Annotated in this window: 54 protein-coding genes (2 of these 54 running past the window's edge); 26 read left to right on the top strand and 28 right to left on the bottom strand. The window is 72.3% G+C overall.

What is annotated here, in order from left to right; genetic code table 11:
* Nucleotides 1-835, bottom strand: partial view of an ACR3 family arsenite efflux transporter gene (arsB, locus tag KUM03_RS37755; RefSeq protein ID WP_217255129.1) — the 5' portion only. It extends 272 nt beyond the left edge of the window; only the first 835 of its 1,107 coding nucleotides appear in the window; it begins with the start codon at nt 833-835; the stop codon falls past the left edge of the window.
* Complete coding sequence (locus KUM03_RS37750; RefSeq protein WP_217255128.1) at nt 832-1,140, bottom strand: helix-turn-helix transcriptional regulator; 309 nt, start codon at nt 1,138-1,140, stop codon at nt 832-834. Before KUM03_RS37750 ends, arsB begins: the two co-directional genes overlap by 4 nt.
* A gap of 95 nt (nt 1,141-1,235) precedes the next feature.
* Between KUM03_RS37750 and KUM03_RS37745 the strand changes: the two genes are divergently transcribed.
* Both KUM03_RS37745 and KUM03_RS37740 read left to right on the top strand, forming a co-directional pair.
* A complete protein-coding gene (locus KUM03_RS37745) occupies nt 1,236-1,649 on the top strand; it encodes an arsenate reductase ArsC (RefSeq protein ID WP_217255127.1) in 414 nt (137 codons plus the stop codon).
* A 167-nt stretch (nt 1,650-1,816) separates the two neighbouring features.
* Nucleotides 1,817-1,909 (top strand): hypothetical protein, encoded by a 93-nt coding sequence (locus KUM03_RS37740; protein WP_374225428.1) that lies wholly within the window; start codon nt 1,817-1,819, stop codon nt 1,907-1,909.
* 20 nt (nt 1,910-1,929) lie between these two features.
* On the opposite strand, the gene KUM03_RS37735 is transcribed toward KUM03_RS37740, so the two are convergent.
* On the bottom strand, nt 1,930-3,027 hold the full coding sequence (locus KUM03_RS37735) for an Lrp/AsnC family transcriptional regulator (RefSeq protein WP_308406492.1): 1,098 nt from the start codon (nt 3,025-3,027) through the stop codon (nt 1,930-1,932).
* A 149-nt stretch (nt 3,028-3,176) separates the two neighbouring features.
* Between KUM03_RS37735 and KUM03_RS37730 the strand changes: the two genes are divergently transcribed.
* The 3 genes from KUM03_RS37730 to KUM03_RS37720 are packed head-to-tail and all read left to right on the top strand — an operon-like array spanning nt 3,177 to nt 6,944.
* Nucleotides 3,177-4,439 (top strand): MFS transporter, encoded by a 1,263-nt coding sequence (locus tag KUM03_RS37730; RefSeq protein ID WP_308406491.1) that lies wholly within the window; start codon nt 3,177-3,179, stop codon nt 4,437-4,439.
* Nucleotides 4,411-5,706: an amidohydrolase gene (locus KUM03_RS37725; protein WP_254400426.1), complete on the top strand. Its 1,296-nt coding sequence runs from the start codon at nt 4,411-4,413 to the stop codon at nt 5,704-5,706. The genes KUM03_RS37730 and KUM03_RS37725 overlap by 29 nt, the downstream gene beginning before the upstream one ends.
* Nucleotides 5,703-6,944 (top strand): hypothetical protein, encoded by a 1,242-nt coding sequence (locus tag KUM03_RS37720; protein WP_217255126.1) that lies wholly within the window; start codon nt 5,703-5,705, stop codon nt 6,942-6,944. Before KUM03_RS37725 ends, KUM03_RS37720 begins: the two co-directional genes overlap by 4 nt.
* A 235-nt stretch (nt 6,945-7,179) precedes the next feature.
* Here the strand turns inward: KUM03_RS37720 and KUM03_RS37715 are convergent, their stop codons facing one another.
* Genes KUM03_RS37715 through KUM03_RS37705 form a run of 3 tightly spaced genes read right to left on the bottom strand, consistent with a single transcriptional unit; the run spans nt 7,180 to nt 11,394 of the window.
* Nucleotides 7,180-7,620, bottom strand: a complete 441-nt coding sequence (locus KUM03_RS37715; RefSeq protein WP_217255125.1) for an OsmC family protein — start codon at nt 7,618-7,620, stop codon at nt 7,180-7,182.
* A gap of 10 nt (nt 7,621-7,630) precedes the next feature.
* Nucleotides 7,631-8,362, bottom strand: coding sequence for a peptidase E (locus KUM03_RS37710; protein ID WP_217255124.1), 732 nt, complete (start codon nt 8,360-8,362; stop codon nt 7,631-7,633).
* 11 nt (nt 8,363-8,373) lie between these two features.
* A complete protein-coding gene (locus tag KUM03_RS37705; RefSeq protein ID WP_217255123.1) occupies nt 8,374-11,394 on the bottom strand; it encodes a LuxR family transcriptional regulator in 3,021 nt (1,006 codons plus the stop codon).
* 426 nt (nt 11,395-11,820) lie between these two features.
* Here KUM03_RS37705 and KUM03_RS37700 point away from each other — a divergent pair, with 426 nt between their 5' ends.
* The 3 genes from KUM03_RS37700 to KUM03_RS37690 all read left to right on the top strand — a co-directional run bounded on the left by KUM03_RS37700 (nt 11,821) and on the right by KUM03_RS37690 (nt 14,901).
* On the top strand, nt 11,821-13,413 hold the full coding sequence (locus KUM03_RS37700; protein WP_217255122.1) for a S8 family peptidase: 1,593 nt from the start codon (nt 11,821-11,823) through the stop codon (nt 13,411-13,413).
* Between the two features lie 165 nt (nt 13,414-13,578).
* Nucleotides 13,579-14,421, top strand: a complete 843-nt coding sequence (locus KUM03_RS37695) for an alpha/beta hydrolase (RefSeq protein ID WP_217255121.1) — start codon at nt 13,579-13,581, stop codon at nt 14,419-14,421.
* Between the two features lie 33 nt (nt 14,422-14,454).
* Nucleotides 14,455-14,901 carry a TIGR03618 family F420-dependent PPOX class oxidoreductase gene (locus tag KUM03_RS37690; RefSeq protein WP_217255120.1) on the top strand — a complete coding sequence of 149 codons (447 nt, stop codon included), beginning with the start codon at nt 14,455-14,457 and terminating at the stop codon, nt 14,899-14,901.
* Between the two features lie 93 nt (nt 14,902-14,994).
* Here the strand turns inward: KUM03_RS37690 and KUM03_RS37685 are convergent, their stop codons facing one another.
* Both KUM03_RS37685 and KUM03_RS37680 read right to left on the bottom strand, forming a co-directional pair.
* A complete protein-coding gene (locus KUM03_RS37685) occupies nt 14,995-15,411 on the bottom strand; it encodes an STAS domain-containing protein (RefSeq protein ID WP_217255119.1) in 417 nt (138 codons plus the stop codon).
* An 83-nt stretch (nt 15,412-15,494) separates the two neighbouring features.
* Nucleotides 15,495-16,253, bottom strand: coding sequence for an IclR family transcriptional regulator (locus tag KUM03_RS37680; protein ID WP_217255118.1), 759 nt, complete (start codon nt 16,251-16,253; stop codon nt 15,495-15,497).
* Nucleotides 16,254-16,423: 170 nt separating this feature from the next.
* Here KUM03_RS37680 and KUM03_RS37675 point away from each other — a divergent pair, with 170 nt between their 5' ends.
* Nucleotides 16,424-16,966, top strand: a complete 543-nt coding sequence (locus tag KUM03_RS37675) for a hypothetical protein (protein WP_217255117.1) — start codon at nt 16,424-16,426, stop codon at nt 16,964-16,966.
* An 82-nt stretch (nt 16,967-17,048) separates the two neighbouring features.
* The gene (locus tag KUM03_RS37670; RefSeq protein ID WP_374225427.1) at nt 17,049-17,627 is read left to right on the top strand and encodes a S1 RNA-binding domain-containing protein; all 579 of its coding nucleotides are present in this window, start codon (nt 17,049-17,051) and stop codon (nt 17,625-17,627) included.
* A gap of 423 nt (nt 17,628-18,050) precedes the next feature.
* Here KUM03_RS37670 and sigJ read toward each other — a convergent pair whose 3' ends face one another.
* Nucleotides 18,051-18,986 (bottom strand): RNA polymerase sigma factor SigJ, encoded by a 936-nt coding sequence (gene sigJ / locus KUM03_RS37665; RefSeq protein ID WP_217255115.1) that lies wholly within the window; start codon nt 18,984-18,986, stop codon nt 18,051-18,053.
* Nucleotides 18,987-19,139: 153 nt separating this feature from the next.
* On the opposite strand from sigJ, the gene wrbA reads away from it, so the two are divergent.
* Both wrbA and KUM03_RS37655 read left to right on the top strand, forming a co-directional pair.
* Entirely contained in the window at nt 19,140-19,748 is a 609-nt protein-coding gene (wrbA, locus tag KUM03_RS37660) for an NAD(P)H:quinone oxidoreductase (RefSeq protein ID WP_217255114.1), read from the top strand.
* Between the two features lie 45 nt (nt 19,749-19,793).
* Nucleotides 19,794-20,234: a nuclear transport factor 2 family protein gene (locus KUM03_RS37655; RefSeq protein ID WP_217255113.1), complete on the top strand. Its 441-nt coding sequence runs from the start codon at nt 19,794-19,796 to the stop codon at nt 20,232-20,234.
* Between the two features lie 24 nt (nt 20,235-20,258).
* On the opposite strand, the gene KUM03_RS37650 is transcribed toward KUM03_RS37655, so the two are convergent.
* Both KUM03_RS37650 and KUM03_RS37645 read right to left on the bottom strand, forming a co-directional pair.
* Nucleotides 20,259-20,885, bottom strand: coding sequence for a hypothetical protein (locus KUM03_RS37650; protein ID WP_217255112.1), 627 nt, complete (start codon nt 20,883-20,885; stop codon nt 20,259-20,261).
* Nucleotides 20,886-20,939: 54 nt separating this feature from the next.
* Nucleotides 20,940-21,731, bottom strand: coding sequence for a DJ-1/PfpI family protein (locus KUM03_RS37645; RefSeq protein WP_217255111.1), 792 nt, complete (start codon nt 21,729-21,731; stop codon nt 20,940-20,942).
* 128 nt (nt 21,732-21,859) lie between these two features.
* Between KUM03_RS37645 and catA the strand changes: the two genes are divergently transcribed.
* Entirely contained in the window at nt 21,860-22,525 is a 666-nt protein-coding gene (gene catA, locus KUM03_RS37640) for a type A chloramphenicol O-acetyltransferase (protein WP_217255110.1), read from the top strand.
* Nucleotides 22,526-22,571: 46 nt separating this feature from the next.
* Here catA and KUM03_RS37635 read toward each other — a convergent pair whose 3' ends face one another.
* From KUM03_RS37635 to KUM03_RS37620, 4 genes are all read right to left on the bottom strand, one after another.
* A complete protein-coding gene (locus KUM03_RS37635; protein WP_217255109.1) occupies nt 22,572-23,000 on the bottom strand; it encodes an RNHCP domain-containing protein in 429 nt (142 codons plus the stop codon).
* Between the two features lie 21 nt (nt 23,001-23,021).
* Nucleotides 23,022-23,402 (bottom strand): RNHCP domain-containing protein, encoded by a 381-nt coding sequence (locus KUM03_RS37630; RefSeq protein ID WP_217255108.1) that lies wholly within the window; start codon nt 23,400-23,402, stop codon nt 23,022-23,024.
* 230 nt (nt 23,403-23,632) lie between these two features.
* On the bottom strand, nt 23,633-24,565 hold the full coding sequence (locus tag KUM03_RS37625) for a CU044_5270 family protein (RefSeq protein ID WP_217255107.1): 933 nt from the start codon (nt 24,563-24,565) through the stop codon (nt 23,633-23,635).
* A complete protein-coding gene (locus KUM03_RS37620; RefSeq protein WP_217255106.1) occupies nt 24,562-25,200 on the bottom strand; it encodes an RNA polymerase sigma factor in 639 nt (212 codons plus the stop codon). Before KUM03_RS37620 ends, KUM03_RS37625 begins: the two co-directional genes overlap by 4 nt.
* 130 nt (nt 25,201-25,330) lie before the next feature.
* Between KUM03_RS37620 and KUM03_RS37615 the strand changes: the two genes are divergently transcribed.
* From KUM03_RS37615 to KUM03_RS37600, 4 genes are all read left to right on the top strand, one after another.
* Complete coding sequence (locus KUM03_RS37615) at nt 25,331-27,445, top strand: acyltransferase family protein (protein WP_217255105.1); 2,115 nt, start codon at nt 25,331-25,333, stop codon at nt 27,443-27,445.
* Nucleotides 27,446-27,489: 44 nt separating this feature from the next.
* Complete coding sequence (locus KUM03_RS37610; RefSeq protein WP_217255104.1) at nt 27,490-28,413, top strand: phosphotransferase; 924 nt, start codon at nt 27,490-27,492, stop codon at nt 28,411-28,413.
* A gap of 119 nt (nt 28,414-28,532) precedes the next feature.
* Entirely contained in the window at nt 28,533-29,267 is a 735-nt protein-coding gene (locus KUM03_RS37605) for a D-Ala-D-Ala carboxypeptidase family metallohydrolase (protein WP_217255103.1), read from the top strand.
* Nucleotides 29,268-29,361: 94 nt separating this feature from the next.
* Entirely contained in the window at nt 29,362-30,024 is a 663-nt protein-coding gene (locus tag KUM03_RS37600; RefSeq protein WP_217255102.1) for a histidine phosphatase family protein, read from the top strand.
* 53 nt (nt 30,025-30,077) lie between these two features.
* Here KUM03_RS37600 and KUM03_RS37595 read toward each other — a convergent pair whose 3' ends face one another.
* Nucleotides 30,078-31,484, bottom strand: a complete 1,407-nt coding sequence (locus KUM03_RS37595) for a cellulase family glycosylhydrolase (protein WP_217255101.1) — start codon at nt 31,482-31,484, stop codon at nt 30,078-30,080.
* A 165-nt stretch (nt 31,485-31,649) separates the two neighbouring features.
* On the opposite strand from KUM03_RS37595, the gene KUM03_RS37590 reads away from it, so the two are divergent.
* Both KUM03_RS37590 and KUM03_RS37585 read left to right on the top strand, forming a co-directional pair.
* Entirely contained in the window at nt 31,650-32,162 is a 513-nt protein-coding gene (locus tag KUM03_RS37590; RefSeq protein ID WP_217255100.1) for an SRPBCC family protein, read from the top strand.
* Nucleotides 32,163-32,196: 34 nt separating this feature from the next.
* Nucleotides 32,197-34,521 (top strand): FdhF/YdeP family oxidoreductase, encoded by a 2,325-nt coding sequence (locus KUM03_RS37585; RefSeq protein WP_217255099.1) that lies wholly within the window; start codon nt 32,197-32,199, stop codon nt 34,519-34,521.
* 20 nt (nt 34,522-34,541) lie between these two features.
* Here KUM03_RS37585 and KUM03_RS37580 read toward each other — a convergent pair whose 3' ends face one another.
* Nucleotides 34,542-36,062: a carboxylesterase/lipase family protein gene (locus tag KUM03_RS37580; protein WP_217255098.1), complete on the bottom strand. Its 1,521-nt coding sequence runs from the start codon at nt 36,060-36,062 to the stop codon at nt 34,542-34,544.
* 77 nt (nt 36,063-36,139) lie between these two features.
* Between KUM03_RS37580 and KUM03_RS37575 the strand changes: the two genes are divergently transcribed.
* On the top strand, nt 36,140-38,623 hold the full coding sequence (locus KUM03_RS37575; protein WP_217255097.1) for an SCO7613 C-terminal domain-containing membrane protein: 2,484 nt from the start codon (nt 36,140-36,142) through the stop codon (nt 38,621-38,623).
* A gap of 47 nt (nt 38,624-38,670) precedes the next feature.
* On the opposite strand, the gene KUM03_RS37570 is transcribed toward KUM03_RS37575, so the two are convergent.
* The gene (locus tag KUM03_RS37570; protein ID WP_217255096.1) at nt 38,671-39,276 is read right to left on the bottom strand and encodes a class I SAM-dependent methyltransferase; all 606 of its coding nucleotides are present in this window, start codon (nt 39,274-39,276) and stop codon (nt 38,671-38,673) included.
* Nucleotides 39,277-39,376: 100 nt separating this feature from the next.
* On the opposite strand from KUM03_RS37570, the gene KUM03_RS37565 reads away from it, so the two are divergent.
* Entirely contained in the window at nt 39,377-40,111 is a 735-nt protein-coding gene (locus tag KUM03_RS37565) for a class I SAM-dependent methyltransferase (protein ID WP_217255095.1), read from the top strand.
* On the opposite strand, the gene KUM03_RS37560 is transcribed toward KUM03_RS37565, so the two are convergent.
* From KUM03_RS37560 to KUM03_RS37545, 4 genes are read right to left on the bottom strand one after another with little or no spacing between them, the layout of a single operon-like run.
* Nucleotides 40,062-41,117 carry a pyridoxal-phosphate dependent enzyme gene (locus tag KUM03_RS37560; protein ID WP_217255094.1) on the bottom strand — a complete coding sequence of 352 codons (1,056 nt, stop codon included), beginning with the start codon at nt 41,115-41,117 and terminating at the stop codon, nt 40,062-40,064. The two genes, KUM03_RS37565 and KUM03_RS37560, sit on opposite strands and share 50 nt — an antisense overlap.
* Nucleotides 41,038-42,090, bottom strand: coding sequence for a GHMP kinase (locus KUM03_RS37555; RefSeq protein ID WP_217255093.1), 1,053 nt, complete (start codon nt 42,088-42,090; stop codon nt 41,038-41,040). Before KUM03_RS37555 ends, KUM03_RS37560 begins: the two co-directional genes overlap by 80 nt.
* A complete protein-coding gene (locus KUM03_RS37550) occupies nt 42,087-42,896 on the bottom strand; it encodes a Rossmann-like domain-containing protein (protein ID WP_217255092.1) in 810 nt (269 codons plus the stop codon). Before KUM03_RS37550 ends, KUM03_RS37555 begins: the two co-directional genes overlap by 4 nt.
* Nucleotides 42,893-43,645 (bottom strand): methyltransferase, encoded by a 753-nt coding sequence (locus tag KUM03_RS37545; RefSeq protein ID WP_217255091.1) that lies wholly within the window; start codon nt 43,643-43,645, stop codon nt 42,893-42,895. The genes KUM03_RS37550 and KUM03_RS37545 overlap by 4 nt, the downstream gene beginning before the upstream one ends.
* Before the next feature lie 250 nt (nt 43,646-43,895).
* Here KUM03_RS37545 and KUM03_RS37540 point away from each other — a divergent pair, with 250 nt between their 5' ends.
* Complete coding sequence (locus tag KUM03_RS37540; protein WP_217255194.1) at nt 43,896-45,131, top strand: MFS transporter; 1,236 nt, start codon at nt 43,896-43,898, stop codon at nt 45,129-45,131.
* Between the two features lie 85 nt (nt 45,132-45,216).
* Here the strand turns inward: KUM03_RS37540 and KUM03_RS37535 are convergent, their stop codons facing one another.
* The 3 genes from KUM03_RS37535 to KUM03_RS37525 are packed head-to-tail and all read right to left on the bottom strand — an operon-like array spanning nt 45,217 to nt 48,022.
* Nucleotides 45,217-46,212 carry an ABC transporter substrate-binding protein gene (locus tag KUM03_RS37535; RefSeq protein WP_217255090.1) on the bottom strand — a complete coding sequence of 332 codons (996 nt, stop codon included), beginning with the start codon at nt 46,210-46,212 and terminating at the stop codon, nt 45,217-45,219.
* A gap of 3 nt (nt 46,213-46,215) precedes the next feature.
* Nucleotides 46,216-47,001, bottom strand: coding sequence for an ABC transporter ATP-binding protein (locus KUM03_RS37530; RefSeq protein WP_217255089.1), 786 nt, complete (start codon nt 46,999-47,001; stop codon nt 46,216-46,218).
* 1 nt (nt 47,002) lies between these two features.
* The gene (locus KUM03_RS37525) at nt 47,003-48,022 is read right to left on the bottom strand and encodes an iron ABC transporter permease (protein ID WP_217255193.1); all 1,020 of its coding nucleotides are present in this window, start codon (nt 48,020-48,022) and stop codon (nt 47,003-47,005) included.
* Between the two features lie 307 nt (nt 48,023-48,329).
* Here KUM03_RS37525 and KUM03_RS37520 point away from each other — a divergent pair, with 307 nt between their 5' ends.
* The 3 genes from KUM03_RS37520 (at nt 48,330) to KUM03_RS37510 (ending at nt 52,481) form a co-directional block, all read left to right on the top strand.
* The gene (locus KUM03_RS37520; protein ID WP_217255088.1) at nt 48,330-49,784 is read left to right on the top strand and encodes a hypothetical protein; all 1,455 of its coding nucleotides are present in this window, start codon (nt 48,330-48,332) and stop codon (nt 49,782-49,784) included.
* 52 nt (nt 49,785-49,836) lie between these two features.
* Entirely contained in the window at nt 49,837-51,105 is a 1,269-nt protein-coding gene (locus KUM03_RS37515) for a MoxR family ATPase (protein ID WP_217255087.1), read from the top strand.
* A gap of 77 nt (nt 51,106-51,182) precedes the next feature.
* Nucleotides 51,183-52,481, top strand: coding sequence for a VWA-like domain-containing protein (locus KUM03_RS37510; protein ID WP_217255086.1), 1,299 nt, complete (start codon nt 51,183-51,185; stop codon nt 52,479-52,481).
* Here KUM03_RS37510 and KUM03_RS37505 read toward each other — a convergent pair.
* Nucleotides 52,430-52,864, bottom strand: a complete 435-nt coding sequence (locus tag KUM03_RS37505) for a helix-turn-helix domain-containing protein (protein ID WP_217255085.1) — start codon at nt 52,862-52,864, stop codon at nt 52,430-52,432. The two genes, KUM03_RS37510 and KUM03_RS37505, sit on opposite strands and share 52 nt — an antisense overlap.
* A gap of 119 nt (nt 52,865-52,983) precedes the next feature.
* Between KUM03_RS37505 and KUM03_RS37500 the strand changes: the two genes are divergently transcribed.
* Nucleotides 52,984-53,859, top strand: a complete 876-nt coding sequence (locus KUM03_RS37500; RefSeq protein ID WP_217255084.1) for an NAD(P)-binding domain-containing protein — start codon at nt 52,984-52,986, stop codon at nt 53,857-53,859.
* 7 nt (nt 53,860-53,866) lie between these two features.
* Here the strand turns inward: KUM03_RS37500 and KUM03_RS37495 are convergent, their stop codons facing one another.
* Nucleotides 53,867-54,460: a hypothetical protein gene (locus tag KUM03_RS37495; RefSeq protein ID WP_217255083.1), complete on the bottom strand. Its 594-nt coding sequence runs from the start codon at nt 54,458-54,460 to the stop codon at nt 53,867-53,869.
* A gap of 24 nt (nt 54,461-54,484) precedes the next feature.
* A protein-coding gene (locus KUM03_RS37490; RefSeq protein WP_217255192.1) for an AraC family transcriptional regulator crosses the window boundary here: on the bottom strand, nt 54,485-54,796 show its 3' portion. 444 nt of this gene lie beyond the right edge of the window; only the last 312 of its 756 coding nucleotides appear in the window; its start codon lies off the right edge, out of view — the gene reads right to left on this strand; the stop codon is at nt 54,485-54,487.

The raw sequence follows: 54,796 nt of genomic DNA, 5'->3' as shown, positions 1-54,796 counted from the left end.
ACACCAGCAGCGGCAGGGCGATCCGGGCGACGTCCAGGGGCTGGGAGGTGATGGTCTTCCCCTGCAGGGCGAAGAGGACGACGATCGTGAACAGCAGCCCGTACAGCGCCCACGGCCCGATCTTCGGCAGGAAGCGCTGTTCGTAGCCCTCACGCCCCATCCTCTGCTCGCCGATCCGGCGGGTCAGGAAGCCTGCCAGCAGCGGGACGCCGAGGAAGATGACCACGTTCAGGGCGATCTCCCACATCGAGATGTCCAGGTGCTCTCCGTCGCCGAGACCGAGCCAGCCGGGCAGGAGGTCGAGGTAGAACCAGCCCAGCAAACCGAACGCGAGGACCTGGAACACCGAGTTGAGCGCGACGAGGACGGCAGCGGCCTCGCGGTCGCCGCAGGCGAGGTCGTTCCAGATGATGACCATGGCGATGCAGCGGGCCAGGCCGACGATGATCAGGCCGGTGCGGTACTCGGGCAGGTCCGGCAGGAAGATCCACGCCAGGGCGAACATCACCGCGGGTCCGAGGATCCAGTTGATGACCAGGGAGGAGATCATCAGCTTCCGGTCGCCGGTGACGGCGTCCAGCCGGTCGTAGCGGACCTTGGCAAGGACCGGATACATCATGATCAGCAGGCCGAGCGCGATCGGCAGGGAGATACCGCCGACCTCCACCTTCGCCAGCGCGTCGTTCAGGCCCGGAATGGCCCGTCCGAGCCCGAGGCCGAGGGCCATGGCGATGAGGATCCACACCGCCAGGTAGCGGTCGAGGGTGGAGAGCTTCTTGACGATCGAGTCGTCCCCGCCCCCGGTCTGCGCGGTGGTGGGCTCGGTGGAGGTCACGGGCAGGCCCTCTTGTTCTCGGCGGCGGTGCGGGCGGAGGCGGCGAGTTCGGCGAACTGCTCGGACAGGCCGGCCAGGACCTCGGGCTTGAGCTTGTAGTAGGTGTAGCGGCCGCAGGGCTCGGTCTCCACGATCCCGGCCTCGCGCAGTACCTTCATGTGGTTGGAGAGGTTGGTCTGCTTGGCTCCGGTCTCCTCGACCAGGTGCGTCGTGCAGAGCGTCTCGCGCGCCAGGAGAGTCACGATCTTCAGGCGGAGCGGATCGCCCAGCACCCGGATCACGTCAGGATCGACTGAAGTCAGCATGCACTGATACTCTCACATCACCGCTCGCTGACACCAGCGGGGGCTGAAGTCATTGGCGGCTGGGTTCCGCCGTGCGACGAGAGAGAACGATCATCATGGCCGACAAGCCGTCCGTCCTGTTCGTCTGCGTTCACAACGCCGGCCGCTCCCAGATGGCCGCCGCCTGGCTGACCCACCTGGCCGGCGACCGCGTCGAGGTCCGCTCCGCCGGTTCCGCCCCCGGCGCTCAGGTCAACCCGGCCGCCGTCGAGGCCATGGCCGAGGTTGGCATCGACATCTCCAAGGAAACGCCGAAGATCCTCACCGTCGACGCGGTCCGCGAGTCGGACGTCTGCATCACCATGGGCTGCGGCGACACCTGCCCCGTCTTCCCCGGCAAGCGCTACCTGGACTGGAAGCTGGAGGACCCGGCCGGCCAAGGCGTCGAAGCCGTCCGCCCGATCCGCGACGAGATCAAAACCCTGGTCGAGGGACTCATCGCCGAGATCGCCCCGGAGAAGACGCCCTGAGCGCGAGGCGCGACGCCGTCGTCACCGGCTCCGGGGTGAAGCAGTCCGTGCGGAGTGGTCCAGGTGCGGCCCTGAACTCGATCCAGGCGTCGATCTCCCGGGCGAGGGCGACGCCGCAGGGTCCGGCGGCGCGGATGGCCTCGCGTCGCTGAGGAGCACCCAGCGACGTGGCCGACGCCGTCGCGTTCCTGGCGGGAGCCGACGCGGCTTTCGTCACCGGCACCGTTCTCGCGGTGGACGAAGGGCACCTCGCGGCGTGAGCGAGGAGGGCGGGCACTGCTCAGGCCTCCTCGGCCCTACGGTCGGCCGCGGGCGGACAGGCCGCCGCTGTGATCGGTACGTGGGCGCCGCCCCGGCCTTCGCCGTCCAGCAGCCGTCCCATGCGTTTCGCGGTGTGGAGGGTGATGCCGCGTTCGCTGATCCGCAGTTCCGGGTGGCGGCGCAGGATCCGCTCCTCCAGGGCCGCGCAGTCGCCGGGTGACCGCAGCCACACGGACAGCAGCAGTTTGTCGCGGCCCGTGACGGACGCGCACAGCCGGGTCTCGGGCAGCCCGGCCAGTGACTTCGCGACGGCGTCCGCGCCGGGGCCGGGCGCCGCGATCCGGAAGGTCGCGATGACGGGCCAGCCCGCCAGCCGCTGAGTCAGGTCGCACCGGAAGTAGACCTCGCCTCCCGTGATCATCCGCCGCAGCCGCCGGCGTACCGTCGTCTCGCTGAGTCCGCACTCACGCGCCAGTTCGGCGTGGCCGCGACGCGCGTCGGCGCCGAGGGCGACCAGGAGCCTGCGATCGCTCTCGTAGGGACCGGTGCCCGACCTCGGGCGACCGTGGCTCTCGCCGCGCAGATCCGCGCGCTGCCGCTCGTTGAGCGTGTGCACCAGCCATCCGCTGCCCTCCCGGTGGACCGCGGTGCAGATGCTCAGCCGTACCGAACGCACCGCGCCCAGGCCGCCCAGCCGCCGGGTCACGAAGTCGTCGAGGGAGCGCAGGTCGCGCGCGGCGACTCCCAGGAACAACTGGTGCTCTCCCGTGGTGCGTTCGAGGCTGAACACGGGTCCCCAGGAGCGCAGGCGCGCGGTCAGGGACTCCACCGCCGCCGCCTCGCAGGCGACGTCCACGTATCCGACCACCGAGGCGTGCCGCGCAGGATAGGCCGTGATCCAGGCCGCACCGCTGTCGGAGAGGCGACGCCACCGGCGGGCCGCGGTGGTGGCGTCGATGCCGATGACCGCGGCTATCCGGGACCAGGGTGCCCGCGGGTCCAGCTGGAGGGCCTCGACCAACGCCAGGTCGGTCTCGCTCAGTTCGGTGATGTCGTGCGCGAGGCCCGTGGAAACGGGCATGGCGAGTGGCAGGAGGGCGGTGTCGGTGGGCTGCACGCGTCTCATCCTGTCAGCGCCGGCGAGCGGTGGTGGCGGTTTCCTGCATTACGTGGAACCGGACGCCGGATACCTGCGATACGGAGGCGCTGAACGGCGGACGGTGCAGGGTTTCCGCCAAGCGTCGGCTCGTCAGCGGGAGGACACCCGTGCACCGAACCACTCGTACCACCGCGGTCCTGCTCTTCGTGGCCTGGGCCGTGGACTACATAGACCGGCAGGTCATCAACCTGGCTCTGCCGTCGATCGGTGACACCTTCGGTCTGACCCACGGCGAGCGGGGCATGATCCTCTCCGCGTTCTTCGTCACGTACGCGCTGACGCAGATTCCCGCCGGTCTGATCGCGGGCCGTTTCGGCGGGCTGCGGGTGATGTGCGCGGCACTCGCCCTGTGGTCGTTGTTCACCGGGCTCACGGCGGTCGCCTGGTCCTTCGCCGCTCTGCTGGTCTTCCGCTGCCTGTTCGGGGTGGCCCAGGGACTGTTCCCGGCGGCCGCGCTGGAAGCGCTCAGCCGCCGCAGTGTTCCCGAGCAGCGGCTCACGGCCAACGGCTGGGTGCAGAGTTCCAACGCGGTCGGTGGTCTGCTGGCCGCCGTGCTGGGCGGGCTGCTGCTGGCGCACTGGGACTGGCGCGTGATGTTCATCGCCGTGTCCGTGCTGGGACTCGGAGTGGTGGTCGCGATCCGGCGCTGGATGCCCGCACCGCTTCCGGCGGAACGGACCGGTCCCGTCCTGCGGCGCGGTGGCAAGAGTGCGTCCGCCCTGCTGCGGTCCTCGGTCATCTGGGGTTTCGCGGTGATGTTCTTCGCGTACGACACCGTGGTCTGGGGCCTCAACAGCTGGAGCGCCTCCTACCTGATCGAGGAGCGCGGTCTGCGGGTGAGTGACGCCGGGCTCGTGTCCCTGGCGCCGACGCTCTGCGCGGCGGTGGCCGCCGTCGTCGGCGGGCGGCTGTCCGACCGGTTCGAGGGCCGACCCCGTCGCATCGTCGTCCCGGCCATGTCCGCCGCCGCCGTACTGCTGGCCGTACTGCCGCTCACCACCTCGCTGGGCGGGTTCGTGGTGGTGGGCACGCTCATCAGCGCGGTGATCGGCCTGTGCTACATGCCCTGCTTCTCGGTGCCCCTGCGCAGTCTTCCCCCGGACCTGGCGGGTGCCGCGTCAGGCATCATCCTCTTCGGCGGACAGCTCTCCGGGATCGTGGTGCCCACCCTGTTCGGCCATGTGGTCGACGTCTGGTCCTACCGGGTCGCCTTCTGGTCGCTGGCCCTCGGGCCCGTCCTCGCGATCACCGCCGTGCTCTGCCTGCCCCAGACCTCCCATCATTTTCTGGCGCGTCTTCGCGCCGTCGTCGGCGACATCCGTACGAAGGAGGACGACAGCGATGCGTCCACAGCTCCCCGCTCCGCCTGACACCGGCCTGGCCACCGGCCTGGCGGCTCACCTCCCGCACTGGGAGGAGGTCTACCGCGAGCTGCACGCCCATCCCGAACTCGCCTTCGAGGAACACCGCACCGCGGCCTCCGTCGTGCACGAGCTGTCCCGCCTCGCGGGCTGGGACGTGACGGGACAGGTGGGCGGCACCGGTGTGGTGGCCGTGCTGCGCAACGGCGCCGGGCCGGTGGTGTGGCTCAGGGCGGACATGGACGCCCTGCCCGTGCACGAGGCGACCGGTCTGCCCTACGCCTCCACCGAGGCGGGCGTCATGCACGCCTGCGGTCACGACGTCCACGTGGCCGCCTTGCTGGGGGCCTGCCGGCAGCTGGCCGCGCATCCCGAGACCTGGCAGGGAACCGTGGTGGCCGTCTTCCAGCCCGCGGAGGAGGTGGGCCGGGGGGCGCAGGCGATGCTCGACGACGGTGTCCTCGACCGGTTCCCCCGCCCCGAGGTGGTCCTCGGCCAGCACGTGGGTCCACTGCCCGCGGGTCTGGTGATCACCAGGCCGGGTACCGTCATGGCCGCGGCGGACAGTGTCCGCGTCACCCTGCACGGTGCGGGCGCCCACGCCTCCACGCCCCATCTCGCCGTCGATCCTGTGGTGATGGCGGCGGCCGTGGTCATGCGGCTGCAGACGCTCTCCGCGCAGTTCGCGCCGCTGGCTCCGTCGCCTCTCCTCACGGTCGGTGCCGTGCACGCCGGTACCGTCCCGAACGTCATCCCGCACACCGCGGAACTGCTCTGCAGCCTCAGGACGTTCGACGAGCAGACCCGCGAGGAGGCGCTCACCGGCCTGCGGCGCATCGTCCGCGCGGAGGCGCAGGCACAGGACGCTCCCGCGCCGCCGGACATCCAGACGTACGACTCCTTCCCCCTGACGGTCAACGACGCGGACGCCACCGAACGCGTCCTGAAGGCCCTGGAGTCCGCAGGCACGCTGGGTCACGTCCTGCCCGCTCCCCTCTCGGCCAGCGAGGACTTCGGCCGCTTCGCGACGGCCGCCGGCTGCCCGTCGGTCCTCTACCACTTCGGCGGCGCCGACCCGGCCGGCTTCGACGCCGAGGCCGTCGCCGCCCTGGAACGCGGAGCGCTCCCCCCGGGCACGGTCATGAACCACTCCCCGCGCTACGCGCCCTCCGCGCCCCACGCCGTGGCCGCCGGGGTCCGCCATCTCCTCACCGCCGCCGGGGCGTGGCTGAGTGCGCCCACGACCGGCAACTCTCCGGAAAGGACCGCCCCATGACGCACTGGAAGTCCCTCGTCCTCGCCGCCGCTCTCGCCCTGTCGACGGCCGCGCCCGCCACCGCGGCGCAGACCGGCGGTCCGGGAGGCGCCGCGCCCGCGGCGCCCGCCGTACCCGACTGCGCCTGGCATCCGCTGGGCTACCGGTCGTCCAACGTGGCGTACCCGGACACCAACTCCCAGTACTGGCTGCTGCACTACACCGTGCAGAAGGGTCTCACCATCGAGCTCGACGGCCGTTATCCCGACGCCCGCTACGCCTCGTTCGCCTCCTACGACGCCTCCCGCGACAGCTTCACCGGACCCGACGGCGCCCCCTCCGTCCTGACCGACCACCGGATCGCTCCGGACCGGGGCAGTCACAATCCCTACCGGGAGCACAGCCGCCCCGGGGGCAAGTTCACGGTCTCGGTCACCGACCGGGCCGCCGACCGACGCAACACCCTGCCGCTCGCTCCCGCCGGAACACCGGAGGACGCCGAGGGAACGGTGATCTACCGCGTCTACCTGCCGCACGGCGAGGTCCGGCTGCCGAAGGTCACCTTCCTCCGTGACGGCCACCGGGTACGTGTCGCGACCTGTGACGACGCCCTGACAAACGGGCCCGGCCGCGGGCCCGTGCCGCCCGCCCGCACCGCCGACGAACCGACCCGGCCGGCCTTCGCCCGGCTGGGCGGCTCCGGGCTGTACCCGAATCCCGACAACGCGTACGTGGCCACCGGCTTCGACGCCCCGCCTCCGGGACAGGTCCTCGTCGTACGCGGCAAGGCGCCCGCGGGGACCACCGGCGACCGGGCGCGGCCCTGGCCCGACCCGAAGGCCCAGGTGCGGTACTGGTCGATGTGCAACAACCTGTGGTGGGGTCCCGGCGAAGTCGTCGCCAACCCCCTGCCCGACGGCACGGTGGACACGGGCTGCCGCACGGACTCCGACACCCGTCTCGCCGCCGACGGCACGTACACGTACGTCGTCGGCAGGGAGGAACAGCGGGCGGCCGTCGAAAGCGTTCCGGGCGTCACCTTCCTGCCGCTGTCCGCGGCGACACCGACCGACAAGCACCTGCTGATCCTCCGGAACATGCTGGCCGACCCGGGCTTCGCGGAGGCGATCCAGCAAGTTCCCGTCGGCAGCGGACCGGCCCGCACCGCCGAGGTGATGGGCGACCACTACCCGAGGACGGCCTACTGCGACCTCACCTCACTGACCGCCTCCGGCCCGGAGGCCTGCCCGGTCGTCTGACAACGAGCGCCTCGGTTGCCTCCCTCGCCGGTTCCGGCAGTCAGTCGAAGATGTCCGGGAGGTCCAGCCGGGGGCCGCCGCACCACCCGGTAACCGTGTCCGTTCCAGCACCGGCTGGTCGTCCGCCGTGGACCGCCCCTGCGGGACCCGTCGCTTCCCCGTCGTCGTCATGCCCGCACGCTGTCCGCCGTCCTGCGGCTCACCGGCGGTGCCGTCCGTCTCCGCGGCCCGGGCGTCAGGCGTCGGTGACCGTCGTGGTCACGGGTGTGCCGGTCTCGACGGTTCTGCTCACGGTGCAGAGACGGTCGTGGGACGCCTTCACCGCGCGGGGCAGGATCGCCCGGGCGCGCTCCGCCCCCTCGCCGTCCGGGAAAGCCACGGTGAAGGTGACCTCGAGGTTCGTCATGCGGTTGCCCAGGTCGTCGCTGACCTTGTCTCCGGTGACCGTCACGGAGAACCGGGTGGGCTCCGCGTGACGGCCGGTGGCGACGTCGACGTCCACGGCCGAGCAGCCGCCGATCGCCGCCAGGAGCAACTCGACCGGGGTGAATCCGGTGTTCTGGCCGCTGTCCGAGGCCGTACCGAAACTGATCGATCCGCCGCGGGGGTTGGTCGCCAGGAACTGGCCGCTGCTGGTGCGTTCGACGACTACGGAACGCTCCGAGTGTTCGCTCATGTCATCGACATTAGTCGCATCCGTGCACGAGCAGACGACAGGGCACGGCCTGCTCCCTGACCCTGCGGTGCCCGCTCCCGCCTGCCCGTACATGGTGCAGGCGCGCCTCCGGCGTGCGGGTCACGGCCTCCGTCAGCAGGCCGTCGGTGAACAGGGCTCCGGTGCCGTCCTCCACAGCCCAGCCGGCGGGGAGGGACCCGGTTGCCACGGCCTCCTGGTAGGAGGAGCGACGGCCCGGCTCACTGGCGTAGTGCGGGCAGACCGATCCGGGCAGCAGACCCAAGCCGTCCGGCAGGAACGTCAACGGTCCGAACGAGTCCGTATGGGACCCTTCGGCCCAGCAGTTGGCGCCGGCGCTGATCCCGCACAGGAGCGTGCCGCGTTCGTAGGCCTCGCGAAGCAGCCGGTCGACACCGTGCGCACGCCAGACCGCCAGCAGGTTCACCGTGTTGCCGCCACCGACGTACACGACGTCTTGGGAGAGCAGGAACGTTCGCAGGGCGTCGTCGTCGAGTTCCCTGCGGAACAGCGGCAGCACACTGGGTTCGCAGGTGCGCGGCCGGAAGGCGGTGAAGAACTGTTCGACGTAGGCGGGAGCGTCGCCACTGGCCGTCGGCACGAAGCACACCTTGGGTCGCGAGGCGCGCGCATGGGAGAGCGCCCAGTCGTCCAGGAGGCCGTCGGTGTCGGTGGAGAAGCCTCCTCCGATGAGGGCGAGCCGATGTGCGGGGGCCACGGACATGGACGGGCTCCTCAAAGAGACGGGTACGGGTTTCCCGCACCATGGCGGGTGACCGGCCACGTCCGCAATCGAAATCCGCCGTCGCCGGCAGCGGCGATGTCCGTACGGGAGCTGACGTTGAGCTTGCGCATGATGCGCGCCACATGGTGTTCCACGGTGCGGGTGGACAGCACCAGGCTCTCGGCGATGTCGCGGTTGGCTCGCCCCTGGACGACGAGCCTGGCCACCTCCTGCTCGCGCGGGGAGAGTTGATCGCCGTAGCCGAGACGGCCGCGGCGGTGTGTCGTGACGACGGCGTGGCGGCGCAGCAGCCGGTGGCACCGGGCGACGTCCCAGCGCGCGCCCAGCTTCTGGTACTGCTCGATCACCGCGTGGATCGTGTCCACGGCTGTCTGCCGCCGCTCGGCCCCGTCCTGCTCCGCCGCCTCCGGGTCGGGCAGGAGGCAACGCCCCCTGGCCTCGGCCGTGCGGGCGGCGTCGAAGGGGCGGCCGAGGCGGCGCCACCGCGCTTCGGCCTCGGCCAGCAGGAGGGCCGCGCGGCCGTGCCGTTGTTCGTCCTCGGCCAGCAGTGCCCGGCACACGGTCAGTGCCGCGCGGGCGGCGGGCGCGTCGCGGCCGGCGGTTCCCGCGTCGAAGTCCGCGACGATCCGGTGGGCCCGCGCCGTCTGGCCGCTGCCGCACAGGGCCTCGACGGCGGTGGGGGCCACCTCGGTGGCCCATACCCAGCCGCCGGTCCGCTCCAGGTGCCGCAGGGCGCCTTCGACGGCGTCGCAGGCTTGCCCGGGCCGCCCGGCCTCCAGGTGGACGCGGGCGACGGCCGCGGCGGACGCGGTGATGATGACCCCGGTGTCGTAGCGGGCCGTGCGGGCGGCCTGAGCGAGGTCGCGGCGGGCGCGCGGGACGTCGCCCAGGACGTGCAGGGCGGTCAGCCCGCGCACCAGCATCGCCTCCGCGGCCAGGTCGGGTATCTCCTGGTACATCCGTGTGGTGTGGTCGGCGTCCTGGTGCAGGCGCTCCCACCCGCCCTCGTGCCAGGCCAGCACCAGGCGCCCGGTCTGCGTGAGTCCCTCCAGGTACGGGCTGCTGGTGTCGGCGAGTGCGTCGGCCGCGCGGAAGAGGAACTCCCTCGCCTTCGCGGCGTGTCCCAGGGCCATCGAGGCGTGCGCCAGGTTGGTCCAGCCCCGGGCGTACTGTGCCGCCTCCATGACCGACCCGGCGGGGCCGCGCAGCGCTTCGGCGGCGGCCCACGCCCGGTGGTCGCCGAGGAGCATGAGCGCGGTGGCACGGTTGGCGGCCATCGCCGCCCTGGCCACCGGGTCCGTCACCCGGTCGGCGACCGCCTCGGCCCGTTCGAGCCAGGCGGCGTGCCGTTGCACCGGCCAGCCCTGGATGGACGGGATGGCGGCGACGAGCATCGCCCGTACCGCGGTCTGCGGGTCGGAGACCTCCAGGTCGGGGATGGCGCGGGCGACCTCTTCGAGGCTGTCGAGTGCACCCCCGCTCTGATTGCGCAGGACCACGCCCAGGTGGAGGCGCATTTCACCGCTCAGCCGGGGCGGCGGCGCGTCCTCGTCCAGCACCCGCCGCACCGCGCTCACCACCTGCTCCCCGGCCCTGGCCAGTTGCGCGGTGCGGGCCAGCTTCGCGGCGGTCCGGATACGGCCGGCGGCCCTCGGGTCCTCGGTGACGGCCTGGGTGTAGAGGGTGGTCGCGGCGGTGTAGTCGCCCTCGGCGGCGGCCCGGTCCGCGGCCGCGACGAGGCAGCGCAGGCTCTCCTTGGTCCGGCCCGCCGCCCGGTACAGCCGGGCCAGTTCCGCGAGCGGCAGCGGTGCGCCGCGGCGCTGCAGCACGCGTGCGGCCCGCAGGCTCAGCCACGCCAGCCCCGGCCCCGGCACTTCCTCCAGCACGGCCCGTCGGTCCAGCGGGTGCCGGAACCCCGGGTGCGGTCCGTCGGCGCGGAGCACCGACCGCCGTACCGCCTGGGCGACGGCACGCTCGGTCCGCTCGGGTTCCAGGCCGGCGACCTCGGCCAGGACGTGCACGGTGACGGGCAGGTCCAGCACCGCCGCCGCCTCGACGACCCGCTGCGCGTCGTCGGTGAGCGGGCCGCGCCGCTGCGCCATGTCGCGCCTCAGCCGCGCGGGCACCTCCGCGGCGCTCACGGCGCGCACGATGCCTTCGGCCGGTACGGCGCCGTCGGTCGCACCCGGGGCGCCGCTGTGGCACACGGCACGCAGCAGGGCCTCCGCCGCGCCCGGAAAACCGCCCGTCCACGTGTGCACCTCCGCCGCGGACCCCGGCTCCGTCGCCCGCTCCCCCAGCCGGCGCCGGACGAACTCGCCCGTCTCCTCGGGCGTCCACGGCCGCACCTCGACCTCCTCGACGAGGACGTGGTCCGGTACGCGGATGCCCAGGGCCGGCAGCCCGGGCGCCCGGCGTTCGGTGAGGACCAGGCGCAGCCCGGGCGGCAGGTCTGCCAGCAGTCGGTGCAGCAGGTCCCGGGTCGCCGGGTCGGCCCAGTGGACGTCCTCCACGACCATGACCGCGGGGCCGTGGGCCGCCAGCAGGGAGCGGACGGCGCGCGGCAGCAGCCCGCGCCGGAGCTCCGGATCGGCCGCCGCCGCGGGCGGCTCCGGGAGCCGGTCGGCCAACTCGGGCACCAGCGTGGCCACCACCCCGGTCAGCGGGGGCAACGGCGTGTCCGCCCCGTCCGCGCGGTACGGCAGCCCGGCCAGAGCGTCGGCGATCGGGACGAGGGCGGCGCCCTCGGACACGTCGGGACAGGTCCCGCGCACCTGTGCGCAGCCCCGCAGCCCGTCGTCGGCCAGTGCCTCGTCCACCAGCCGGGACGCCCCCGCACCGGCCTCGCCGCGCACCACCACGACACACGGCGGCCGGCGGAGCGCCGCACGGACCCGGGCCACCTCGGCGGCGCGCCCGACGAACCCGGCGTCGGTGTCCGCTGCCGCGCGGGCCGCCGGCCGGTGACCGACGCCGTCGCCTGCCCCGGAATCGGGGAAACGTCTCTCCACAAGTGCCTCCTCGGCGCCGCCGACCACGCTGGTGCGCAGGTGGTCTACCGGCCGGCGGGCTCCGGTGCAATAGGTGTCCACCACCCAGGCATTGGGGACGCCGTCGGCCCGGCCCGGCCGGGTCCACCCGGCCGGGCCGTCATCGTCGTTCTTTGGGTAGCGCTACGGATTGCCGGGGCGCGGCCGGACGCCCGAAGCTCTGAGCGGTCGGCCGCCCAGGCTGCCGTCCGTTCGGTCAGAGGCGGTGTCGCCCGGCGCCCCACTCCGCGCGGCACCCGCCCACCCCCATGCCCCACCGCTCGCGGACCACCCAGGACACCGGCAATGCATTTGTCATGCACTCGACATCACCTGGGTGGCGCGCGCCGCGACGGGTGCCGTCGTCCGGATCCGAGCCGGCTCCGGACCGCTCTCAAGGGAGAAACCATGGAGTTCGACGCTCGCGTCGTCCGACGCGTGCTCGCCGTCGGCGCCAGTGCCGCGCTGCTCTTCGGGGCCGCGACGACCGCCGGGGCCGCCCCCGCACCTCCCGGCGACGGCGAGGGACGCATCGTCGGCGCCGACCGGCCGGGCGCGGTCGACGGTTCCTACATCGTGACGTTCAAGGACTCGGTCGCCCGGGCCGACGTGCCTGCTTCCGCGAAGGCGCTGGCCAAGCGGCACGCGGGCAGCCTGCGTCACACCTACACGGCCGCGCTGCGCGGCTTCGCGGTCAGAATGAGCGAGGCCGAGGCGAAGGAGCTGGCCGCCGACCCGTCCGTGGCGCGCGTGGAGGCCGACGGTATCGCCTACGCGGTCGACACACAGACCGACCCGCCCTCGTGGGGGCTGGACCGCATCGACCAGCGCGACCGGCCGGTGGACTCGCGCTACACGTACTCCACCAAGGCCTCGAACGTCACGGCGTACATCGTGGACACCGGTATCCGCATGTCCCACCGCGACTTCGGCGGCCGTGCGGTCAGCGGCTACGACTTCATCGACGACGACCGCGACGCCTCCGACTGCCAGGGTCACGGCACGCATGTCGCCGGTACCGTCGGCGGTGCCGCGCACGGTGTCGCCAAGGGTGTCGAGCTGGTCGGTGTCCGGGTGCTGAACTGCCAGGGCACGTCCGGCAGCACCTGGGGGCCGGTCCTCGCGGGCATCGACTGGGTCACCAAGAACGCGGTCCAGCCCGCCGTGGCCAACATGAGCATCGGGGGCGGACGTACCCAGTCCGTCAACGACGCGGTGGCCGCCTCCATAGCCTCCGGCGTCACCTGGGTGGTGGCCGCCGGCAACAACAACGCCGACTCCTGCCAGTACTCCCCGTCCTCGACACCGTCGGCGATCACGGTCGGGGCCACGTCCGCCAACGACGCCCGCTCGACCGGCTGGTCCAACGGCCAGGGCTCCAACTACGGCTCCTGCCTGGACCTCTTCGCTCCCGGCAACGCCATCGTGTCCACGTCCAACGCGGGCGACAGCGCCTCTCAGTCGATGAGCGGCACGTCGATGGCCGCACCGCACGCGGCGGGCGCGGCCGCGCTGCTGCTCTCCGCCAACCCGACCTGGTCCCCGGCCCAGGTGCGCGACCGGATGGTCGCCGACGCCACGTCCGGCCGGATCAGCGACGCGCGGGCCGGTTCGCCCAACAAGCTGCTCCACACCGGGGCCGGCACGCCGCCCACCGGACCGCTGTTCGAGAACGCGGACGACCACATCATCCGTGACAACGCCACCGTCGAGTCGCCCCTGCCGGTCACCGGCGTCGGCGGCAACGCCCCGGCCGATCTCTCGGTGAAGGTCGACATCCGGCACACCTTCCGCGGCGACCTGCGGGTGGAGCTGGTCGCCCCCGACGGCACCACGTATCCGCTCAAGGACTACGACAGCTACGACGGTTCCGACGACGTGCGTGCCACCTACTCCGTGAACGCCTCCGCCGAGACGGCCGACGGCACGTGGAAGCTCCGCGTGAGCGACAACTGGGTCAACGACACCGGGTACGTCAACGCCTGGTCGCTCCAGTTCTGACCACCCGCTCCCCCGGGTCGCACGGGCTCCGGGCCGCCCCCTTTCCGGGCGGCCCGGAGACAGCGGCGAATCACTTGCACCGGTGATCTTCGGCTACGTAGGCTCCAGGCTCCACGGCGTATCGGGCAGCTGTTCGCAGCCCACGGGGCAGAGAGTGAGAGACCTATGCAGCCGACGTTCGTACTGGTACACGGAGCCTTCGCGAACTCCTTCTCCTTCGCACCGCTCCAGGCCGAACTCGGCCTCCTGGGGCACCGCTCGGTCGCCGTCGACCTCCCCGGCCACGGTTTCGCGGCGACCTACTCGCGTGCCTACCAGGCGCCGCAGGACCTCGAAGGCCTCGCCACCGCGCCGGGCTCCATCAAGGGCGTCACGCTCGCCGACAACGCCGCGCACCTCATCGGCGTCCTGGAGCGGGCCAAGGAGAACGGGCCGGTGATCCTCGTCGCGCACAGCCGCGGCGGTGTCACGGCCACCGCCGCGGCCAACGCGCGCCCGGACCTCATCGACCGCATCGTCTACGTCTCCGCCTGGTGCCCGGTCGACCTGGACGTCAACGACTATTACGCCGAACCGGAGATGGCCACGGTCGACGCCGCGTCCCTGGGTCTGGCGATGGCCGGGAACCCTGCGGAACTCGGTCTGCTCCGCGTCAACTTCCGCACCGCCGACCGTGACGCCCTCGCGGCGTTCAGGGCCGCCTTCCTGGCCGACGGCACGGAGGAGGAGTTCCTGACCTTCCTCAACACCTTCCAGCCGGACGAGAACCTCGACGTCGGCACCAGTGCCGACCGCGCACAGGCGGCGACCTGGGGCCGCGTCCCCAAGACCTTCGTACGCCTCGCCGACGACGCGAGCATGCCCCTCGCCATGCAGGACCGCCTGATCCGCGAGGGCGACGCGCTGACCCCGGGCAACCCGTACGACGTCCGCACCCTCGCCGGCAGCCATCTGAAGTGGCTCGTCGACCCGGCACCGGCGGCCCGCGTCCTGGGGGAGCTGATCTGAAGCCGGGCCCTCGGTGATTGGTAGCCTCCCGGGATGACTGCGACGTTCGACCATGCCGTCCGTGCCCGGCTGCAAGCTCCCAACATCTGGTACGTCGGTACCGTGTTCGCCGACGGAGCACCGCAGGTCAGTCCGATGTGGGTGGACCTGGAGGGAGAGGGCGAGCTGACGTTCAACACGTCGGTGGGCCGGGTGAAGGAGGAGAATCTGCGCCGCGATCCTCGCGTCTACCTCTCGCACGCGGACGCCGCCGATCCCTTCGACCGAGTGCAGATCAGTGGTGTGGTGGCCCGCTTCGTCGAGGGCCAGGAGGCGCACGACCGGATGGACCGGCTGGCCCGCAAGTACCTGGGCAGCGAACAGTTCGAGTGGACCATGCCCGGGGAACAACGGGTCGCGGTGATCGTGCGGCCGGTCAAGGTGCGGCACATCGTCGGGGTGGAGCGCTTCCGGCCCGGTGGCCCCGTTCCCGCTCCCTGACGGGCCGCCGACCGCAGGCAGCACGCTCGGTCGAGCGGATCGGTGGTGTCGCGGAGGGTGGCCAGGGCCAGGGTGTTACACGCCGCGAGGGTCTCACCTGTGACGCCGGCGTCGCAGGTGTGGCCAGTCGGCGAGCTCGTCAGCGGCGGGGGGCTGGGCGGCGGCCTGCTCGACGGAGTCGTGGAACGAGTAGACGGGACGCAGGCCACCGAGGGAGAAGACGCGCAGCAGCCCTGGGTCGGCGCACGCGATCCGCAGCGAGCCGTGACGGCTCTGGATGCGCTTGGTGACGGCGACGATCATGCCGAGCCCCGTCGAGTCCAGGAAGGGCGCGCTGCACAGGTCCAGAACGAAATGGCGGTGACCGTCGGCGAGGAGCCCGTCCACTGCGGCTCGGACGAGGGGAGCGAAGGCGATGTCGATCTCGCCGTCGGCCTCGACGACCGTCCAGCCGTTCGTCACGCGCCAGCCGACCGATTCCTGCTGCCTCGCCATGCCCTGATCACGCACGTCCGTACTCCCTCAGCCTTGCCTGTTCCGCCCGACAAGACCAGGAAACGTGTTATGCGCCATACATCACAAGAGTGGCGATTTCAGATGGTGAGCGAGAGCCTCCGGGACACTCGCTCCGCGGTGGCGACCAGCGTCGCCACCGCGTCTTCCAAGCTGGAGGTGCGGCCGGCGCTCAGGGAGATCCCGAGCGAGCCGATGGTGTCGCCGTGCCGCACGGGCACCGCTACGCACGCGGTGCCGAGGGAGTACTCCTCGATGTCGGTGACCGCGGGGCCGTGGGACAGGAGGTCGAGGCGCCGTAGCAGTTCAGCGCGGTGAGTGATGGTGCGCGGGGTGAGATCGTGCAGCTTGTGGCGGGAGAGGTAGTCGGCGCGGGCCTCGCCGTCGAGGTCGCGCAGCACGCACTTGCCGAGGGCCGTGGCGTGCCCCGCCTCCTCGAAGCCGACCCAGAGATCGACGCGGGGCGTCTTCGGCCCGTCCACGATCTCCGCGACCCGGATCTCGCCTTCCTCGTAGAAGGTCAGATAGGCCGCGGCCGACAGGCCGTCCCTGAGCTCCGTGAGCGTCGGACGGACCCTGCTGAGCGCCGCTTGATCACGGCTCCCTCCGTGCAGCGCGTCCAGCTTCTCCCCGAGGACGAACGTGCCGTCCTCGAGTTTGCGCACGTAGCCGTCGTGCACCATCGTGCGCAACAGGTGATAGGTCGTGGCCAGCGCCAGCCCTGTCTCACGTGCCAGCTGTTTGGCCGGTACGCCGCCCTCGTGCGCACCTACGGCCTCCATCAGCCGGAAGGCTCGCTGTACCGACGAGATGAGTGTCGGGCCGTCCTTGCCGCCCATCTCTCCACCATGCTTCGCGCAGACAAGTCCTGGCAAGTCGGATCTGTTCGCCGAGCCCACTGAGTCCGTTGGGTGCCGGCGAGTCCTACCTGAGAGGCCGCGCCCTCCTCCGCGGGGCGGAGGAAGTCCGCCGCAGCGGACGACGCCCCGCTGCCACGTCCGAGGCCAGCATGTACGCCATGACGACCGCGAACGATCACCTCCCCGCCGCCGCGCCCGCACCTGTCTGGGCGCGCCGTGCCGCCCACGCCATCGCACTGTGCGCACTACCGTCGGGCCTGTGGCGCATCGCCATGGCATCCGGTGTCTACGTGGGCTACAGCGACCAGGTGCTGCGCGACGTCTACGGCATCCCGGGCTGGGGCATCGCGTACGTCGTCGGCCTGTCCGTCCTCGCCGAGCTGGCCGCACTGCTGCCGCTGCTGCTCGTCAGCGACCGGTGGCGGCCCCTGCGCCCCGCGGCCCTCACAGCGGTGGCCTGGGCCGCATCGGGCATGCTGGTCCTGGTGGCGCTGTGGCAGCTGGTCGTAGCTGTCACCGTGGAAAGCCAGACGTACCTGTCGAGCGGTGCGGCGCAGACGGTCTGGGGCATCGCTTTCGCCCCGCTGTTCGCCATTCCCGTCCTGACGACTGCGGTGACCTGGTCGTACGCGAGGCGCCACCGGGCGCGGAGGCGCCTTGCGGATATGTCCGGCCACGCTCCAGGTCGGTGACCTCTGCGGCGGGGTTGTGGCAGAGGCGTCCCGAGGGGGAGCATCAGTCGTCGTACTGGATCAGGGGGGAGCCATGCCGTCCATGGACGCTGCCGAGAACGCCGAACTGTGGGCGTTTCTGAGCTCTCGACGCGACGGCGAGATCATGTCGGGCAGGATCGCCTCGATCGAGTCGTTCGGCGTCTTCGTGGCGTTGGACGACGGCCCTGATCACCCCGTCTTCCCGGGCGTCGGGTTCATCACGATCCCCGAACTGTCCTGGCGGCACCTCGAGAGGGTGTCGGACGTCGTGCGGGTGGGGCAGCACGTTTCGTGCGTGTTCCTCCAGTTCGACACGACGAACGGAGAGGCGAGGCTGTCCCTGCGGGGGACCCGGCCTGACCCGTTCCGGACGTTCGCCGAAAACACCGCGGTGGGCCAGACCCTCCAGGGGCAGGTCACCAAGCTGGTCCCGTTCGGAGCCTTCGTCCAGGTCACCGAGGACATCGAAGGACTGGTCCACCTCCGAGAGCTCGCCTGGACGGATGTCGAGGCTCCGCAGGAGGTGGTCCGGGTCGGCGACCGGCTCGCGGTCGTCGTCACAGAGGTCGACCCGGAGCGACGCAGGCTGGTCCTCTCCCGGCGACAGGCCCTTCCACGGTCCCGGGCCGGCAGGACGTAGCGGGACGCGGCAAGGAGTCCTACGCCTATGCCGACCACGTCTTCGGCGTACTGGGAGCCGCTGTGGGCTCGCGGCCGCCGTTACCAGCGGATCACCGAGGCAGCAGCCCTGGCATCGACTGCTCTCCCAGCGCCGTCGTCCTCGCTGCCGCCCGGGGTGCCGGGCCCCGGACCGTCATCGCAGTGCATGGACTTCGCCGCCGACGGCCTCGCCGGCTTGTCGTCCATCCACCGGTGGACCAGGCGGCAGGTGATGACCGCGTACGCGGCGTCCGGGAGGGCGGATCAGTGCCGCCGAGGCCGAAACGCTCACCGCGGGCTGGTCCGACGTCCGCGTCGCCGACCTCGACGTACTCCGCCGCTACGCCCTGCGCCCGTGAGGTCCCCGGCCGCGTGATCGTGAGGAACGCAGCCGGGGCGGACGTCAGCCCGTCTTCCACGGCCCCAGCTTCTGGGGGTTGAGCACGCCCCAGACCCGCCGGATCCGGCCGTCGGCGATGTCGAACGCGTACACCGACACGACGACCCCGTCCAGCTGGGCCGACAGACCGGGCTGGCCGTTGACCGTGCACTCCCCGACCGTCAGCCCGCCGGGCAGGGGCCGGCCGGCGAAGAAGCGGGCGATGCTCTCGGCTCCCTCGATCGGGTGGAGCAGGGCCGTGACGAGCCCGCCGCCGTCACCGACGGCTGTGGCCTCGGGGTCGAGCAGGCCGACGAGGGCCGGGATGTCCTTGGCCTCCCACGCCTGTTTGAACTCCCTGACGACACGCGCCCGCTCGGCCGTCGGCGAGGCGGGAGCACGTGAGGCGTCGATGCGGCGGCGGGCCGAGGACGCCAACTGGCGGCAGGCTCCCGCGCTGCGGCCCACGATGTCGGCGACTTCGGAGAAGGGGTAGCGGAAGACGTCGTGCAGGACGAACGCCACCCGTTCGGCCGGAGTCATCGATTCGAGCACGACGAGGAAGGCCATGCTCACCGACTCGTCGAGCGTGACGCGGTCGGCCGGATCGGTCGTGCCGCCGTCCGTCGCGCCGCCGGGCCACTCGGTGGGCGCCGGGAGCGGCTCGGGGATCCACTCCCCCACGTAACGCTCCCGCCGCGCCCGTGCCGAGCGGAGCACGTCCAGGCAGACCCGGCCGGCGACCCGGTTCAACCAGCCGCCGGGGGACGCCACCGCCTCCCGTTCCCGCGGGGACATCGCGTACCAGCGGGTGTACGTCTCCTGGACGACGTCCTCGGCCTCGGCCAAGGAGCCCAGCATCCGGTAGGCGAGGTTGATCAGCCGGCGGCGTTCGCCGGTGACCGCGCCATGCTCCGCGTGGAGCGGGCCGTCTTCCGCGGCGGCCGGGACGGGTGTCATGGTCTCGTGGCTCCCTCGGTCGGAATGTCCCCCGCGAGTACGACGGGACAGCGCCCCCGAATGTGAGGGCGGCGCCCGGCCTGACATTCCGCCGGGCCGTCTCGTCGAACCCGTCGTCGGCAACACGACGGCAGCAGACGGAGGTACACCGGTATGAAACCCGTGAACGTCGCGGTCATCTACTACAGCATGAGCGGCAATGTGCACGCCCTGGCGGAAGCCGCCGCCGAGGGCGCGGAGAAGGCCGGGGCCCGTGTCCGGCTCCGCAAGGTCACCGAGACCGCTCCGCCGGAGGCGGTCGCCGCACACCCTGCCTGGGCCCGGCACCACCAGGACACCGCCGCCGTGGCCGAGGCCGGCCACGGCGACCTGGAGTGGGCGGACGCGGTGCTGTTCGGCACCCCGGCCCGCTTCGGCAATCCGGCGGCGCAGCTTCGGCAGTTCCTCGAGTCCACCGGTCCCCTGTGGTTCCAGGGCAGGCTCGCGGACAAGGTGTACTCGGCCTTCACCGCCTCGAACAGCGCGCACGGCGGCCAGGAATCCACGCTCCTGGCGCTCGGCAACACCTTCTACCACTGGGGCGGCATTCTCGTGCCTCCGGGGTACACCGGCGCCGACCGGCCCGAAGCCGCCAATCCGTACGGCACTTCGCACGTGGCCGGTGACGGGCCGCCCGGCGAGGCGACCCTCGACGCCGCCCGCCACCAGGCCCGCCGCGTCGTCGGCGTCGCCGCCGCGCTCAAGGCCGGCCGTGCCGCCTGATCCCGTCCGTTCCGTCCCTCCGCACCGAGACCGAAGGAGTTCACCATGACCACGTACGAGTCCGAGATCAGGACGCTGCTCGCCAGTCGTGCCGACGCCCAGCAGGCGAAGGACATCGACCGGCTCATGTCCTTCTACGCCGCTGACGCCGTCTACTACGACGTCGTCCCCCCACTGCGGTTCACCGGCGTCGAGGAGATCCGCGGCAACTTCCTGCGCTGGTTCGACGGTTACGTCGGCGGCATCAGCCTGGAGACGCACGACCTCACCCTCGCGGCCGGCGGGGACGCCGCGTTCGCGCACATGCTCCATCTGGACTCCGGGGAGCGGAAGGGCGGGCTCCAGGCGTCGGTATGGGTGCGCGAGAGCGTCTGCCTCCGGCGGTCGCACGGGACGTGGGCGATCACGCACGAACACGTCTCGGTTCCCGTCGACCCGGCGACCATGCGGGTCTGGCTCCCGTCCGAAAGGGACCAGCCCGCCTGATCCCCGACCGGTGTCACATACGCGTCACGCGGGCCCCTGCCCGTCGGGCAGGGCGTGCGCGAGGAGGAACTCGGTGGCTCCCGCGATCGCCTCGGCGTAGGTGCTGTGGACGGCCTCGGACTCCCGCTCCTGCTGGTCCGCCGCGGTGGCGGTGTACCACCAGGCGTCGGCGTCGGCGTCGTGGTGGACGACGGCGCTGCCGCCCGCGTAGTGGAGCGGGATGGATTCCCGGGTGGATTTCCTGACCACCGCGTGGGGCCACTTGAGGCGGGCGGACTGGCGCTTGATGCCGCCCCACGCGGCACCGAGTTGAGCGTAGTTCGCTCCGCTGCGACCCGCGACGGTGGCGGCGCTCTCCGCCAGCCGGTCGACGGACTGCTTGGCCTCGTAAAGGGACCGCAGCAGTGCGAGCTGCACATCGGGCGCGGCCATGAGCACGGGGTCGAAAGGCTTGCCGGCGGTGCGGTAGGCCCGCGCTCGGGTCGAGATCCGTTCGGCCAGGGCGCGGACCGCGTCGTGGACTCTCTCGTCCATGGTGAACGTGTCGTCCGTGGTGGGCTCGGTCCAGGAGGGCTCCATCAGGGTGGTGGCGGTGGTCCAGAAGGTCTCGTCGTTCTTGTCGGGGGTCGGGATCTCAGCCGCTTCGGTCATGCGACAAGAATAACTGTCGGAGTTCGAATCCGACAGGTAAATCTGTCGACAGCGCTACGTCGCCGCGTCCGCGAGCAGGCGCAGCGCCAGCTCCCGGATTTCCGGGCTCGCCTTCTCGGGGCTGCCCGTGTCGAACGGGGGGTCGGGGTCGTATTCCACGGCGAGTTGCATCGCCTGTCCCACCTGGTCGCCCGCCAGTCGCGCGGCGAGGTGCAGTCCCATGTCGATGCCGGCCGAGACGCCGGCGGCGGTGACGATCCTCCCGGCCTCGACGAAACGCCCCGGTGTGCAGACGGCGCCGACTTCCGCCAGGTAGGAACGGGAGGCCCAGTAGGTGGTGGCGGGCAGGCCGCGCAGCAGACCGGCCGCACCGAGGATCAACGACCCCGTGCACACGGCGGTGGTCCACGCCGACCGACGGTGAATGTGACGTATCCAGTCGAGGACCACCGGGTTGGCCATCGTGGCCGTGGTCCCGCGTTGGCCCGCTCCGGGAATCAGCAGCACCTCCGCCCGCGGCACACTGTCCAGGGAACGGTCGGCCACGAGCCCCAGCTCGCCGGTGTCGGTACGGATCCGCCCCGCCTTCTCGGCCACGGTCGTCACCGTCACCCCGGGTACCCGGCAGAGCACCTCGTACGGCCCGACCGCGTCGAGCGCGGTGAACCCGTCGTACAGCAGTACCGCCACCCGCACCTTGCTCCCTCCGCCTCTCGTGGAGCCCTGGTCTCCGGCCGGTTCGGCCTGCGCCGCCGACGCTCCACCGGTCGCCGCCAGCCCCACCCCCAGGCCACTCGCGACCGCGGTGTGAAGAAACCGTCGGCGATCACGGTCCGTCTCTGACATGTCCGACTCCCTGTCCTGGAACGCGCCCCGGCGGGGCACTGACGAACGAGCAGTCGCGCGGTGAGGCCGAAGAGTTCCGCGGCTGGTCAGCCCCGCCCCCGGTCAAGACCGCCTGACATGATGACCGGATGCACGCTCCCGTTCCGATCGACTTGGACACATGGCCGCGCCGTCAGCACTTCGAGCACTACCGACGGCTCGTGCCGTGCACGTACTCGATGACGGTGGAGCTCGACGTCACCGCGTTCACCGCGGCGCTGCGGCGGTCACCGCGCAAGTCGTACATCGCGCAGGTCTGGGCGCTCGCCACGGTCGTCAACCGCCACGACGAGTTCAGGATGTGCCTGACCGCGTCGGGTGAGCCGGCCGTCTGGCCGGTCGTGCACCCGGCCTTCACGGTGTTCAACCCCGCCCGCGAGACGTTCGCGTGCGTGTGGGCCCCGCACGATCCCGACTTCGGCGCGTTCCACGACGTCGCCGCCCCGTTGCTCGCGGAGCACGGTCGCGCCACCGACTTCTTCCCTCAGGGGGCACCGCCGCCCGACACGTTCGACGTTTCGAGCCTGCCGTGGGCGTCCTTCACCGGATTCAACCTCAACATCGGCGACGGCTGGGACCACCTCGCGCCGATCTTCACGCTCGGCCGGTACACCGAGCGCGCCGGCAGGGTCCTGCTGCCTCTCGCGCTGCAGGTGCACCACGCCGCCGCGGACGGGTTCCACTCGGCACGGCTCGTCAACGAGCTGCAGGCGCTCGTGGCGGACCCGGCCTGGCTGGACCGCGCCGCCGACTGACGGCGCGGTCCTGGCCATTCACCGGGCGGAGCCCGTCACCTGCCCCTCACAGGGTCAGCAGCACACGGTGCGCGATGCTGGTGTCCCTCAGAGGCTTGAGGACGAGGCGCACGAGGACCAGTGCGTTGTCGTCGCCCGCGATCCGGTTGGCGCTGAGCTCACCGCAGGCCAGACAGTGATGGATGATCATCCACTCACCGTCGGGCCGTACCGACATGCTCAGTGCCTCCATCCGGCCCCGGCAGTCCGCGGCCCGGTCGCCCGGGACCCGTCGGTCGACGTGCAGACTGGTCAGACAGTTCGGGCAGTGGTTGCGGTGCGTGGTGCCGGGCGCGCCCAGTGACACGTCCATCCGGCAACCCACGCACCGGAATGCGTTCGCCCGGTGTTCTCCCTGCCCGTGGAGGACGTCCTTGCGCCGCTGCGGCCTCCGCACGGCCCGCGCACGCCTGTGCGGCTTACTGCGCCTTGGCATGATCGCGCTTCTCCTCCCGGCTCACAGGTCACCGAACACTTCGAGAGGGAAGGGCGGTTGGGCCAGTGGCCGCACGGCCATGCGCATCAGGACGAGCTGGTTGTCGTCCGTGCAGACGGGGTTGGAGGTCAGCTCGTCGCAGCGCACACAACGGTGGATGACCATCCAGTCACCGGTTCGCAGTACGGCGATGGAGATCGGCGTCATCCGGCCGTGGCAATCGCTGGGCCCGCCCTCGATGTGGTCGAGGACGTGCCGTGAGTGCAGGCAGGACGGGCAGTGGTTCCGCCGTGCGCCGTCACCGGCGACGGTGGACACGGTCAGGCCGCACCACGCGCAGACGAACGTTCCGGTGAGGGTGCGGTGCGGAGTGCTTGAGGGAGTCTTTCTGGTGCTGGACACCCGGGGTGCTCCTTGCTGAGTGATTGGTGATGACAGCAAGAGCAGGCCGAGCGGCCTCGACGAACGAGCCCACCCAACGACATGAAGGGTCGGACGGTCAGGCGGTGCAGCGAGGCGCGCTCAGCGCGGGCCGGGTCATAAAAGTCTCGTTTCCAGGGCCGCCACTGGCCCAGAGCAGATCGACAGAGCACCGACACGGTAACCACTGCTCCAGGCCGGGTGCCACCGAATTACGGCCCCAGCTCCCAGGAGTCGGCCGGCGGCGCACCGGCCCGGTCGGCGACGCCGATCTCGAGCAGCGCGGTCGTCTCCTCGACGCCGAGGAAGACGAGGCTCGACACGTCGAAGACCAGGGCGCGGCCGTCCGGGCCGGACCGCGGGAGTGCCAGGCCGGTGCCGGTGCGCCCGACGACGTCCTGGACCCCGTTCTCGACGACGACGCCGGGTATCCGGCGCGCGGCCCGGTACAGCGCCTCACCGAGGCCGGGCACCAGGGCGGCCGGTTCGAGCACGCCGGCGATGTACTCGAACACCGCCTCCTCGTGGGTCGGCCCCTGTCCTTCCGTTTCCCGGTAGACGTACGCGAGCAGCTTCCGCGGGTCGGTGGGCAGTGCCTGGAGTTCCCGGTAGTCCCTGCCGCCGGACATGGCCATGCGCTCCGTCGTCGGCGAGTCCGGGTCAAGACGGTCCCCGGCCACGGGCCGAGGCCCGGTCAGGGCCAGACCGTCCCGCCCGCCGCCCACAGCGAGCCAGTCCTCGCGCTGGACCACCTCCGCTCCACCGCGGTGGTCCGTGTACTCCCCCGACATGACACGGCGCTTGTACAGGAACTGGTCCTCGCCCATGGCGATGACCGGGGGACGGCCGACCGTCGTCGCGGACCGGCCCTGGGTGTGCACGGCCTCGCGTCCGCCCTGCAGCCCGGTGACGACGACCGTTCCCGTCACCACGGTGGCCCCGAGGGCCAGTGGCGCCGCCGCCCAGACGACGAGCCGCCTGCCCGGGAGCCTCCGGGGCGCGCCCACCCGCTTCCTTGCGATCTCCCGCATCAGGTGCTCTCTGAGCACCCGGCGCCGGTCCGGGCCCAGCATCGGGTCGCCCGGGGCCGGCAGCGGATCGGCCGTCTCCTCGTACTCGAACCCGCGAAGATCCTTCGGAGTCATCGCCCTCTCTCCTCTGCGCACTGGTCCACCCGCCCGTGCCGCGCGAGCGTCGGCGTACCGGGCGCCGCGTGCCGGGCCGCGGCGGGTATCCGTCCGCGCTCCGCGTCGGTGAGCGCGCGCAGCCGCTTCCTGGCCCGCGAGAGCCGCACCCGTACGGTGCCCGCCGTCACCCCCAGGGCCTGGGCCGCCTCGGCGGTGTCGAGCCCCTCCCAGACGCACAGCGTGAAGACCTCTCGCTCGGCGCGCCGCATGCCGCTCAACGCCCTTTGGGCGGCGGCCAGTTCCTCCCGGTCGGCCAGCCGCTGCGTCACCTCGTCGGCGAAGTCCGGGACCGGGGCGGCGGGAGGGAGCCGCGCGAGAGCGTCCCGGTGCCGGCGTGCCGTGCGCGTCATGTTGCGCATGACGTTCGTCGCTATGCCCAGCAGCCAGGGGCGCAGACTGTCTCCCTCCGGCAGCACCCGTTCACGCAGCCGCCAGGCCTCCAGGAAGGTCAGCGACACGACGTCCTCGGCGGTGGACCAGTTGCCCGTGACCCGTACGGCGTGCCGGTGGACCGACGAGGCGAAGGTGTCGAAAAGTCGCCCGAAGGCCTCGGGGTCCCCGGCTCGGACACGGTCGCGCAGTGAGTGCTCCACGTCTTTGACTGTCCGCAGGACGGAAAACGCATCGGTGACGTGCGTCATACGGACCGGTGGCGAGCAGGCGGCAGTATGCCGTGTGACCGGGGCAACAGTAATCGCCCCGTGCGTGCGGACAGTCCGGAGTGTGACACGCACCTCCAACGTCCTCCTCCCGACACGACGATCGGCGCCGAAGCGGCCGGACCCGTCGCCTCGTCCGCATCGACGCGACATCCAGGGGCTGCGCGGACTCGCCGTCACCCTCGTGGTGCTCGCGCACGCCGGACTCCCCCACCTCGCCGGCGGCTACGTCGGTGTCGACGTCTTCTTCGTCATCTCCGGCTTCCTCATCACCGCCGGTCTGCTGCGAGAGGCCGAGCGGAGCGGATCGCTGTCCCTGCGGCGCTTCTACGGCAGACGAGCGCTGCGCATCCTCCCGCCGGCGACCCTGGTCTGCCTCTGCACCCTCGCCGGCTGCCGGCTCTTCGCCTCGAGGATCCGTTACGAGGAGTTCCTGCACGACGCGATGACCAGCGGCTTGTACGTCATGAACGTGAACCTCGCGGTCTCGGGGACCGACTACCTCCAGGAGGGCGGTGCGCCGTCGCCCTTCCAGCACTTCTGGTCGCTGTCCGTGGAGGAGCAGTTCTACCTGCTGTGGCCCGCGCTCCTCCTGGTGACCTGGAAGGTGCTGCGGCGTCCATGGCTCAGGGTCCTGCCGCTGGGCGTGCTCTGCCTCGTCTCGTACGTCCTGAGTGTGTGGACGACCGCCGGCTCGCCGTCCTGGGCGTACTTCGGCGCCCACACCCGGCTGTGGGAACTGGGCGCCGGTGGCCTGCTGGCCTTCTGCGCGGGGGCGTTGGCGCGCGTTCCACGTCACGTCGCCACGGCGGGCTCGTGGCTCGGGCTGTCCGCGATCGTCGCGTCGGCCGTGGTGTACGACGCCGACACGCCCTTCCCCGGCCACCATGCCGGCCTGCCCGTGCTCGGTGCCGTGCTGGTGATCGCCGGCGGATGCCGGCCGTCCCCGTCCGGCGCCTCACGACTGCTCGCGCTGCCTCCCGCGACCTGGGTGGGGGACCTCTCGTACGGCTGGTACCTGTGGCACTGGCCGCTGCTGGTGCTCGTCCCCGCCGCCCTGAACCGTTCGGCCACTCTTCTGCTGTCCCTCCAATTGAGCGCGGCGGCGCTGCTGCTGGCCTGGGCGACCCTGCGTCTGGTGGAGAACCCGGTCCGTTTCCGCTCGTCGCTGAAGCGCAGGCCCACGGCAGTGGTGGCCCTCGGCCTCGGCCTGACCGCCGGCGTCGTGTGCGTCTGCCTGGTCGCGGCGTCCTTCCCACCGACGATCAGCTCCGGTGTGTGCTCCCCGGAGCTGAGGCAGGCCCTCGCGACGGCACCGGACCCCGAGGACCGGCTCGTCGGCCTCATCTCGACGTCCGGGACCCGGCTGCCCGCCAATCTCTCCCCGTCGCTGCCGGACATCAAGAAGCAGCGGTCGGCCGTCTACCGAGACGGCTGCCACGTCGGCTACGGCGCCACGCACTCGCCCGCGTGCGTCTACGGGGACCCGTCCTCGCGCGACGTAGTGGTCCTCTTCGGCGACTCCCACGCGGCACAGTGGTTCCCCGCGCTCGACCGGGTGAGCCGGGAGAACGGGTGGAAGCTGGTGTCCCTGACGAAGGCGTCGTGCAAGACCGCCGACGTCACGACCCGCGCCCGCGGCCGGGCGTACGAGGCGTGCGACACCTGGCGGGAGAGGGCGCTGCGGCGCATCACGGAGCTGCGGCCGATGCTGGTCGTGGCCGCCTCGTCCGAGGCGGCGGAGCCGGTGCACCGGATGGAGGATCCGCCGCGGGAATGGACGGCGGGATACGAGCGTGTGTACCGGCGGCTGACCCGTGACGCCGGCTCGGTCGCCGTGCTGCTCGACAATCCGTGGCCGAAGGGCGACGCCGTCGAGTGCGCGGCGCGGCATCCGCTGCGGCTGGGGAACTGCGAGGCGGACCGACGGGACGCGATCAGGTCCCCCACTCTGAGGGAGGCCGGCGAGCGGGCGGCCCGCCGGGCCGGCGCCGCGGTCATCGACCCGCGGCCGTGGCTGTGTTCACGGGCAGGCCGGTGTCCCGCGGTCGTCGCGGACACCTTCGTCTACCGCGACGAGAGCCACGTGGCGGAGTCGTACGCCCAGGCGCTGACCCCGGTGCTGCGGAAGGAGCTTCGCGAACTGGGGATCGGCGGCGGTACGCACCCCGCCGACTGACAACTCTGTTGCCGCCCGGCAGCCGGTGGTCTACGGTCCCGATCATGCTGCCTGTGGTGGAGACGGACGAAGAGTGGGACGCGATCGTTCCCGATGAATCGGTGATGCGTCCCGGCGCGGCGGACCTCTGTGCACGGCTCGGTCTCGCCGACGCGCCGCTGACCCGTTTCCCGGACGGGTCGCAGCCGGTCTACGCGGTGGGTGACGAGCACGTCCTCAAGCTGTTCCCGAAAGCCGCCGCGCAGGACGGTGTCGCGGAGGGCCGGGTCCTCGCCCACCTCCAGGGACGGCTGCCGGTGCCGACGCCGCTGGTACGTGACCGCGGCCCGTACGAGAACGGCTGGCAGTACGTGCTCATGTCCCGGCTCCGCGGCGAGAACCTGGCCCAGGCCTGGGACCGCGTGCCGCGCGCCGACCGGGAACGGCTCGTCACCGAGGTGGGTGAAGCCCTGGCGGTGCTCCACTCCCTCGACCCCGGCCCGCTCGGGGACGTGCTCGGCCCGGGGGACTGGGGCGCCTTCGTGGAGCGCCAGAGCGCCGGCGCCGTGGAACAGCAGCGTGCCCGCGGGCTGGCCGCCGGCTGGCTGGAGCAGATACCGGACTTCCTGGCCTCGGTCCCACTGCCGCGCGACCCGGACCCTTGTCTGCTGCACACCGAGGTGATGCGACAGCATTTCCTGGTCGATCCCGACGGATGGCGGCTGACCGGGCTCTTCGACTTCGAACCGGCCATGATCGGTGACCGCGCGTACGACTTCGTGGGCGTGGGCCTGTTCGTCACCCGAGGTGACCCGGATCTGCTGGCCCGTCTCGCCAAGGCCTACGGACGCACCTTCGAGCCGGTCGAACTGCTCGCGTACACGCTGCTGCACGTCTACAGCAACCTCCCTTGGTACATGAGGGAACTGGGTGTGCCCGCCGAAGGAACGCTGCACTCGCTCGCGGAAGCGTGGTTCGGCACGGTCTGACACATGCCCGTCATGGCGCCGGCGGGTGGGGAGGGAGGTCCCCGGCGCCATTGACGCGCGTAGTCCGTTCCCGCACGCTGGGCTTCGGTTGTTGTCGGCTCAACGGTCGGGAGGCCGGGATGTTCAGACGCGTGTCACGTCTGCTTCTCTCTTTTGTCATGCTCATGGCTGGCGCCGTGGTCGGCGTGGGTGCCACCGCCGGCACGGCGCACGCCGACTCCTGCTACACCTGGAACCGCACCCTGTCCCAGGGTTCCTCCGGCAGCGACGTGACCCAGCTGCAGATCCGGGTCGCCGGCTGGGTGACGTCCGGCGAACGACTCTCCTACGACGGCCAGTACGGCGCGCGGACCGCCGCCGCCGTCAAGAAGTTCCAGGCCGCGTACGGACTGAGCGCGGACGGCGTCGCCGGACCCGCCACCTTCAGCAAGATCTACGCCCTCCAGGACGCCGACTGCACGCCCGTCCACTTCACCTACGCCGAACTCAACAAGTGCAACTCCGACTGGTCCGGCGGCGCCGTCTCCGCGGCCACCGCCAAGCGGAACGCGCTCAAGACCATGTGGAAGCTGGAGGCGATGCGCCACGCCCTCGGCGACGTCCCCATCACCATCTCCAGCGGCTTCCGCTCCCGCGCGTGCAACAACGCGGTCGGTGGTTCCGCCACCAGCCGCCACCTGTACGGCGACGCGGCCGATCTCGTCGGCTCGCCGTCCCTGTGCCGGCTCGCCCAGCAGTCCAGGACGCACGGCTTCTCGGAGATCCTCGGCCCCGGCTACCCCGGACACAACGACCACACCCACGTGGCCTTCGACCCGTCGCCCTACTGGTCGGCCCCCACCTGCGGCATCTGATCCGGCGGTGACCGGGCCCCCGTCCCGTGTTCCGGAGCCGACGGCGGCGGTGGCACAGTGGAGGGAGTTTTCCGTCCTGTGGAGGTAGCCCCGCATGCGTCTGCTGCTCGTACGCCATGGTCAGACCCCGTCCAACCTCAAGCACCTGCTGGACACCGACGCGCCGGGGCCGGGGCTGACACCTCTGGGGCAGGAGCAGGCCGCCGCGCTGCCGCAGGCTCTGGCGACGGAGCGGATCGGTGCGCTGTACGCCTCCACGCTGGTGCGTACCCAGCTGACCGCCGCGCCGCTGGCGGCCGCGACAGGGCTGGACGTCCGCGTCCGGGACGGGCTGCGGGAGCTGGCCGCGGGGGATCTGGAGATGCGCGGCGACGAGGACGCCGCCGCCGTGTATCTCTCCACCGCCTTCGCCTGGTCCGCCGGCGACACCGGCCGCCGGATGCCCGGTGGTGAGAACGGCGTGGAGGCCCTGGGCCGCTTCGACGCCGTCGTCGCCGAGGCGGCGGGAACGGGAGCGGACACGGTGGCCGTGGTCAGCCACGGCGCGATGATCCGTGCGTGGGTGGCCGCCCGGGCGGCCAACGTCGACGTGTCGTACGCCGCCGGCCACCCGCTGGGCAACACCGGCATCGTCGTGCTCACCGGCTCGCCCGACCGGGGCTGGCAGGCACTCGTGTGGGAGGGCAGTCCGCTCGGCCCGGAGGGAGAGTTCCCCGAGGACAGCGGCCCGGCCGGCGAGGCGGCCCCCCGCCCCTGAGGGGGCTGCCTCTCCCGCCGCCCCGCCTTCCGCCGTCGTGGGCTCCCGGCGGGTCACCGCGGCGAGCGCGGAGTGACGACCACGGTGACGTGCGCGCCCGGACGCGCGACTACGCGCACGGTCTGCGCCCGGTCACCGGGCAGGGCCGGCGTGGCGGTGCGGGCGGCACCGGTCAGTTCGATGTGCCAGCCGCCCGCCCGGGGCGGCAGGGAGACCTCGGTGACGCCGTGCCCGGCGCGGTACGACAGCCGGAAGACGCCGCCGCCCGGCTCGTACGTCTCGGCGGTTACCCGTCCGGCGACGGCCGGGGCGTACGGTGCCGAGGTCTGCTCCTTGTTGGTCCGGAAGCGTCCCTCGGCGTCCACGGCGCAGTACCCGCCGCCGTAGCACCAGACGTACCCCGCCCAGCCCGAGGTGTAGCGGTTCAGGGACGACAGGGCGTCGCGGTAGAAACGCCCCATGTTCGGCAGGGAGTTGTTGAGCGGGCCCCACTCTCCCACCACGACGGGTACGCGGTACCGGCCGGGATAGACGGTCACCGCGGACTCGTACGCCTCGATCCAGCCTGCTGACGGGTCGTAGTCGGCGCCCGCCTCCATGGCCGTGTTGTAGAAGTGGGGCGCGTAGACGGCCTTCGGATCGTCGATCCGGCCCAGGCCGGTGGGGACGCCCTCGCCCACGATCGGGGTCGGTTCGAAGAAGATCCAGGAGTCGTCGTCGACGGTACGGACGGCGTCGGCGAGCCGGTTGTACAGCGGGGTGAGATGCTCGCGCTCGATGCGCCGGGCGGCCGTCGGCAGGTCCTCGCCCGGCGCGATCTCACCCATGGGCTCGTTGATCAGGTCGTAGCCGAGGACGGCCGGGTGGTCCCCGAGGCGCCGGGCCAGCACCCGCCACATGTCCGCCTGGGCGCGGCGCAGGTCGGGGTCCTCGTAGAGGTGGGTGAACGCCCGCTGCACCGCCGGTTCGAAGTACTCGGCGAACCAGTCGTCGGGGTGCGGGGTGAAGGGCAGACCGTCGGTCCTCGTCGCCCACTCGGGGATGCCGCGGTGCCCGAACGCGGGCCCGAAGACGTCCTGGTGCGCGTCGATCAGGACGTGCACACGGTGTTTGTGCGCCCAGTCCAGGATGCGTTCGATCCGGTGCAGGTACCGCTCGCTGTAGTGGCCCCGCCGGGGTTCGAGGTCGTCCCAGAAGACGAGGAGCCGGGCGAAGTTGAAGCCCTGGGCCCGCAGGTCCCGGAAGTGCCGCTCGCCGATCGCGGACAGGGCGTCCTCACCCCGGTGCGTCTTGTCCTCGACGTTCCAGCCGCGCAGGGTCAGGACGCGTCCCCGGTCGTCCGTGAGCCGGGGTATGCCGGAGGGCGGGACCCCGTGGTCGGCGACGACCGGCTGCGCGTAGGCCATCCCGGTGGCCAGCAGCGCGATGCAGACGAGCGCGGTGAGCAGACGGCGGTACATGGGACCTCCGGCACGGTCGGTCGGCTGTGCCGCAGATCACATCAGGAAAGATGAGGATTGTTCAAGACCGCGGACGCCGTGCGGGCGCCGTGGCGAAGGTTCACGTGGCGGGCACCCGGCCGGGCCGTGACACTGGGGGGACCAGTGATCGCAGACAGGCGGACCATGACCACGATCGAGGAGACGGTCCAGGTCGCGGTGCCGGTGCGCACCGTGTACAACCAGTGGACCCAGTTCAAGACGTTCCCGCGGTTCATGACCACGGTGAAGAGGGTCGAGCAGGTCAGACCGTCCATCACCCATTGGGTGGTCGGTCTGGGGCCGGTGCGGCGCGAGTTCGCGACGGAGATCGTCGATCAGCGGCCGGACACCTGTGTCGCCTGGCGGAGCCTGGACTCGCACCATCGGGGCAAGGTGACGTTCCACGCGGCGGGTCGCGACCGGGCCACGGTCACCGTACGCATCGAGGTCGGGCGGCGGGGTGCCGCGGCTGTTCTGTCCGGCCTCTCCGGTGCCGCGCGACGCGTGCTCCGCTCCGAGCTGGCGCACTTCAAGGAGTTCATCGAGGGTCTGGGCCAGGAGGCGGGGGGCTGGCGGGGAACCATCCGGAACGGGCACGTCCTGCCGGTGGAGTCCGAGCCCGCGCGCTGCCGCGTTCCCCGTTGGCCCGTGGGCTGATCCGACCGGCGCGAGAAAGCGAGCGACCTCTGTGATGCACAGACCACCGAGCGAAGAGCCCGCGCAGGAACTCACCGTCACTCCGCCCAAGGAATGGGCGGCGGGCGTGCCCGCGGTGACGCACGCCCTGGAGTACTCCCTCGACGAGACGTCCCTGAGGCGGACCGGGGTGACCCTGCTGACCATGAACCAGGTCGGCGGCATCGACTGCCCCGGCTGCGCGTGGGCGGACCCCTCCCCCGGCCACCGGCACCGCAACGAGTACTGCGAGAACGGCGCCAAGCACATCAACGACGAGGCGACGTCCCGGCGCGTCACCGCCGACTTCTTCCGCGAGCACTCGGTGTCCGCACTGCGCCGGCACTCCGACCTCTGGCTCAACCAGCAGGGGCGGCTCACCGAGCCGATGGTCAAGCGCCCGGGTTCGGACCACTACGAGCCCATCAGCTGGCACGACGCGCTGGGGCTGATCGCCGACGAGCTGAAGTCGCTGCACTCCCCCGACGAGGCGGTCTTCTACACCTCCGGCCGGGTCAGCAATGAGGCGGCCTTCGCGCTACAGCTGTTCGCCAGGGCCTTCGGCACCAACAACCTGCCCGACTGCAGCAACATGTGCCACGAGTCGAGCGGCTTCGCGCTGCACGAGACGCTGGGCACCGGCAAGGGCACGGTGAGTCTCCAGGACCTCCACCACGCCGACCTGATCTTCCTGGTGGGACAGAACCCGGGGACCAACCATCCGCGTCAGCTGGCCGCGCTGGAGGAGGCCAAGCGCAACGGGGCCCGGGTCATCGCCGTGAACACCCTGCCGGAGGCCGGACTGCTGCGGTTCAAGAACCCGCAGAAGGCCCGCGGGGTGATCGGACGCGGAGTCCAGATCGCCGACCGGTTCCTGCACATCCGCAGCGGCGGGGACCTCGCCCTGTTCCAGGGGCTGAACCGGCTGCTGCTGGAGGCCGAGGACGACCGGCCGGGCGCCGTGCTCGACGACGCGTTCATCCGCGCGAGCACCTCCGGTTTCGAGGAGTTCGCGCGGCATGCCCGGACCATCGCCTGGGACGACGTCCTCCGGGCCACCGGACTGACGCGTGCGGAGATCGAGGAGGTGCACGGCGACGTCCTGCGCAGCGAGCGGGTGATCGTCTGCTGGGCCATGGGAGTGACGCAGCACAAGCACGGCGTCCCCACCATCAGGGAGATCGTGAACTTCCTGCTGCTGCGCGGCAACCTCGGCAGGGCCGGAGCCGGTGCGTGCCCGGTGCGCGGGCACAGCAACGTACAGGGCGACCGCACGATGGGCATCTGGGAGCAGATGCCCGACGACTTCCTGGACGCGCTGCGGGAGGAGTTCGGCTTCGATCCGCCCCGCGCCCACGGGCTCGACTCGGTGAACTCGATCAGAGCCATGGGCGAGGGCCGGATCAAGGTCTTCCTGGGCGTGGCCGGCAACTTCGTCCTGGCCGCCCCGGACACCGCGGTCACCGAGGACGCCATGCGGCGCTGCCGGCTCACCGCCCACATCTCCACCAAGCTCAACAGGTCGCACACGGTCTGCGGTGAGACCGCACTGATCCTGCCCACCCTGGGTCGTACGGAGCTCGACATCCAGGCGGGCGGCGAGCAGTTCGTCACCGTCGAGAACTCGATGAGCGAGGTGCACGTCTCCCGGGGCCGTCTCACCCCGGCCTCCAGGGTCCTGCTCAGCGAGGTCGCCATCCTGTGCCGGCTGGCCCGCCGCACCCTCGACGGCGGGACCGGCATCCCCTGGGAGCGGTTCGAGGCCGACTACGGCTCCCTGCGTGACCGGATCGCCCGCGTGGTACCGGGGCTGCACGACTTCAACCGGCGGGTGATCCGGCCGGGTGGCATCAGGCTGCCGAACCCGGTCAACGAGGGCGTCTTCGCCACGTCCACGGGCAAGGCCCGGTTCACCCGCAACGACTGGGAGATGCCGACGGCTCCCGAGGGGCACCTGCTGCTGCAGACGCTCCGGTCGCACGACCAGTGGAACACGATCCCCTACACGAACGACGACCGCTACCGGGGCATCCACGGCAGCCGCCGGGTCGTGCTGGTCAACCCCGAGGACATGGCGGACCTGGGACTCGCCGAGAGACAGCGCGTCGACCTGGTGAGCGTGTGGACCGACGGCTCGGAACGCCGCGCGGAGGGCTACCGGGTGGTGCCGTATCCGACCAGCCGTGGCTGCGCGGCGGCGTACTACCCGGAGACACAGGTCCTCGTGCCGCTGGACAGCGTGGCCGAGATCAGCAATCAGCCGACGTCGAAGGGGCTGGTGGTGCGGCTGGAGTCCGCGGGCCCGAAGCCCGGCGAGCACGCGGATCCGCCCGTCGAGTGAGGTCGCCGCCTTCCGACGGGTCAGCCGCCCGGGCGGCCGGGACGCATCGGATCGAACCGGACGTGGCGCCACACCTCGCGGAAGCCGCACGTGTCGTCGGCCGTCAGGCCGTCGTCGGGGACGGCCCACGATCTGACCGGCGTGGTGTCCGACGTGACCGCCGGCCATCCCGGGTCCCCGGTCGCCGCGAAGCCGGCCCAGGAACGGAGCATGCGGCGGGACAGGGCCCGGTCGTGTTCGTCGGGTGCGCCGCCGATGAGGAAGTCCGCGCCGACGGCGTCCAGGTTGCCGAAGGCGAAGGGGATGTCCGCGGTGTGCCAGGGTCCGGCCTCACCGCGCCGGCGGGCGAAGCGGGCCAGGTACGCCCGGCCGCCGGCCCGCGCGTGCTGCTCGGCGAGCCGGGTGGTGTACTCGCCGAACCCCGCGTCGCCGAGGAGCGCGAGGCAGCGGTCGAGCACCGGGGCGTCCGGCAGCAACGCCCGGTAGCCGTCGACCAGGTGGGCGGGGAGGCGCAGGGCCTCGGCGACGTCCGCGAGCTCCGCCTCGGTGACGGCTGCCCGGACGGCGCCCACCATGTGGAGGAACCGGTACTCCTCCAGCGTGTGGCAGACCAGCAGATCCACGTCCCGCGCCGTGCCGGAGGCGAGCGCGCGGAGCGGTTCCGCGGGCAGCACCTCGCCGTCGACGACGGGTTGGAAGATCACGGGGTCGAAGGCGAGGATCGGTGTCACGGGGTTGGTCCGGCAGTCCGCGGTGACCTTGTCGGACGCGGCCACGAGCGCCTCGGGCGGCACGGACAGCAGTCCCGCGGCCGTCGGACCCACCCCGGCCTCGGCCGCGATCCGCTCGGTGACCGCCTCGGCGAGCTCCACGGTGAAGAATGCACTGGGCACGCTGTGGGCGATGGCTCGCCGGAACAGCCCGCGTGCCCGCTCCATCACCATCAGGCAGGCCACCGAGCCCCCTCCGGAGGAGTGCCCGGCGACGGTGACGTTGCCGGGGTCGCCGCCGAAGGCCTCGATGTTCTCCCGGACCCAGACCAGGGCGGCGGCCTGGTCGAGCAGTCCGCGGTTGTCGGGGAACCCGGGCACTGTGCCGAAGCCCTCGAAACCCACGCGGAAGTTGCAGCTGACCACGACCAGACCGGCGCGGGCCAGGGACGCCCCGTCGAAGTCGGGCTGGGCGGACGAGCCGAAGGTGTAGGCACCACCGTGGATCCAGAAGAACACCGGCAGCCCGCCGTCTCCCGCACCGTCGGGGACCCACACGTTGACGGTGAGGACGTCTTCGTCGCCCGGGCGCCACACCGGCGCTCCGGGCAACTCGGCCGACTGCGGGGCGATGGGGCCGAAGTCCGCGCAGTCCCGTACCCCGCTCCAGCTCGGCGCCGCTTGCGGCTCCCGGAACCGGCGGGCACCGAAAGGCGCAGCGGCGTACGGGACCCCCAGCACGGCGGTGACACCGTCACCGGCCGCGGTGCCCCGCACCCGGCCGCCGGTCGTACGGAAGACGGCCTCTTCATCACGTGGTTGCTCACTCATCGCGCGTCAGTGTGACTGAGTAGGAACTGAGTACGCGCGCCCATGCGCGGCGAAGTGGCGGGGACCACACTCAGGCCATGACGAACATTCCGCCTCCGGCCGAGGAACTGCGCTTCCTCGACGCCGAGTTGCGGCAACTCGACGCCCGCCGCGCCCTCCTGCTGCGGCGCCGCGAGTGGCTGGTCCACACCCTGCGTACGGCGTCCGCACCACAGCCCGCCTGGAGCGCCGGTCCGGCGCGCCCCGTGTGGCCCGGGGCGCCCGGCACGGCCGCGCAACGGCCGGAGGCCACGGCCCCCGGCGTGCAGAACGTGCTGCTGCTCCTCGGCGGCATCCTCCTGACGGTCGCCGCCATCGCCTTCACCCTGGTCGGCTGGGGTCACCTGGGGATCACCGGACGGGCGCTGGTTCTGGGCGCGGTGACCCTGAGCGCGCTGGCCGTGCCCGTACCGCTGTTGCGGCGAGGACTGGGCTCGACCGCCGAGGCGGTGGCGGCTCTGGGCATGGCCCTGACCGTGCTCGATGCCTACGCCTTGCACGAAGTGGCGCTCGGCGGCAGCGGCGGTCTCGGGTACACGGCTGCCGCGTCGGCCGTCCTGGCCGGCGCCTGGGCCGCGTACGGTGCGGGAGTGGGCCTGCTGGTGCCGCGGTCGGCCGGCGTCGTCGAGGCGGAGCAGGTCCGGGCGCGGACGGGCGCGCGTCCGGCCCTGCGGCTCCCGCTCCCCCTCGCCGCGGTGACCGCGCAACTGCCGCTGCTTCTGTGGGCGCTCGCCGTCGAGGCGGGCCCGCACGCGCTCACGGCCGTGCTGCTGGTGACCGCCGCGGCCGACACCGCCGTGTCGCTCCGGTCGGCCCACGCGCCGGTGCGGGTCGTCACCCTCGTCGGCGCCTGCGGCACGGGGGCCGTCGGGGTGCTGTCGGCCGGATGGCTCTGCTGGAGCGCGCCCGGTCCGGGTGCGGCCGCGCGGGGCGCCGCGCTCCTGGTACTCGCCGCGGCGATCGCCCTGACCGCCGCCCGGTACGCCCCGAAGCCGGACGTCGCCGTGTGTGCCGCCTTGTCCGCGGGGCTGTGTCTGGTCGCGGGGGCGGGCGGGGTACTGCGGGCGTCGGTGCCCGGTGAGTGGACGGTGCCCGGATGCCTGGTCCTCGGGATCACCTTGCTGACGGCCGTCCGGATGCCGCTCCCCCGGCCGCTGCGGCGGGGGATGGTCGGGGCTTCGCTGGTCGTCCAGGGCCTGGCGGTGCTGTGGGCCCTCCCGCTCGTCGCGGGGACGCTCTTCGGCCCGGTGGCCTGGATCGAGCGGCCCTGGTCGGGGGTGCCGCTCGACTCCCGGGACGCCGTGTTCGCGGACGCCTACTGGCCTTCCTACGCGGCTGCCGCGCCACTCGTCCTCGCCCTCGTGGCCGGTGTGCTGGCCGTGGCCGAGCGCCGCGCGGTGTGGCGCCCGGCGGCCGGGGTGGGTGCGCTCGTCCTCGGGTGGGCGGCGGTGTTCGTGACTCCGGTGGTGCTCACACTGCCCTACGGGGCGGGGCTGGTGGTGCAGGGTGTCGTGGTCCTGGCCTCGCTGGGTGTCGCCGAGCGGGCCCGTGGCGCGGCGGGCGAGTCGTCCGCGCCGGCCGTGACGGCCCTTGTGCTGGCCCTCGTCACCTCCGTCGCCCTCGCCCTCCTCTCACTGGCCACCGAGTCCGGCACGATCGGGGCGCTCCTGACGCTGACGGTGCTGTTCGGCGTCGCGAGCACGCGTCCGGGGCTCGTCGTGTTCGCCGCGCCCGCCGCCCTGGTGTACGCCGCGGCTCTGGCCTGCGCGGTCGGGGCGTCCGCCGGCCTGCCGCCGGAGCACACCGCGCTGCTGGTCCTGGTCGTGCCCGTCGTCGCGGCTCTGGTCGCGGCGCGGACGCGAGGCTCGGCCGCGACCGTCCCGGTCGAAGGGGCGGGTGCGGCCGCGGCGCTGCTCTCGCTCGCTCTCGCGGTGCGGGATCTGCCGATGCTGGCCCTGCTCCTCTCGCTCTGCGGGGTCGTCACCGCCGGGACGGCGCTGCGGCCGGAGCGGCGACGGGTCGGTCACGCGGCGGCCGCCCTGTTCCTGCTGGCCACCTGGGTGCGGCTGGCGGCGTGGGACGTCACCACGCCGGAGGCCTACACGCTGCCGGTGACCGTCGCCGCGCTGGCCGTCGGGCACCTGACCCGGCGCCGTGATCCGGCGGTCTCCTCGTGGACGGCGTACGCGGCGGGGCCGGCCGTCACCCTGGTGCCGAGTCTGCTCGCGATGTGGGGCGATCCGCACTGGCTGCGGCCCCTGCTGCTCGGCACCGCCGCGCTGGCCATGACCCTGACGGGCGCACGGTTCCGGCTCCAGGCCCCGCTGGTCCTGGGCGGGAGCGCGCTCGCACTGGTGGCGCTGCACGAACTCGCCCCGTACGTCACCCAGGTCGTCGGCGCGCTTCCCCGATGGGCACCTCCCGCACTCGCCGGTCTGGCGCTGCTCGCCCTGGGCGCCACCTGCGAACAGCGCCTGCGCGACGCACGGCGGCTGCGGGAAGCGCTGGGGCGGCTCCGGTAGGGCGGCGCCCCGATGCGGGCCGCCTGTTGTCCAGTCACCGACGGGCGTCAGCGGCGGTGGACGCTGACCGCGTAACCTCCGCCGTCGTAGGGGTCGGCGTCCCAGGTGGCGAAGCGGTCGGTGAGGGTGAGCCCGGCCGCGGTGCAGTGGGCGTCGTACTCCGCCAGCGTGAGGCTGGGCGGCACGGGCAGGTGCTCCCGGTCCAGGCCGAAACCGGCGACGAGCAGGCCGCCCGGGCGCAGGGCCCGGGCCAGGGCGGCGGCGACGGCGGCCTCGGTGCCCGGCGCGAGGAGCGGGAAGACGTTGCCCGCGGCGACGACGAGGTCGAAGCCGGGGCCGGCGTCCGCCGCGGCCGGGTCGAAGTCGGCCAGGTCGGCCCGCAGCCAGGTCAGCCGGGGCGCGTTCCGACGGGCCACGGCCAGCATGGAGGCGTCGCTGTCCACGCCCACCCCGTCGTAACCGAGGTGGGCGAGTTGGATCAGGACCCGCCCGGTGCCGCAGCCCGCGTCCAGCACCCGTGCCCCGGGAGGCACCAGCGTGGCGCACAGTCGTGCCTCGCCATGGACGTCCTGCCCGCGTTCGGCGAGTTCGGCGAAACGCGCGGCGTACTGCTCACCGGACGTGCCGCCGGTCAGCTGCTCCCATCGGCTCATGGCGGCAAGCCTAACGGGCCGCTGGCCGGCCGTGCGGCTCGGCGGCCCTGCAAGGTAAATGCGTCGACAGCGCCCTCCGCGCCCGGCACAGTGGACGCCCGTGACTAGCAGCGAACTGTGGACACGGGCGACCGCCGACCGCTACGACGCCGAGGAGACCGAGATGTCCTCGGCCGCCGTCCTCGGACCGACCCTCGACCTCCTCACCGAGCTCGCCGCAGACGGCCGGGCACTGGAGTTCGCCATCGGGACCGGACGGGTGGGCGTCCCCCTCCGGGAACGCGGCGTGCCGGTCGTGGGCATCGAACTGTCCGAGCACATGACGGCGGTCCTGCGGCGCAAGGCCGACGAGGACACGCTGCCGGTGACCCTCGGGGACATGGCCACGACCGTCGTCCCCGGTGAGTTCGCCGTGGTCTACCTCGTCTACAACACCATCAGCAACCTGCTCACCCAGGACGAACAGGTCGAGTGCTTCCGCAACGCGGCCCGTCATCTGAGGCCCGGGGGCAGGTTCGTCATCGAGCTGGGCGTGCCGCCCCTGCGGTCCCTGCCGCCCGGCCAGACCGCGGTGCCGTTCGACGTCTCCGACCGGCACCTCGGGTTCGACACCTTCGACCTGGTCGAGCAGATCCTCGTCTCGAACCACTTCACCCGCGACGGCGACCACTACCGCCGCGACAACTCCCGGCACCGGTACGCCTGGCCGGCCGAACTCGACCTGATGGCGCGCATCGCCGGCCTCGACCTGGAATGTCGCTACGCGGACTGGGACCGGACGCCGTTCACCCAGGACTCGGCGAAGCACATCTCGGTGTGGCGCAAGCCGGCCTGACGACCGCCGCCGCGGGGGCGGGCGAGCCCTTCCAGTTCATGCGCGACCAGGGCAGGGCGAGTTCGCCCGTGCCACGCACCGGACGGGGCGCCAGGTCCTCCACCCGCGCCGCCTCCGCGTGCCGGGCGAACACGGTGTCGACGTACCGGTGGCCGGTGTCGGCGGCGACGAACACGGCCGTCCGGCCCGGCTCCGCACCGCGTTCCCAGCGGGCGGCGAGATAGGCGGCGCCGGTGGACAGACCGGCGAAGACGGCGTGCCGGCGCAGCAGGTCCACGCTCCCGGCGAGGGCGGTGTCGAAGGCGAGCCAGTGGACGGTGTCGTAGAGGTCGTGACGCACGTTGCCGAACGGGATGGAACTGCCGATGCCGGCGATGATGATCTCCGGGTCCGAGACGTGGTCGCTGCCGAAGGTGACGCTGCCGAACGGCTGGACGCCGACGAGCCGCACATCGACGGAGCGTTTGCCCAGGTAGTGGGCGAGGGCGCCGGTGGAGGCCCCGGATCCCACGCCGCCCACGAGCGACAGGGCGGCGGCACCGGTCTCCTCCTGGATCCGTTCGGCCACGGCCTCGTAGCCGAGGTAGTGGACGTCGTCGTGGTACTGGCGCATCCAGTGGTAGTCGGGGTGCTCGCGCAGTATCTCCTGGACGCGGGCGACGCGGCGGCTCTGGTCGAGCTTGAGGTCGGTGCTGGGCGGCATCTGCTCCAGATGGGCGCCGAGGACGTCGAGTTGGGTGCGCAGGGTGTGGTCGACGGTGGTGGAGCCGACGATGTGGCAGCGCATGCCGTAGCGGTGGCAGGCCAGCGCGAGGGCGTAAGCGTAGATGCCGCTGGAACTGTCGACGAGGGTGTCGCCGCGCCGTACCGTTCCGGTGTCGAGCAGGTGGCGTACGGCGGCCAGGGCGGAGACGACCTTCATCGTCTCAAACCGCAGGCAGACGAGTCCGTCGTCGAGGCGTATCAGGTCCGGTCGGCCGATGGCTTGCGAGATGTGTTCGTCCACGGGCGTACTCCTCAGTGGCGGGGGTCGCGAAGGTGGTGAAGGTCCGGGTCGACGGGATGCCTTCACGGTCCAGGGCGCGGGCGCAACGGTGCAGCCTGCGGTTCAGGCAGGGGACTCGGGGGTCGAAGAGGATGCCGGCGACGTTGCCGCTGTGGGCGATCTGCACCCCGGCCGCGCCCACGCTGTCGGCGATGCCGGTGAGGGCCGGGAACTCCTGGTGCCGCAGGACGCGTTGGCGCAGGCGGGCGCTGGCCGTGCCGACCCTGCCGAGCAGCGCGGTGTCGGCGTCGGTCACCGCCCTGCGCAGCATGCGGCGCAGGTGCTCGTAGGCGGCGAGGTCGTCGTCCTGGACGAGGACCGGCAGGGAGAGGGTGTCGACCGGTTCGCCGCCTCCGAGCGCGCACCCGACCACCACCGCGGGCGGCAGTGCGGAGCCCAGGGTTTCGAGGACGCGGCCCTCCCGTTGCGCGAAGAGCAGCGGGCGACAGCCGTGCATCAGGGGGTCGCTGGCGCCCTCGGCGCGCACCGCGAGGCGGGCGATGGTCTCCGGCGGCAGGAGCAGGCCCCGGGAGTCGGCGACCGCGCGCACCGTGGCGATGACGTCGCTGGTGGACGAGCCCATGCCGAGTCCGACGGGGAGATCGCCGGTGAGGGTCAGTTCCCCGCCGCACGGTTCCTCGCCGAGCCGCTCCGCGCACTCCCGTAGCGCGAGGACGGCCGCCGCCCGCGCCTTGGCCCGGCCGCCCGGCGTCACCGTCACCTCGTCGGTCGGGCTGCCGGGCCGGTGGGTGAAACGGGCCGTGCTGCCCCGGGCGGTCATGGGCAGGGTGACCAGGCCGTGGCGGGGGCGGCGCCGTTCGTCGAGGAAGACGCCCTGGAGGATCTCGCCGTGATGGCAGGCGGCGTGGCCGGTGCCCGTCGTCTCACGGGTGGCGGCCTCCGGCGGCGCCGGCCGGCGGGTGGCAGACGTCATGCGCCGGCCGCCGCCCGGTAGCGGTACAGGGTGGTGGGTTCCGCGCTGAACTGGGAGAAGGGGAAGGGCTCCGCGGACAGGGCGGTCACGCCCGCTCCGAGGAACGCGCGGGCCACGGCGCTTCCGGTCTGGGCGTAGACCACCAGGGGCACGCCGCGCTCGCGGCAGCGGGCCAGGACGGTGTCGAAGCTGCCGTTGCTCAGGGTCATGCCGGTGGCGACCACGGCGTCGGCGGTGTCGAGGAGTTCGTGCATGTCGTCGGTGACCGGGTCGCCCCACTGGGTGGTGCGGAGGTTGAAGTCGCAGAGCAGGGGCGCACCGCCGCGTTCGCGGATGGCCGCGACGAGCGGGTTGACCACGCCGATCAGGCCGACCCGGGCACCGGCCTCGATGTCCAGGAGGCCCGCGATGGCCGCGTCGCGGGCCTGCGCCCGGGTCTCGGGTGTCCCGGCGGGCAGGGTGACCGGTTCCGCCCCGGCCGCCTCCCGGTGCGGCCGGACCGCGCTCAGGTAGGCGTCGAGCGCGGCGATCCGCAGCGGGCGGGGCGCGTCGCGCAGCAGCGTGTCGAGAGGGGCGCCGGAGGCGTCGCGGCACAGGGACGGGTCGGCTTCTCCGGCTTCGAAGGCGCAGCCGCCGAACGAGCCGCCGACCCGGACGAGGACGTACTGGTTGAGGTAGGTGGTGTTCCCGCCGGCCAGCCGGGTGCCGTGGTGCACCCAGAACACGCTGGTCGCCGTCATGTCGGCGGGAGGGTGACCGTGTTCGCCCGCCAGTACGCCGGCCAGGAGTTCCTCGGTGTTCTTCATCGCGGGCCTCCGGAGCGGGGCGTGTCGTGGGTGACGCGGAACAGGAAGGTCAGCACGCCGTCCCGCCAGTCGTGGAGGTGGTCGACCCGGGGGCTCAGCCCGTGGTCCATGGCGTGCTGGACGAGGGCGCGCAGGTCGGCGGTGTTGGAGGCGATGAGGTGGATCTCGCCGCCGGGTGCCAGGAGGTCCTTCTCCGTGATCTGGGCGAAGAACTTCTCGATCAGCGGTGCGCCCACGCAGACGTTGCGTACGACGTCGGGGTCGTCGCTGACGGTCTGGCTGACGGCGGGCGGGTTGAAGGTGACGACGTCCAGCTGGACAGCGTCCGGGAGGGCGTCGAAGACGTCGCTCACGGCGGGGAGGAACGCGGTGGCCGGGTGTTCGCCGACGAGGCGCCGGTAGTGGCGGGTGGCCGCGGCCACGCTCTGCGGGTGGACGTCGAGCGCGTGGATCTCCCGGGCGCCGCGGACGCCCGCCGCCACGGCCTCGACGCCGAGGCCGGCGCCCATGGCGGCGTAACGGCGGCCGCGGGTCTCGATACGGCCGTCGAGCAGCCGCTCGTGGATCAGGCGGCTGGTCCAGCCGGGTATGAAGACGCCGGGCGGGACGTCGAAGGTCCATCCGTTCCATTCGTAGGAGCGAGTGGTGTGCAGGTCGCCCTTGGGCTGGTTCAGGGCGATGATCCGGTCCGCGGGCAGCGGTGGGGGCAGCTGCTCGAGGAGAGCGGGGCCGGTGGTGTTCCGGTCCATTGGGGGGTCCTTCCTGGTGTTTGACGAGGCGTCAGGTGTACGAGGCGGACGAGGCGTCGACCTCCTCCGGCAGCACACTAATGGAAATGATTGTCATTGCGATAGTCTGTCGCCGACGCAGCGCCACCCCGCTCGATGCGTCCCCCGCCGACCCCGCACACGACAGGAGCGCGTCATCGTGCCCACCCCCTCCGCCCCGCCCGACGCCGTCGAGGACCGAGCCGTGAAGCAGCGGACCGTCCTGCTCGACATGGCCTTCCTCCGCCTCTGGACGGGCGCCACGGCGTCGGGCCTGGCCACCTGGGCCCTGCCGTTCGTGCTCGGCCTCGCGGTCCTCGACCGGACGCTCACCGCCACCGACCTGGGACTGCTGCTCGCCGCCCGGACGGTGGGGTTCCTCGCCGCGGTGCCCATGGCCGGAGTGCTGGCGGACCGGCACTCCCGCCGGGGCGTCGTCCTGTGGGCGGGGCTCGCCGCCGGAGCCGCGGCCCCCGTACTCGCCGCCGGACTGGACCGCTCGGTGCTGCTGATGGCCACGGCCGCCGCCGTGGCCGGCGCCGGGCAGGGCGCCTGCCGGCCCGCCTACCAGGCCCTGACCGCCGAGGTGGTGGACGCCGACCGCAGGCAGCAGGCCAACGCCGCCATGACCCTGGCCGTACGGGCCACCACGCTCGTGGGGCCCTCGCTGGCCGCCCTGCTCGCCGTGTTCCTCAGCACCGGGGCACTGCTGGTGGGCATCGGGCTGCTCTGGCTCGTCGCCGCGTGTGTCCCCGGACGCGGGGCGCGGCCCGGCACCGTGAGCGGCGCGTCCGAGCCCTCGGCCGGTACGGAGAGGGCGTCGTTCCTCACCGAGTTCGCCGAGGGGGTCCGCGAGGCCCGCAGGCACCCGTGGTTCCTCGCCGGGCTGGGCGCGCTGACGGCCGTCATAGCCACCGGCTACTCCGCGACCGGCGTCGCTCTCCCCATGGTCAGCAGGGACGAGTACGGCACCGAGGTCGTCCTCGCGGGTGCGATGACGGCGTACACCGCCGGAGCGCTGGCCGGTGCGCTGCTCATCGCCCGCTGGCGCCCCCGCTCCCCCGGCCGGGCCGCCCTGGCCGGGCTCGCCGCGTACGGGTTCGCGCCGCTCAGCCTCGTGTTCCCCGTGCACCCGGTCGTCGTGATGGCCGCCTACGCCGTCGCGGGCATCGGCATCGAGCTGTTCAACGTGCCGTGGTTCACCGCCGCCCAGCGCGAGGTGGCCCCGGACAAGCTGGCCCGGGTCTCCTCCCTGGACTTCCTGCTCTCCTACGGCCTCGCCCCGGTCGGACTCGCCGTCATCGCCCCCGCCATCGACGCCTTCGGTGCCAGGGCGGTGCTCGCGGGCTGCGCGGTCGTCTGCTTCGCGGCACCGGCGGCGGCCGCGCTCGTGCCCAGCACCCGGACCTTCTCCCACCCGCCCACGGGGACGGCCACCGACCGTCGGGGAACGGACCCTTCCGTCTGACGCGACCGCCCACTCAGCCGTTCGCTCCCGCCGCCCGCAGTGGGCGGCGGGAGCGAACGGCGTGTCAGGGGGCTGTGCCGTCGGTTCAGCCCTTGAGTTCCCGCAGGTACGCGGCGAACTTCTCCAGACCGTCGATGTTGCGGGGCCCGCTGATGCCCTCGTTGTAGTCGAGGATGAAGAAGTTGTCCTTCTTCACGGCGGGCAGACCCTTGGTGTGAGGGGACTTCTTCAGGAAGTCGATCTTCTTCTGGGCGGGCATGTCGCCGTAGTCGAGGATGACGACGACCTCGGGCTCGGCCTCGGCGACGGATTCCCAGCTGACCTGGGTCCAGCGCTCGTCGAGGCCGTCGAAGACGTTCTTGCCGCCCGCCTTCTCGATGATGTCGTTGGGCGGCACCTGATTGCCCGCGGTGAACGGCTGGTCGGTGCCGGAGTCGTAGAGGAAGACGGGCACCGGATCGCCCTTCGGGGCCTTGGCCTCGACCTCCTTCACGCGCTTGCGCAAGTCGTCGACCACCTCCGTGGCCCTCTCCTCGACCCGGAAGATCTTGCCGAGTCGTTCGAGGTCGGTGTAGAGAGCCTCGAAGGGGGTCACTTTCTCGGGGAACCCGGGATAGTTGAAGCAGCTCTCGGTGTGCATGAAGCTCTGGATGCCGAGCGTGTCCAGGATCTCGGGCGTGATGCCCCGCTCGTTCTTGAAGCCGGAGTTCCATCCGGCCACCACGAAGTCGGACTTGGCCTCGACCACGACCTCCTTGTTGAGGAGGTCGTCGCTGAGCATCTTCACCTTCGCGTACTCGGACGCCCACGGGGACTCGCTCACCGGCGGGTTGGCGGGCGGCATCACATAGCCGTACACGTGCTCGGTCAGGCCGAGGGCGAACAGCTTGTCCGCGCTGCCGCCCTCGTAGGCGACGGCGCGCTCGGGGACCGTGTACTCCACCGGTTCACCGCAGCGCTTGACGGTGACCTTGCCGGAGGCCTTGGCGTCGTCCGACTCGACCTCGGCGCCGCAGCCGCCGAGCACCAGTGCCGCCGCGAGGGCGGAACCGACGGTGGCGCGGGATCTGCTTGTGAGCATGTGTCACATAACCTTTCCATGACTGGGGTTGAGCGAATACAGCAGTTGGGGACCGCCCGTCAGGGGATGCGGGACGACACTGGCCCGCACTCCGAAGACCTCGGCGACCAGGTGCGGCGTGAGCACTTCCGCAGGGGCGCCGGAAGCGACCAGACGGCCCTGGGAGAGCACGCCGAGCCGGTCACAGGCCGCCGCGGCGAGATTGAGGTCGTGCAGGACGACCAGGACCGTGAGCCCCGAGCCACGCAGGAGCGAGAGCAGGTCCACCTGGTGGCGGACGTCGAGGTGGTTGGTCGGCTCGTCGAGGACGAGGACCTTCGGCTCCTGCACCAGTGCGCGGGCGAGCAGGACGCGCTGGCGCTCCCCGCCCGACAGCGTCAGAACCCCCCGGTGCGCGAGGTGTCCGATGTCGAGCCACTCCATCACCCGCTCGCACAGTTCGCGCTCGCGGCCGCTGAGCGCCTGGTTCCCGCGCAGATGCGGCGCGCGTCCGAGTGCGACGACCTCCTCGACCGTGAAGTCGAAGTCGACGCCACCGTCCTGGGTCATCGCCGCGACGGTCCGGGCGCTGCTGCGCAGCGGGAGCCGGGTCAGGTCCCGCTCGCCCAGCCAGACGGTTCCGGAGCTGGGACGCAACGCCCGGTACACGCAGCGCAGGGCGGTGGACTTGCCGCTTCCGTTCGGGCCGACCAGACCCACGACCTGCCCGTCGGCCACTTCCAGGGACAAGGCGCGGACGAGGGTCCTGCCGTCGGTCACGACGGAGAGCTCGTCGAGTCTCAGGTCCATGTCAGCGCCCCCCGAAGGCGTAGGCCCTGCGGCGCATCAGGCCGATGAAGACGGGCACTCCCACGAGCGCGGTGACCACGCCGAGCGGCAGTTCGCGCGGGGCGGCCACGGTGCGTGCCGCCAGGTCGACCCACACCATGAAGATCGCCCCGGCCAGCGGGGCCACGGCGAGCACGCGGGCGTGCGTGGCACCGACGAGCATCCGCACCACATGCGGCATGACGAGCCCGACGAACGCGATGGCGCCGCTGACCGCGACCATGACGCCCGTGACGAGCGAGACGAGGAGCAACAGCCCCTTCCGGTACCGGTCCGGGCCGACTCCCAGGCTCGCGGCGGTCTCGTCGCCGAGGGCCAGGACGTCCAGCACCCGCCCGTACCGGTGCAGCACGACGAGTCCGCCCAGCACCACCGCAGACACGACGGGCAGCGCGCCCCAGGTCGCGGCGCCGAAGCTGCCCATCGTCCAGTACAGGACCATGCTCGTCGCCTCGGCGTCCGGCGCGAAGTAGACGATCAGGCTCATCACCGCCTGGAAGCCGAGCGACATCGCCACGCCCGTGAGGACGAGGCGCAGCGGCGAGAGCGTGCCCCGGCTCGCGGCGGCGGCGTACACCAGGAGCGAGGCGGCGAGCGCACCGACGAAGGCCCCGACGGACACCGCGTAGATACCGAACGCGGCGAGTCCTCCGGTGACCGTGACGCCGACGGCGCCCACGGACGCGCCCGACGAGACACCGAGGACGAAGGGGTCGGCGAGCGCGTTGCGCACCAGGGCCTGGACCGCCACGCCGATCGCGCTGAGCCCCGCCCCCACCAACGCCGCCAGCAGCACTCGGGGCGTACGGATCTGCCAGACGATCTGGTACGTCGTCACCTCGTCGGGGGCGACGCGCCCGCCGTGGAGAGCCGCCCACAGGTGGCGGGCGGTCTCCCCGGGGGAGATGACGGCGGGGCCGAGTCCGATGGCGACGACGACGGAAACCAGCAGGACCGCGGTCAACCCCGCGCAGCCGAGCAGCAGGGCCTTGCGGGAGGCGAGCCGGCCTTTCACGGCCGCCGCGGGTGCGGACGCCGGCACCTCGGCCGGGCCGGCCGTGTCCGCGCTCGCCGACGGTATGGAGGTCGAAGGCGGAGGCACGTGGCCTACCTACACTTTCTCTCGATAATGGAAACCATGTTCAAGTTCGGAAATCTAGCATGCCCGCCCGCCGGCGGCGGGTTGCGCCCGGAAGAGTGACAGATCATCCGCGAGTGGTTACGATGCCCGCGATGATGACTTTCTCCTCGTACGGATTGGGGGAATCGTTCGCGTCAGGTGAGTGCTGATGGCTCATCACCTCGCGAACGGTGTTCCACCCCACCAGTTGATGTGGCGGCGCGTACGTGAGTACGCCGTGCCACCGTCCATGATCGAGACCGCGACCGCGCGACGTGCGGTCGGCGACTGGGCGGGGGCGTGTGCCGCCGCCCGGATCGACGTCGATCTCGATCTGCGCGCCGTGGGCAAGCACCACGGCACCGACCTCGTCGCCCGCCTCCGGGCGGATCTGCGTCGGCTGGCGCCGGATCTGCTGCGCTGGCACATGCCCCGGATCGCCCCCGACGGGCGGCTGCGGCCCGGCCTCACGCTGTCCCTCGCCCGCTACCGCGCTCCCGGCACGCCGGCCGTGCACCTCGTCGTCCGGACGCCGCCGGCCTGGGCGGACGCCGGACAGCGCATGTCCCTGGCCCTGTGGGACGGGTCCCGCCGCGGCACGGCCGGACACCATCCGCACCCGCACCCCGACCGGCGTTTCCGGCTCGACCTGCACCGCCACCTCTGGGACGCCGTACGCAGCGGCGACCTGCCCCGGCGGTGCGGCGCGGCAGGGCCGGCGCACGGTCCGGCCGCCGAATCCGCTCCGCACGATCACCCCGAGGGCCCTTGGGCGACGGGGCACTGGGCCGCCGAGGCGGAACACCTGCTGCGGGCGGAGGGGCTTCCTCGCGGGGCCTTCACCGTGCGGCTCGGCGCCCGCAGCCGCACCGTGTTCGAGCTCGTCGCACCCGACGACAGCCACGTACCGACGTTGCGTCCGCTGCGCGGCCCGCTGCGGCCGCAGGAGGTCGCCGCGCTCCCCGTGCTGCCGGAGGCGGCGGTCCGGGTCCCGCCGGACCTGGAGCTGCTGCGGGCGGGACTGATCACGGCGGAACGCTTGCATCCGCTCGTGGCCGCGGCGCTGCCGACGCCCGGCGCACCGCCTGTGCGGGGCGCTGCCCCCGGGGCGTTCCGGGAGGGCTCGGCAGCGGGGTCAGGCGATCCGCACACGGTGGAATGCCGGGGCGAGGTCCACCGGATCGCCCTGCGCGACGGTGTGCTGACGGCGGTCGACCACGACGCCGACCAGCTGCGCCGGGAGGAACTGCTGGTGGCGCTCGGCGGTCCGCCGCTGCCCTGCCTGCGGGCCATCGACACCGTGCACCGCAGTCCCGAGGCCCTGCCCGCGGTCCGGGAGCGGCTCGCTCACGGTGACGTCGCCGGGGCGCTGACCGTGGTCGAGGGACTCCTCGGGCCCGGCGCGCTTCTGCGGGACGGACCACTGCGGGACACGCTGCGGTCCGCCGCGAACCGCCGCATCGACCACGGGCTCTTCCGCTCCGGGCTCGTCGCCGTTCATCCGGCGGCCGGGGCGGCGCGGACGGAGGAGGGGCACCGCCCCCGGGCCGATCGCCGCATGCCGGAGACCATGCGCCACAAACGCGGCAGCAGGCCACGGCCTCGCACCGCCCGCACCGCCTGACCTTTCACGTATCACGCCACTCCTGTCATTTCTCACACCCCAGGTGATGCCCATGACCTCCAGCACGCTCATGTCCCGACCCGCCGAGACCCACGACCCCGAACTCGGCGTCGCCGACACCCTCCTGTCCCTGTTGCGGACCACCACCAGCGAACCGCGTCCCGACGAACAGCTCGAGGCGCTCACCCTGGCCGTCGCCGCCGACCTGCCCGTCCTGCTCTGGGGCGAGCCCGGCATCGGCAAGACCGCGGCCCTGACCCAGCTCGCCGACTCGCTCGACCTGCCGCTGACCACCGTCATCGCCAGTGTCCACGAACCGTCCGACTTCTCCGGGCTGCCCATCGTGGGCGACGATCCCGCCGTGCAGGGGGTGCCGATGGCGCCGCCGCAGTGGGCCGTTCAGCTGGTACGGGCCGGGCGGGGCCTGCTCTTCCTGGACGAACTGTCCACCGCCACCCCGGCCGTCCAGGCCGCGCTCCTGCGGGTCGTTCTCGAACGGCGGGTCGGAGCGCTGCGACTGCCACCCGGAGTACGGATCGTGGCCGCCGCCAACCCGCGGGCGTCCGCCGCCGACGGGTGGGAGCTGAGCCCGCCGCTGGCCAACCGGTTCGTCCATCTGTACTGGACACATGACCCGCAGGTGGTGGTACGTGGACTGGGCGGAGTATGGCCCCGGGCGGAACTGCCCCGGCTGGAGGCGCAACGGCTGCCGGAGGCGGTCGCGTTGGCCCGGCGAGCGGTCTGCGGGTTCCTCAAGGCCCGGCCGACGCTGATCCACCGGCTGCCGAGCAGCGAGGCACGGCGCGGCGGCGCGTGGCCCTCGCCCCGCACCTGGGAGGCCGCGCTGACCCTGCTGGCGTTCGGCACGGCGGCCTCCGTCTCCCGGGACGTACTGGCGCTGTTGGTGCGGGGCGCCGTGGGGGACGGCGCCGGCCTCGAACTCCTCGCCCACCTGGACCGGATGGACCTGCCGGACCCGGAGACGCTGCTCGCCGACCCGGCGGCCGCGGACCTGCCCGAACGGGGCGACCTGCGGCAGGCGACCCTGGAGGCGGTGGTCGCCGCCGTGGGGGCCAGGCCGCGACGGGAACGGTGGGAGGCCGCCTGGACAGTACTGGCCGGAGCGCTGGAAACCGGGACCCCGGACCTGCTGGTGGCCCCGGCGACCGCTCTGGCCGCACTGCGGCGCGACGACTGGGAGGTGCCGGAAACCGTGGAGCGGCTGACCGGGGTCATCGGGCTCGCGCGGCAGGCGGAGCGGTCGGTGGGACGGGTCACGGGAGCGAGGGCCACCCGGCGGGCGTCCGAGGCGGGTCGATGACGGGGAGCGCACGGCGACCCGAGCCGCACCCGCACTCGCGACCCGCCCCCCGGCCGGCACGTCCGGTACCGCACCCCATGTCCCCGCCCGCGCCGCCGCGCCCGGTGCGGGCCGCCCCGCCCGAACCGCCCCGCGCCGGGGATTCAGGCGCCCAGCGGTCACTCCGGCTCGACACCCAAAAGCTGCTGGCCGCCCGGCTGCACGCGGTGAAGGTACGCCCCTACCTCGCCGACGCGCTCTTCGCGCTGCACGTGGTGGAGGACCGGTCGGTGCCGACGATGGCGGTGGACGCCCACTGGCGCTGCTACGTCTCCCCCGCCTTCGTGGCGCGCATGCCGGTGGAGGAGCTCGCCGGCGTATGGGTCCACGAGGTCTCCCACCTCCTGCGCGATCACCACGGACGAGGCGAGCGGTACGCGAGACAGCACGAGGAACAGGGGCCGGGCCAGCGGCTGCGGCGGAACATCGCGGCCGACTTCGAGATCAACGACGACATCTACGGTGCCGGCCTGCCCCGCCCCCACGGCGCCGTGATGCCCTCACTCCTGCGGCTGCCCTCCGGGCTGCTGATGGAGGAGTACCTGCGCACCACGTCGATGTCCCCGCTCGCCGCGGACCTGGCCTGGCTGGACTGCGGCAGCGGAGCCGACGGGCAGGCACGCCCGTGGGAGCTCGGGCCCGACGGCGCGCACGGACTGACCCGACAGCAGCGGGACGCGGTCCGTTTCCGGGTGGCGCAGGGAATCAAGGGACGTCCCGGCAACGCGCCCGAAGGCTGGCGCCGGTGGGCGGACGAGGCATTCCACCCGCCGCAGCCGTGGCGGCAACTGCTGGGGGCGGCGGTCCGCTCCGCCGTCGGCGCGCCGGGACCGGGCGACAACCACAGCTACCGGCGCCCGTCCCGCCGCTCGGCGAGCGTGCCCGGCGTGCTGCTGCCCAGCCTGCGCCGCACACCGCCCCGGGTCTGCGTCGTGATCGACACCTCCGGATCGGTGAGCGACGGAGAACTCGGCAGCGCGCTGCTGGAGGTCGCGGCCGTCACCCGCGCGGTCGGCGGCCGGCGCGACCTGGTCACGGTCATCTCCTGCGACGCCGCGGCCCGCACCGTGGTCCCCGTCTGCCAGGCCGAGAACATCGAGCTCCTCGGCGGCGGCGGGACCGACCTGCGTTCCGGCTTCGCGCGGGCCCTGCGCGCCCGGCACCGGCCCGACGTGATCGTCGCCCTGACGGACGGCCAGACACCCTGGCCCTCCGCCGAGCCTCCCTGCCGCACGGTGGTCGGACTCTTCCCCCGGCCGACCGACGTCGACACCGACAATCCCGACTACGTGCCCGACCTCCCGCCGCCTTGGGCGCGGGTCGTGACCATCGGCTGACGCACACTGCGCCGAGCCGTCGGGGCGTCGTCGACCGAGACCTTCTCGGCGCCGATCCGCCGCATGCGTTCGGTGCCCCACTGTCCCAGCGAGGCCAGCGCGGCGTTGAGCGAGACGCCGTGCTCGGTCAGGGAGTACTCCACCTTGGGCGGCACCTCGGGGTACACCTCACGGTGCACGAGACCGTCCTCCTCCATCTCACGCAGATGCTGGACCAGCATCTTCTCGCTGACCCCCGGCAGACCGCGCCGGAGTTCGGCGAACCGGCGGGTTCCGTGGTGGTGGAGCTCCCACAGGATCAGCGACTTCCACTTTCCGGTGACCACGTCCATCGCCGCGTCGATGCCGCAGAAGTAGGGACCACGTCGTGCCGCTGTCGCCATTCGCCCCTCCAAGCCGTACTTACCCGCAAGTGAGTACCCCACTAATTAGTCCGTACTGGTCAACCCTACCGGCGACGGAGAGGATCGAACCGAACGACGAACAGAGGGGAATCAGAGCTGTGACGACCAACAGCGAAGTCCAGGTGAGCGTTCTCGGGCTGGGGGCGATGGGAAGTGCCCTCGCGGGCGCCCTGGTGAAGGCCGGGCACGCGACGACGGTCTGGAACCGCTCACCGGGGAAGGACAAGGACCTCGTCGCGCAGGGCGCACAAGCCGCGGCCACGGCCGGTGACGCGGTCCGGGCCGGACCCCTGGTGATCGCGTGCCTTCTGGACCACGCGTCGGTCCACGAGGTGCTCGATCCGCTCTCCGCCGAGCTGGCCGGCCGCACCCTGATCAACGTGACGACGACGTCCCCGGCTCAGTCACGGGAGCTGGCCGACTGGGCCGCGCGCGCCGGCGTCGCGTATCTGGACGGCGGGATCATGGCCGTACCGCACATGATCGGCGCGCCTGGCTCGTCGATCCTGTACAGCGGGTCCGCCGACGTCTTCCATCAGCACAAGCCACTGCTGGACGTCTGGGGAACGAGTACCTACTTCGGTGAGGACGCCGGGCTGGCGTCGCTGTACGACCTCGCCCTGCTCTCGGGGATGTACGTCATGTTCGCCGGCTTCATGCACGGTGCCGCGATGGTCGCCCCGGCCGGCGTGACAGCGGGCGAGTTCGCCGCCATGGCCGCACCTTGGCTGACCGCCATGACCGGCGCCTTCGAAGGGTTCGCCGAGGTGATCGACGGCGGCGACTACACCGTGGAAGGGCAGCAGAGCCTCGAGTTCTCCGACCTCGGCCACATCCTGGCGGCCGGTTCCGAGCAGGGCATCGACAACGAGGCGGTCGCCATGGTGCAGCGGCTGATCCGGCGCCAGGCCGACGCGGGGTACGGGGCCGAGGGGTTCGCCCGGATCTACGAGAGCGTCAGGCGACCGGGCTGAGCCGACGTCACGTGCCCGCGCGGTACGCGGGCGGACGCGCCTCCAGCACGAGTGCGGTACCGGCCGCGGTCCGGTCCTCGTGCATGGTGATCCGCAGCCCGGCTTCGACGTGCCGCCAGTGGGACGGGGTGAGCGGAACAAGCCGCACGGTGGCCCGGCCGCCGGGCTCGAGGAAGGGGACGTCCTCGACCCAGAGCCCCGCGATGCTCACCGCGGCACCTCCGGTGGGTGAGAGGTTGCCGATGTCCCACATGGGCCGCAGCACACCGTGACCGGGGATCGGTGTGCTGCGTCTCGCCTCCGCGGCGGGACGCAGGGTCAGTTCCGCCCGGACCATCCCGTTCCGTGTCTCGGCGGCCCGCCAGTGGCACCAAGCGGCGCTCCGCCGGAGGCAGAGCTGTTCAGCTGCTACGGCAGCCTGCTCCCAGAACGTCAAGGGCAGCGGCCGTCCGTCCCCGCACTCCTCCAGGAGGTTCAGAGCGGTCCGCCAGTCGTCGTGGGCCAGGCAGTCCCAGACGTCCCGCGCTGTCACGTCGTGCGGGGTGGCGGCCTCTTCCGGCACCAGAAGGGCCGCCGATTCGAGCAGTTCGATGATGTCCACAGGGCAATGGTCGGCCACGTGTCCTCACGTCGGCCATGCGCGGTCGTCGACCGTAAGGAAGGGTTCGCCCACCACGGTCGCCGGTGTCGCTCCGGTGAACGCCATGATCTCCCGGTGCAGGTGGGGCTGGTCGAAGTAGCCGCCGTCCGCCGCGACTCGGGCGGTGTCTTCTCCACCGACCAGGCGGTGCACCGCGCGGTCGAAGCGGACCAGTTTCGCGGCGCGCTTGGGCGGCACGCCGATGCCGGACTGGAACCGGGACCACAGACGTTTGCGGCTCCATCCGAGTTCGGCCGCCAGGTGCTCGACCCGGACGAGTCCCCCACTGGCCACGAT

The sequence above is a fragment of the Streptomyces sp. AC602_WCS936 genome (genome assembly GCF_019049125.1).
Classification (GTDB): domain Bacteria; phylum Actinomycetota; class Actinomycetes; order Streptomycetales; family Streptomycetaceae; genus Streptomyces.
Note: the sequence above shows the minus strand (reverse complement) of the source record. Positions and strands in the feature narration are given on the sequence as shown.

What these genes read in the sequence shown, in the direction of transcription:
- KUM03_RS37750 (WP_217255128.1), bottom strand. Translation starts at nt 1,140, where the DNA reads ATGCTGACTTCAGTCGATCCTGACGTGATCCGGGTGCTGGGCGATCCG.
- KUM03_RS37745 (WP_217255127.1), top strand. Translation starts at nt 1,236, where the DNA reads ATGGCCGACAAGCCGTCCGTCCTGTTCGTCTGCGTTCACAACGCCGGC.
- KUM03_RS37725 (WP_254400426.1), top strand. Translation starts at nt 4,411, where the DNA reads ATGCGTCCACAGCTCCCCGCTCCGCCTGACACCGGCCTGGCCACCGGC.
- KUM03_RS37720 (WP_217255126.1), top strand. Translation starts at nt 5,703, where the DNA reads ATGACGCACTGGAAGTCCCTCGTCCTCGCCGCCGCTCTCGCCCTGTCG.
- KUM03_RS37715 (WP_217255125.1), bottom strand. Translation starts at nt 7,620, where the DNA reads ATGAGCGAACACTCGGAGCGTTCCGTAGTCGTCGAACGCACCAGCAGC.
- KUM03_RS37710 (WP_217255124.1), bottom strand. Translation starts at nt 8,362, where the DNA reads ATGTCCGTGGCCCCCGCACATCGGCTCGCCCTCATCGGAGGAGGCTTC.
- KUM03_RS37700 (WP_217255122.1), top strand. Translation starts at nt 11,821, where the DNA reads ATGGAGTTCGACGCTCGCGTCGTCCGACGCGTGCTCGCCGTCGGCGCC.
- KUM03_RS37695 (WP_217255121.1), top strand. Translation starts at nt 13,579, where the DNA reads ATGCAGCCGACGTTCGTACTGGTACACGGAGCCTTCGCGAACTCCTTC.
- KUM03_RS37690 (WP_217255120.1), top strand. Translation starts at nt 14,455, where the DNA reads ATGACTGCGACGTTCGACCATGCCGTCCGTGCCCGGCTGCAAGCTCCC.
- KUM03_RS37680 (WP_217255118.1), bottom strand. Translation starts at nt 16,253, where the DNA reads ATGGGCGGCAAGGACGGCCCGACACTCATCTCGTCGGTACAGCGAGCC.
- KUM03_RS37675 (WP_217255117.1), top strand. Translation starts at nt 16,424, where the DNA reads ATGTACGCCATGACGACCGCGAACGATCACCTCCCCGCCGCCGCGCCC.
- KUM03_RS37670 (WP_374225427.1), top strand. Translation starts at nt 17,049, where the DNA reads ATGGACGCTGCCGAGAACGCCGAACTGTGGGCGTTTCTGAGCTCTCGA.
- sigJ (WP_217255115.1), bottom strand. Translation starts at nt 18,986, where the DNA reads ATGACACCCGTCCCGGCCGCCGCGGAAGACGGCCCGCTCCACGCGGAG.
- wrbA (WP_217255114.1), top strand. Translation starts at nt 19,140, where the DNA reads ATGAAACCCGTGAACGTCGCGGTCATCTACTACAGCATGAGCGGCAAT.
- KUM03_RS37655 (WP_217255113.1), top strand. Translation starts at nt 19,794, where the DNA reads ATGACCACGTACGAGTCCGAGATCAGGACGCTGCTCGCCAGTCGTGCC.
- KUM03_RS37650 (WP_217255112.1), bottom strand. Translation starts at nt 20,885, where the DNA reads ATGACCGAAGCGGCTGAGATCCCGACCCCCGACAAGAACGACGAGACC.
- KUM03_RS37645 (WP_217255111.1), bottom strand. Translation starts at nt 21,731, where the DNA reads ATGTCAGAGACGGACCGTGATCGCCGACGGTTTCTTCACACCGCGGTC.
- catA (WP_217255110.1), top strand. Translation starts at nt 21,860, where the DNA reads ATGCACGCTCCCGTTCCGATCGACTTGGACACATGGCCGCGCCGTCAG.
- KUM03_RS37635 (WP_217255109.1), bottom strand. Translation starts at nt 23,000, where the DNA reads ATGCCAAGGCGCAGTAAGCCGCACAGGCGTGCGCGGGCCGTGCGGAGG.
- KUM03_RS37625 (WP_217255107.1), bottom strand. Translation starts at nt 24,565, where the DNA reads ATGACTCCGAAGGATCTTCGCGGGTTCGAGTACGAGGAGACGGCCGAT.
- KUM03_RS37610 (WP_217255104.1), top strand. Translation starts at nt 27,490, where the DNA reads ATGCTGCCTGTGGTGGAGACGGACGAAGAGTGGGACGCGATCGTTCCC.
- KUM03_RS37605 (WP_217255103.1), top strand. Translation starts at nt 28,533, where the DNA reads ATGTTCAGACGCGTGTCACGTCTGCTTCTCTCTTTTGTCATGCTCATG.
- KUM03_RS37600 (WP_217255102.1), top strand. Translation starts at nt 29,362, where the DNA reads ATGCGTCTGCTGCTCGTACGCCATGGTCAGACCCCGTCCAACCTCAAG.
- KUM03_RS37595 (WP_217255101.1), bottom strand. Translation starts at nt 31,484, where the DNA reads ATGTACCGCCGTCTGCTCACCGCGCTCGTCTGCATCGCGCTGCTGGCC.
- KUM03_RS37590 (WP_217255100.1), top strand. Translation starts at nt 31,650, where the DNA reads ATGACCACGATCGAGGAGACGGTCCAGGTCGCGGTGCCGGTGCGCACC.
- KUM03_RS37585 (WP_217255099.1), top strand. Translation starts at nt 32,197, where the DNA reads ATGCACAGACCACCGAGCGAAGAGCCCGCGCAGGAACTCACCGTCACT.
- KUM03_RS37580 (WP_217255098.1), bottom strand. Translation starts at nt 36,062, where the DNA reads ATGAGTGAGCAACCACGTGATGAAGAGGCCGTCTTCCGTACGACCGGC.
- KUM03_RS37575 (WP_217255097.1), top strand. Translation starts at nt 36,140, where the DNA reads ATGACGAACATTCCGCCTCCGGCCGAGGAACTGCGCTTCCTCGACGCC.
- KUM03_RS37570 (WP_217255096.1), bottom strand. Translation starts at nt 39,276, where the DNA reads ATGAGCCGATGGGAGCAGCTGACCGGCGGCACGTCCGGTGAGCAGTAC.
- KUM03_RS37555 (WP_217255093.1), bottom strand. Translation starts at nt 42,090, where the DNA reads ATGACGTCTGCCACCCGCCGGCCGGCGCCGCCGGAGGCCGCCACCCGT.
- KUM03_RS37550 (WP_217255092.1), bottom strand. Translation starts at nt 42,896, where the DNA reads ATGAAGAACACCGAGGAACTCCTGGCCGGCGTACTGGCGGGCGAACAC.
- KUM03_RS37545 (WP_217255091.1), bottom strand. Translation starts at nt 43,645, where the DNA reads ATGGACCGGAACACCACCGGCCCCGCTCTCCTCGAGCAGCTGCCCCCA.
- KUM03_RS37540 (WP_217255194.1), top strand. Translation starts at nt 43,896, where the DNA reads ATGGCCTTCCTCCGCCTCTGGACGGGCGCCACGGCGTCGGGCCTGGCC.
- KUM03_RS37535 (WP_217255090.1), bottom strand. Translation starts at nt 46,212, where the DNA reads ATGCTCACAAGCAGATCCCGCGCCACCGTCGGTTCCGCCCTCGCGGCG.
- KUM03_RS37530 (WP_217255089.1), bottom strand. Translation starts at nt 47,001, where the DNA reads ATGGACCTGAGACTCGACGAGCTCTCCGTCGTGACCGACGGCAGGACC.
- KUM03_RS37520 (WP_217255088.1), top strand. Translation starts at nt 48,330, where the DNA reads ATGGCTCATCACCTCGCGAACGGTGTTCCACCCCACCAGTTGATGTGG.
- KUM03_RS37515 (WP_217255087.1), top strand. Translation starts at nt 49,837, where the DNA reads ATGACCTCCAGCACGCTCATGTCCCGACCCGCCGAGACCCACGACCCC.
- KUM03_RS37510 (WP_217255086.1), top strand. Translation starts at nt 51,183, where the DNA reads ATGTCCCCGCCCGCGCCGCCGCGCCCGGTGCGGGCCGCCCCGCCCGAA.
- KUM03_RS37505 (WP_217255085.1), bottom strand. Translation starts at nt 52,864, where the DNA reads ATGGCGACAGCGGCACGACGTGGTCCCTACTTCTGCGGCATCGACGCG.